Origin of the sequence: Nocardia lijiangensis NBRC 108240 (genome assembly GCF_001613045.1) — a bacterium.
GTDB classification, from domain to species: Bacteria; Actinomycetota; Actinomycetes; order Mycobacteriales; family Mycobacteriaceae; genus Nocardia; species Nocardia lijiangensis.
The window spans coordinates 1-57,671 of sequence record NZ_BDBP01000067.1 but is presented as its reverse complement, the minus strand read 5'-3'; the positions used below and the strand labels follow the sequence as shown (position 1 = coordinate 57,671).

At 68.1% G+C, this 57,671-nt stretch carries 48 protein-coding genes and 3 tRNA genes (1 of these 51 running past the window's edge); 22 read left to right on the top strand and 29 right to left on the bottom strand.

What is annotated here, in order from left to right; translation table 11 throughout:
- From NL1_RS23920 to NL1_RS23900, 5 genes are all read left to right on the top strand, one after another.
- Positions 1–47 carry the final stretch of an FtsW/RodA/SpoVE family cell cycle protein gene (locus NL1_RS23920; RefSeq protein WP_067843438.1) on the top strand. 1,426 nt of this gene lie to the left of the window's left edge, so the window shows 47 of its 1,473 coding nt (coding positions 1,427–1,473); its start codon lies beyond the left edge, outside the window; the stop codon is at positions 45–47.
- Positions 44–1,510 (top strand): peptidoglycan D,D-transpeptidase FtsI family protein, encoded by a 1,467-nt coding sequence (locus tag NL1_RS23915; protein WP_067843435.1) that lies wholly within the window; start codon positions 44–46, stop codon positions 1,508–1,510. Before NL1_RS23920 ends, NL1_RS23915 begins: the two co-directional genes overlap by 4 nt.
- A gap of 37 nt (positions 1,511–1,547) precedes the next feature.
- Positions 1,548–3,062 (top strand): protein kinase domain-containing protein, encoded by a 1,515-nt coding sequence (locus NL1_RS23910; RefSeq protein WP_067843433.1) that lies wholly within the window; start codon positions 1,548–1,550, stop codon positions 3,060–3,062.
- Positions 3,059–4,966, top strand: coding sequence for a Stk1 family PASTA domain-containing Ser/Thr kinase (gene pknB, locus NL1_RS23905; RefSeq protein ID WP_067843429.1), 1,908 nt, complete (start codon positions 3,059–3,061; stop codon positions 4,964–4,966). The genes NL1_RS23910 and pknB overlap by 4 nt, the downstream gene beginning before the upstream one ends.
- Positions 4,967–5,089: 123 nt before the next feature.
- Complete coding sequence (locus NL1_RS23900) at positions 5,090–5,509, top strand: CBS domain-containing protein (RefSeq protein WP_067843426.1); 420 nt, start codon at positions 5,090–5,092, stop codon at positions 5,507–5,509.
- A gap of 112 nt (positions 5,510–5,621) precedes the next feature.
- Here the strand turns inward: NL1_RS23900 and NL1_RS23895 are convergent, their stop codons facing one another.
- Both NL1_RS23895 and NL1_RS23890 read right to left on the bottom strand, forming a co-directional pair.
- On the bottom strand, positions 5,622–6,740 hold the full coding sequence (locus tag NL1_RS23895) for a dihydrofolate reductase family protein (RefSeq protein ID WP_067843423.1): 1,119 nt from the start codon (positions 6,738–6,740) through the stop codon (positions 5,622–5,624).
- Positions 6,737–7,381 carry an aminodeoxychorismate/anthranilate synthase component II gene (locus tag NL1_RS23890; RefSeq protein WP_067843420.1) on the bottom strand — a complete coding sequence of 215 codons (645 nt, stop codon included), beginning with the start codon at positions 7,379–7,381 and terminating at the stop codon, positions 6,737–6,739. The genes NL1_RS23895 and NL1_RS23890 overlap by 4 nt, the downstream gene beginning before the upstream one ends.
- A gap of 215 nt (positions 7,382–7,596) precedes the next feature.
- Here NL1_RS23890 and crgA point away from each other — a divergent pair, with 215 nt between their 5' ends.
- Together crgA and NL1_RS23880 are read left to right on the top strand one after the other, a co-directional pair.
- Positions 7,597–7,860, top strand: coding sequence for a cell division protein CrgA (gene crgA / locus NL1_RS23885; protein WP_067843417.1), 264 nt, complete (start codon positions 7,597–7,599; stop codon positions 7,858–7,860).
- 88 nt (positions 7,861–7,948) lie between these two features.
- Entirely contained in the window at positions 7,949–8,413 is a 465-nt protein-coding gene (locus tag NL1_RS23880; protein WP_067843414.1) for a PH domain-containing protein, read from the top strand.
- Between the two features lie 56 nt (positions 8,414–8,469).
- Here the strand turns inward: NL1_RS23880 and NL1_RS23875 are convergent, their stop codons facing one another.
- The 6 genes from NL1_RS23875 to NL1_RS23845 form a co-directional block, all read right to left on the bottom strand.
- Positions 8,470–9,339, bottom strand: coding sequence for a rhomboid family intramembrane serine protease (locus tag NL1_RS23875; RefSeq protein ID WP_067843411.1), 870 nt, complete (start codon positions 9,337–9,339; stop codon positions 8,470–8,472).
- A 4-nt stretch (positions 9,340–9,343) separates the two neighbouring features.
- Positions 9,344–9,871, bottom strand: a complete 528-nt coding sequence (locus NL1_RS23870) for a peptidylprolyl isomerase (RefSeq protein WP_067843462.1) — start codon at positions 9,869–9,871, stop codon at positions 9,344–9,346.
- A 344-nt stretch (positions 9,872–10,215) separates the two neighbouring features.
- Complete coding sequence (locus NL1_RS23860) at positions 10,216–11,034, bottom strand: ABC transporter permease (protein WP_067843459.1); 819 nt, start codon at positions 11,032–11,034, stop codon at positions 10,216–10,218.
- Positions 11,035–11,069: 35 nt separating this feature from the next.
- Positions 11,070–12,098, bottom strand: a complete 1,029-nt coding sequence (locus NL1_RS23855; protein ID WP_067843404.1) for an ATP-binding cassette domain-containing protein — start codon at positions 12,096–12,098, stop codon at positions 11,070–11,072.
- A gap of 830 nt (positions 12,099–12,928) precedes the next feature.
- A complete protein-coding gene (locus NL1_RS23850; protein ID WP_067843401.1) occupies positions 12,929–13,855 on the bottom strand; it encodes an acyl-CoA dehydrogenase family protein in 927 nt (308 codons plus the stop codon).
- Between the two features lie 41 nt (positions 13,856–13,896).
- Positions 13,897–14,172 (bottom strand): pyridoxamine 5'-phosphate oxidase family protein, encoded by a 276-nt coding sequence (locus NL1_RS23845; RefSeq protein ID WP_174553459.1) that lies wholly within the window; start codon positions 14,170–14,172, stop codon positions 13,897–13,899.
- Between the two features lie 230 nt (positions 14,173–14,402).
- Here NL1_RS23845 and NL1_RS23840 point away from each other — a divergent pair, with 230 nt between their 5' ends.
- A complete protein-coding gene (locus tag NL1_RS23840) occupies positions 14,403–15,137 on the top strand; it encodes a YoaK family protein (protein WP_067843398.1) in 735 nt (244 codons plus the stop codon).
- A 37-nt stretch (positions 15,138–15,174) separates the two neighbouring features.
- On the top strand, positions 15,175–16,527 hold the full coding sequence (locus NL1_RS23835) for a TIGR01777 family oxidoreductase (RefSeq protein WP_067843395.1): 1,353 nt from the start codon (positions 15,175–15,177) through the stop codon (positions 16,525–16,527).
- 29 nt (positions 16,528–16,556) lie between these two features.
- Here NL1_RS23835 and NL1_RS23830 read toward each other — a convergent pair whose 3' ends face one another.
- The gene (locus NL1_RS23830) at positions 16,557–17,393 is read right to left on the bottom strand and encodes a MerR family transcriptional regulator (RefSeq protein ID WP_067843455.1); all 837 of its coding nucleotides are present in this window, start codon (positions 17,391–17,393) and stop codon (positions 16,557–16,559) included.
- Between the two features lie 135 nt (positions 17,394–17,528).
- Between NL1_RS23830 and NL1_RS23825 the strand changes: the two genes are divergently transcribed.
- Genes NL1_RS23825 through NL1_RS23815 form a run of 3 tightly spaced genes read left to right on the top strand, consistent with a single transcriptional unit; the run spans position 17,529 to position 20,743 of the window.
- Entirely contained in the window at positions 17,529–18,128 is a 600-nt protein-coding gene (locus NL1_RS23825) for a lipocalin family protein (protein WP_067843392.1), read from the top strand.
- Positions 18,129–18,186: 58 nt separating this feature from the next.
- On the top strand, positions 18,187–19,500 hold the full coding sequence (locus NL1_RS23820) for a cryptochrome/photolyase family protein (RefSeq protein WP_067843452.1): 1,314 nt from the start codon (positions 18,187–18,189) through the stop codon (positions 19,498–19,500).
- Positions 19,501–19,555: 55 nt separating this feature from the next.
- Entirely contained in the window at positions 19,556–20,743 is a 1,188-nt protein-coding gene (locus tag NL1_RS23815; protein WP_067843390.1) for a DUF1444 domain-containing protein, read from the top strand.
- A gap of 50 nt (positions 20,744–20,793) precedes the next feature.
- Here the strand turns inward: NL1_RS23815 and NL1_RS23810 are convergent.
- From NL1_RS23810 to dnaA, 12 genes are all read right to left on the bottom strand, one after another.
- Positions 20,794–20,866, bottom strand: a tRNA-Ala gene (locus NL1_RS23810).
- 24 nt (positions 20,867–20,890) lie between these two features.
- Positions 20,891–20,998 (bottom strand): DLW-39 family protein, encoded by a 108-nt coding sequence (locus NL1_RS39085; RefSeq protein WP_218018413.1) that lies wholly within the window; start codon positions 20,996–20,998, stop codon positions 20,891–20,893.
- A gap of 552 nt (positions 20,999–21,550) precedes the next feature.
- Positions 21,551–21,623 (bottom strand) — tRNA-Ala (locus tag NL1_RS23805).
- A gap of 55 nt (positions 21,624–21,678) precedes the next feature.
- Positions 21,679–21,752, bottom strand: a tRNA-Ile gene (locus NL1_RS23800).
- 306 nt (positions 21,753–22,058) lie between these two features.
- Positions 22,059–23,150, bottom strand: a complete 1,092-nt coding sequence (locus NL1_RS23795; RefSeq protein WP_067843385.1) for a DUF3566 domain-containing protein — start codon at positions 23,148–23,150, stop codon at positions 22,059–22,061.
- 40 nt (positions 23,151–23,190) lie between these two features.
- A complete protein-coding gene (gene gyrA, locus NL1_RS23790) occupies positions 23,191–25,704 on the bottom strand; it encodes a DNA gyrase subunit A (protein WP_067843382.1) in 2,514 nt (837 codons plus the stop codon).
- A gap of 55 nt (positions 25,705–25,759) precedes the next feature.
- Entirely contained in the window at positions 25,760–27,805 is a 2,046-nt protein-coding gene (gyrB, locus tag NL1_RS23785; RefSeq protein WP_067843378.1) for a DNA topoisomerase (ATP-hydrolyzing) subunit B, read from the bottom strand.
- A 299-nt stretch (positions 27,806–28,104) separates the two neighbouring features.
- A complete protein-coding gene (locus NL1_RS23780) occupies positions 28,105–29,013 on the bottom strand; it encodes an alpha/beta fold hydrolase (protein ID WP_067843376.1) in 909 nt (302 codons plus the stop codon).
- A gap of 175 nt (positions 29,014–29,188) precedes the next feature.
- Complete coding sequence (locus tag NL1_RS23775; protein ID WP_067843374.1) at positions 29,189–29,752, bottom strand: DUF721 family protein; 564 nt, start codon at positions 29,750–29,752, stop codon at positions 29,189–29,191.
- 377 nt (positions 29,753–30,129) lie between these two features.
- The gene (recF, locus tag NL1_RS23770) at positions 30,130–31,311 is read right to left on the bottom strand and encodes a DNA replication/repair protein RecF (RefSeq protein ID WP_067843371.1); all 1,182 of its coding nucleotides are present in this window, start codon (positions 31,309–31,311) and stop codon (positions 30,130–30,132) included.
- 54 nt (positions 31,312–31,365) lie between these two features.
- Entirely contained in the window at positions 31,366–32,541 is a 1,176-nt protein-coding gene (dnaN, locus tag NL1_RS23765; protein ID WP_067843368.1) for a DNA polymerase III subunit beta, read from the bottom strand.
- Between the two features lie 830 nt (positions 32,542–33,371).
- Positions 33,372–35,375, bottom strand: a complete 2,004-nt coding sequence (gene dnaA / locus NL1_RS23760) for a chromosomal replication initiator protein DnaA (protein WP_067843365.1) — start codon at positions 35,373–35,375, stop codon at positions 33,372–33,374.
- A 611-nt stretch (positions 35,376–35,986) separates the two neighbouring features.
- Between dnaA and rpmH the strand changes: the two genes are divergently transcribed.
- The 6 genes from rpmH to rsmG all read left to right on the top strand — a co-directional run bounded on the left by rpmH (position 35,987) and on the right by rsmG (position 39,722).
- Complete coding sequence (rpmH, locus tag NL1_RS23755) at positions 35,987–36,130, top strand: 50S ribosomal protein L34 (RefSeq protein WP_005516618.1); 144 nt, start codon at positions 35,987–35,989, stop codon at positions 36,128–36,130.
- A gap of 21 nt (positions 36,131–36,151) precedes the next feature.
- Positions 36,152–36,625 carry a ribonuclease P protein component gene (rnpA, locus tag NL1_RS23750; protein ID WP_067843362.1) on the top strand — a complete coding sequence of 158 codons (474 nt, stop codon included), beginning with the start codon at positions 36,152–36,154 and terminating at the stop codon, positions 36,623–36,625.
- Positions 36,626–36,660: 35 nt separating this feature from the next.
- Entirely contained in the window at positions 36,661–36,975 is a 315-nt protein-coding gene (yidD, locus tag NL1_RS23745) for a membrane protein insertion efficiency factor YidD (RefSeq protein ID WP_067843449.1), read from the top strand.
- A gap of 4 nt (positions 36,976–36,979) precedes the next feature.
- Positions 36,980–38,068 carry a membrane protein insertase YidC gene (gene yidC, locus NL1_RS23740; RefSeq protein WP_067843360.1) on the top strand — a complete coding sequence of 363 codons (1,089 nt, stop codon included), beginning with the start codon at positions 36,980–36,982 and terminating at the stop codon, positions 38,066–38,068.
- Between the two features lie 122 nt (positions 38,069–38,190).
- Positions 38,191–38,697, top strand: a complete 507-nt coding sequence (locus NL1_RS23735) for a Jag family protein (protein ID WP_067843357.1) — start codon at positions 38,191–38,193, stop codon at positions 38,695–38,697.
- Between the two features lie 239 nt (positions 38,698–38,936).
- The gene (gene rsmG, locus NL1_RS23730) at positions 38,937–39,722 is read left to right on the top strand and encodes a 16S rRNA (guanine(527)-N(7))-methyltransferase RsmG (protein WP_084510893.1); all 786 of its coding nucleotides are present in this window, start codon (positions 38,937–38,939) and stop codon (positions 39,720–39,722) included.
- A 570-nt stretch (positions 39,723–40,292) separates the two neighbouring features.
- Here the strand turns inward: rsmG and NL1_RS23725 are convergent.
- A complete protein-coding gene (locus tag NL1_RS23725; RefSeq protein WP_067843354.1) occupies positions 40,293–40,712 on the bottom strand; it encodes an SRPBCC family protein in 420 nt (139 codons plus the stop codon).
- A 13-nt stretch (positions 40,713–40,725) separates the two neighbouring features.
- Entirely contained in the window at positions 40,726–41,082 is a 357-nt protein-coding gene (locus tag NL1_RS23720; RefSeq protein ID WP_156095009.1) for a VOC family protein, read from the bottom strand.
- 120 nt (positions 41,083–41,202) lie between these two features.
- Between NL1_RS23720 and NL1_RS39660 the strand changes: the two genes are divergently transcribed.
- The 4 genes from NL1_RS39660 (at position 41,203) to NL1_RS23700 (ending at position 49,237) form a co-directional block, all read left to right on the top strand.
- Positions 41,203–41,991 (top strand): helix-turn-helix transcriptional regulator, encoded by a 789-nt coding sequence (locus tag NL1_RS39660; RefSeq protein WP_067843350.1) that lies wholly within the window; start codon positions 41,203–41,205, stop codon positions 41,989–41,991.
- A gap of 4,223 nt (positions 41,992–46,214) precedes the next feature.
- Positions 46,215–47,165 (top strand): ParA family protein, encoded by a 951-nt coding sequence (locus tag NL1_RS23710; protein WP_245673493.1) that lies wholly within the window; start codon positions 46,215–46,217, stop codon positions 47,163–47,165.
- Between the two features lie 70 nt (positions 47,166–47,235).
- Complete coding sequence (locus tag NL1_RS23705; protein ID WP_067843344.1) at positions 47,236–48,261, top strand: ParB/RepB/Spo0J family partition protein; 1,026 nt, start codon at positions 47,236–47,238, stop codon at positions 48,259–48,261.
- A gap of 250 nt (positions 48,262–48,511) precedes the next feature.
- A complete protein-coding gene (locus NL1_RS23700; protein ID WP_067843341.1) occupies positions 48,512–49,237 on the top strand; it encodes a hypothetical protein in 726 nt (241 codons plus the stop codon).
- A gap of 60 nt (positions 49,238–49,297) precedes the next feature.
- Here the strand turns inward: NL1_RS23700 and NL1_RS23695 are convergent, their stop codons facing one another.
- The 6 genes from NL1_RS23695 to NL1_RS23670 form a co-directional block, all read right to left on the bottom strand.
- Positions 49,298–50,491 carry an N-acetylmuramoyl-L-alanine amidase gene (locus tag NL1_RS23695; protein WP_067843337.1) on the bottom strand — a complete coding sequence of 398 codons (1,194 nt, stop codon included), beginning with the start codon at positions 50,489–50,491 and terminating at the stop codon, positions 49,298–49,300.
- Positions 50,492–50,651: 160 nt separating this feature from the next.
- Positions 50,652–50,978 (bottom strand): thioredoxin, encoded by a 327-nt coding sequence (gene trxA / locus NL1_RS23690; protein WP_067843333.1) that lies wholly within the window; start codon positions 50,976–50,978, stop codon positions 50,652–50,654.
- A 33-nt stretch (positions 50,979–51,011) separates the two neighbouring features.
- A complete protein-coding gene (gene trxB, locus NL1_RS23685) occupies positions 51,012–51,998 on the bottom strand; it encodes a thioredoxin-disulfide reductase (RefSeq protein ID WP_067843330.1) in 987 nt (328 codons plus the stop codon).
- Between the two features lie 90 nt (positions 51,999–52,088).
- Complete coding sequence (locus NL1_RS23680) at positions 52,089–52,949, bottom strand: RsmA family anti-sigma factor (RefSeq protein WP_067843327.1); 861 nt, start codon at positions 52,947–52,949, stop codon at positions 52,089–52,091.
- A gap of 120 nt (positions 52,950–53,069) precedes the next feature.
- Positions 53,070–53,630: an RNA polymerase sigma factor SigM gene (gene sigM / locus NL1_RS23675; protein WP_067843441.1), complete on the bottom strand. Its 561-nt coding sequence runs from the start codon at positions 53,628–53,630 to the stop codon at positions 53,070–53,072.
- Between the two features lie 285 nt (positions 53,631–53,915).
- A partial coding sequence (locus tag NL1_RS23670) for a lipid II flippase MurJ (RefSeq protein WP_245673492.1) occupies positions 53,916–57,671 on the bottom strand: 3,756 nt, incomplete at its 5' end.

Sequence of the window (57,671 nt, the reverse complement as noted above, 5' to 3'; positions counted from 1 at the left end):
CACAGACCGAGCTGCTGCGCCGCTCGGAAGCGAGGCCGCAAGAATGAACACTCCACTACGGCGGGTCGCGGTCGCGGTGATGGTGATGGTCGTCGCGCTGCTCGCGAACGCCACCTATGTGCAGGTGATCAAGGCCGACGATTACCGCAGCGATCCGCGCAACTCCCGCGTGCTGCTCGACGAGTACTCGCGCCAGCGCGGCCAGATCTCCGCGGGCGGCACCGTGCTGGCCAGCTCGGTCGCCACCGACGACCGCTACAAGTACCTGCGCACCTACCCGACCGACCCGCAGGCCTACGCGCCGGCGACCGGCTACTACTCGATCCAATACGGCAGCGCCGGGCTGGAGCGCTCCGAGGACCAGGTGCTCAACGGTTCGGACAGCCAGCTGTTCGGCCGCAGGCTCGTCGACCTGGTCTCCGGTCGCGATCCGCGCGGCGGCAACGTGCTCACCACCTTGAACCCGGTGATGCAGCAGGTCGCCTACGAACAGCTCAGCGCCAAGGGTTACACCGGCTCGGTGGTGGCCATCGAACCGAGTACCGGCAAGATCCTCACCATGGTGTCCACCCCGAGCTACGACCCGAACCTGCTGGCCGGGCACGACGGCGCGGCCACCACCCAGGCTTGGGACACGCTCAGCAAGGATCCGAGCCAGCCGATGCTCAACCGGGCCGTCTCGCAGACCTACCCGCCCGGCTCCACCTTCAAGGTGGTGGTCACCGCGGCCGCGCTGGCCAACGGCGTCGCCACCCCGGAGGATCAGTTCACCGCCGCACCCAACATCACGCTGCCGGGCACCAGCACCACGCTGGAGAACTACAACGGCGCGACCTGCGGTTCCGGCCCGACGGCGTCGTTGAACGAGGCGTTCTTCCGGTCCTGCAACACCGCGTTCGTCGAACTCGGCGTCAGGGTGGGCGCCGCCAACCTGAAGGACGAGGCCGCCGCGTTCGGCATCGGCCCGCACCGCGGCATCCCGATTCCGGTGGCGGAGAGCACCGTCGGCACCATCGGAGACAACGCCGCGCTCGGCCAGAGCAGCATCGGCCAGCGCGATGTGGCGCTCACTCCGCTCGACAACGCGGTGATCGCCGCGACCATCGCCAACGGCGGCGTGCGGATGGAGCCGTACCTGGTGGACCAACGGCAGGGGCCCGATCTGAGCGTGTTGTCCAAGACGAAGCCGGTCTCTGTCGGCCAGGCGGTGAGCGCCCAGGTAGCGTCTCAGCTGACCTCCATGATGGTCGCCTCCGAGGAGAACACCGTCGGATCACGCCAGTCCCGATACACGATCGCGTCCAAGACCGGAACGGCCGAGCACGGAAGCAACCCGCGCAACACGCCACCGCATGCCTGGTACATCGCGTTCGCGCCCGCGCAGAACCCGAAGATCGCCATCGCGGTGATCGTCGAGAACGGCGGTGATCGGGCGCTGGCCGCCACCGGCGGTTCGGTGGCCGCACCCATTGCCAGGGCCGTGCTCGACGCCGGTCTGCAGGGGGGCTGAACGATATGAACGAACGAGTTGAAGTTCGGGGGCCCCGATGCTGAACAACGGTGCGTTGATCGCCGATCGCTACCGCCTGCAACGTCTGATCGCCACCGGCGGCATGGGTCAGGTGTGGGAGGCGCTGGACACCCGCTTGGACCGCCGCGTCGCCGTGAAGGTGCTGAAGGCGGAGTTCTCCGCCGACCCGACCTTCCGGCACCGGTTCCGCACGGAGGCCAAGACCACCGCGCAGCTCAACCACTCCGGGATCGCGGGCATCTACGACTACGGCGAGACCTACGACCCGAGCGCGGGCGAGACCGCCTACCTGGTCATGGAGCTGGTGCAGGGCGAGCCGCTGAACACCGTGCTCAACCGCATGGGCAGGCTCTCGGTCCTCCAGGGCCTCGACATGCTCGAGCAGACCGGTCGCGCGCTCGATGTCGCCCATGCCGCGGGCGTGGTGCACCGGGACGTGAAGCCGGGCAACATCCTGGTGACGCCGACCGGTCAGGTGAAGATCACCGACTTCGGCATCGCCAAGGCGGTCGACGCCAGCCCGGTGACCAAGACCGGCATGGTGATGGGCACCGCGCAGTACATCGCACCGGAACAGGCCGTCGGCGAGGACGCGACCGCGGCGAGCGACGTGTACTCGCTCGGCGTGGTCGGGTACGAGGCGCTGGCCGGGCAGCGGCCGTTCAGCGGCGACGGCGCGATCACCGTGGCGATGAAGCACGTCAGGGAGAATCCGCCGCCGATGCCGGAGGATCTGCCGCCCAACGTCCGCGAACTCATCGAGATCACGATGGGCAAGGACCCGAACCTGCGCTACGCCAGCGGCGGCGAGTTCGCCGACGCGGTGGCCGCGGTGCGCGCGGGCCATCGTCCGCCGCCGCCGCGCAACGCCGGCTCCGCCGCCGCGTCGTACGCCACCGGCGCGACCAGGGTGCTGCCGCCCGGCCCGACTGTGATCCTGCCCGCGGGCCAGGCCGACGGCCCGACCGTGCGCTACAGCACCCCCGCCGCCGCTGCCCTCGGCGGCGCCGCTGCGGCCGCGCCAGCGACCATGATGAACACGGGCGCGTCGAACGATCAGCCGCCGGGCAAGAAGCCGTGGAACACCGGGCAGAAGGCGCTGGCCGGTCTCGGCGTCGGCGCCGTGCTGCTCGGCGGCGCGGTGATCTGGCTGCTGTTCGGCGGCGACACCAACCCGGATCCGGTGCGCGAGCCGGTCAGCTCGGTGGTGGCCCCGCCGCCCGTGCCGACCACCACGACGGCGCCGCCGACCACCACCAGGTTCGTGCCGCCGCCTCCGCCGGTCACCACCGACGAGTCGCCGACGACCACCACCGAGCCGCCGACGACGACGCCGGAACCCACCACGACCACGGCGCCGCCGACCACCACCACGGCGCCGAGCACGACGAAGACCACCAAGACGACGAGTCCGAGCACCACCCGCACCTGGTTCCCGACTTTCGACTTACCATTTCCGGATAGTCCCGGTGCCTCGGGTCCCGGCAACACTCGCAGCGCGCCCGCCACTCCTTCACAAGGACAACGATGACGACCCCGAAGAATCTCTCTTCCCGCTACGAGCTGGGCGAGATCATCGGCTTCGGCGGTATGTCGGAGGTCCACAAGGCGCGCGACCTGCGGTTGAGCCGGGATGTGGCGATCAAGGTGCTGCGTGCCGATCTGGCCCGCGACCCCACGTTCTACCTGCGCTTCAAGCGTGAGGCGCAGAACGCCGCCGCGCTGAACCATCCGGCCATCGTCGCGGTCTACGACACCGGCGAGGCCGAGGTGGACGGCGGTCCGCTGCCCTACATCGTGATGGAGTACGTCGACGGCGATACGCTGCGCGACATCGTGCGCGGCAAGGGTCCGATGCCGCCCCGGCGCGCCATGGAGATCGTCGCCGACGTCTGCGCCGCACTGGATTTCAGCCACAAGGCCGGGATCGTGCACCGCGACATGAAGCCGGCCAACATCATGATCAACCGCGCTGGCGCGGTGAAGGTGATGGATTTCGGCATCGCCCGCGCGCTGGCCGACAGCTCCAACCCGATGACCCAGACCGCGGCCGTTATCGGTACCGCGCAATACCTTTCGCCGGAGCAGGCCCGCGGCGAGACCGTGGACGCCCGCTCGGACGTGTACTCGGTGGGCTGCGTGCTCTTCGAGATCCTCACCGGCGAACCACCTTTCACCGGTGACTCGCCGGTCGCGGTGGCCTATCAGCACGTCCGCGAGGACCCGCGGCTGCCCTCGCACGTGCACTCGGGCGTCCCGCGCGAGCTGGATTCCGTGGTGCTCAAGGCGATGAGCAAGAACCCGGCCAACCGGTACCAGAGCGCCGCCGAGATGCGCGCGGACCTGATCCGGGTGCTCGGCGGCCAGAAGCCGAGCGCGCCGATGGTGATGACCGACGAGGATCGCACCACCATCCTCGGCAACAACGAGCCCCCGCCGCGCAGCTTCCGCACCGTCGAACGCAACGACGACACCGCCGAGCAGGAGCCCGCCGAACCGGGCAGCCCGCGCCGCACCGCCTACCTCGCGCTCGGCGCGGCCGCCGCGCTCGCCGTGGTGTTCGCGCTGTTCTGGGTGCTGATCGGCCCGGGAAGCAAGCCGGATCAGGTGGCCGTGCCCGATCTGTCGAACAGATCGCTGGCGCAGGCGCAGGACGCGCTGCAGAGGCTCGGCTTCACGGTGGCCATCCAGCAGAAGCCGGACAGCAAGGTGGCCGACGGCAACGTCATCTCCACTCAGCCGCTCGGCGGCTCCCGCATCGACAAGGGCAGCACGGTCACCCTGCAGGTCTCCAGCGGACCGACCCAGGTGCAGGTGCCTCGGCTGGACGGACTGACCGTGCAGCAGGCCGAGCAGGAGCTCAACGCCGTCGGCTTGCGGATGGATCCGAGCGTGGTTCGCAAGGAGTCCAGCGTCCAGGATTTGGACAAGGTGATCGGCACCGAGCCCTCCGCGGGCGCGCGGGTCGACATCGACCAGGCGATCGTGGTCTGGCTCGGCAAGGGGCCGGAGAAGGTCCGGGTGCCGAGCCTGGTCGGGCAGGACATCAGCGTCGCCCAGCCGAACCTGGTGGACAGCGCCGGTTTCAAGATCGTCATCGAAGAGGTGCAGTCCTCGAAGCCGAAGGGTGAGGTCATCGGGACCAGCCCGGCGGGCGGCACCAATGCCGACAAGGGCTCGACGGTGACGGTCCAGGTGTCCAGCGGCGATCAGATCAGCATGCCGAGCCTGGTCGGCCTCACGCCGTCGCAGGCGGTGGAGAAGCTGCGCCAGAGCGGCTGGACCGGTAGCACCGGCCAGATCAGCCAGAACACTGCCGGCACCTTCGATGCGAGCAGCGTCGGGCGGATCATCAGCCAGCAACCGTCGCCGGGTTCGTCGATCTCCAAGTCCAGCACGATCGCCATCACGACCGGAGTGCTCGGCCCACCGTGATCCGGGGCCGATCCGCGGCCGACCCGATCGTTATCGGAAAGCCGCGACCGGTCGGTGTCATCGGCGCGAGAATGGGGCTGCTCCATCCGAACCATCAATCAGCATGGAACAGGAGGCAGCCCCATGACCACTGCCAGGGACATCATGAAACCCGGCGCTCAGTGGATATCCAAGGACGAGACGGTCGGCAAGGCCGCGCGCATCATGGCCGAGCTGGGCGTCGGATCGCTCGTCATCGCGGATGAGAACGAGCGGATGTGCGGCATCATCACCGACCGCGACATCGTGGTGAAATGCGTGGCCCAGGGCCGCGCACCGACCAACACTCGCGCAGCCGAACTGTGCGAGGCGACCCCGCGCTGGGTCTCGGCCGACGCCGACGTCGAGGTGGTGCTCCAGGAGATGGAGAGCCATCGCATCAAGCGCATGCCGGTGGTCGAGAACAAGCGGCTGGTCGGGATGATCAGCGAGGCCGATCTGGCCAGGCACCTCGACGACAACCAGCTCAGCGAATTCGTCACGGCGGTCTACGGCAGGCCGTGATCCGCTAGCGGCCCGTCGTCCGGGGCCGCAGACTCCCGGGCGACGGACCCACACCGCACCCCGTCACATTCACCCTGCGGAAACGCCTCCGCCGACGGCACGGTGAACGCTGCTACGCCAGGTCCAGGTGCCGGTTCATCGACATGGCCTCGTCGGCGAGCTCGGGCAGTTCGATCACCTCGATGCCGTGCTGCCGTAGGTTCTCCACCCCGACGCAGTTCACCACGAACGTCGTCGGCTCCCGCCAGGCGATCACCACGCGCGGGATCCCGGCCCGCAGAATGCGATCGGTGCACGGCAGCCGGGTCGCCGTAGCGCGCTGCGAACAGGGTTCGAGGGTGCTGTAGAGCGTCGCCGCGGCCAGCCGCGGATCGTCGGCGGGCAGCTTGTTCAACGCGGATTCCTCGGCGTGCACCTTCTCGTCGGTCTCGCGCGAGTACCCCGTGGCGATCTCGACGCCGTCGGCCACGATCACCGCCCCGACCGAGAACGCCGTGTCACTCGGCGGGCACTGCCGCGCGAGCTCGATGGCTCTGCGCAGGAAGCGGTGGTCGGGGTCGTCGGGACGGAGGAGGTAGCGCAGCACGGCCATGTCGCCGACCCGCTCGACGTCGGCAAGCGTGCGACGTCGAGTCGATCCCCCGGCGAAACGAGCGTCGGCGAGGAATCGCGGCGCGGCCGAATCGCCCACGACGATCGGCGCGACGGCCAGGTGCAGTTCATCGGCCAGATCGGCGGCCAGGAACGCGGTGTGCATCCCGGTGCCGCCCTCGACCATCAGGCGTCCGACGCCGCGGCGGCCGAGATCGTCCAGCAGCGCGCCGAACTCGATTTCCGCGCCGAGCGTGACCACGTCGGCGATGCCGACCAGCCGATCCGCCAACCGGGCCGCGCCGGAATCGGTGGTGTAGACGACCTTCGCGCCGCCGTGGTGCCAGAAGTTCAGCTCCCGGTCCAGGTCGCCGCGCGCGGTGACGGTGACCTTGAGCGGGTACTCGGGCTTGCCCGCCGCCACCCGCGCCGCCCGGCGCTCGGCGTTGTTCACCAGCAGCCGCGGATTGTCGCGGCGCAGCGTCTCGGCGCCGACCAGGATCGCATCGGACTCGGCGCGCACCCGGTCGACACGATCGAAATCCGCCGAGTCGGAGAGCCTCAGACGGTCGGGACCGGCGTCGTCGATGTAGCCGTCCAGGCTGACCGCCACCGACAGCAGCACATATGGCCTGGTCACTGCAGCACCAGTGCCGCGACCTCCGCCTCGAGCAGCTCGACAAGCCCCTCGGAGGGCCGCTCGCCGCAGACCTCGAGCCAGTTCGCCAGCATCCGGTGCCCGCCCTGGGTGAGCACCGATTCGGGATGGAACTGCACGCCGTGGATGGGCAGGGTGCGGTGCCGCATGGCCATCACGATCCCGGATTCGGTGCGGCCGAGCACCTCGATGTCCTCGGGCAGCGTGTCCTCGAGCACGGTGAGCGAGTGATACCTGGTCGCGGTGAACGGGTCGGGCAGGCCGGCGAGCACGCCAGCGCCGATGTGGAACACCGAGCTGGTCTTGCCGTGCAGCAGTTCCGGCGCACGGGTGACCGTCGCGCCGAACGCCTCGCCGATCGCCTGGTGGCCCAGGCAGACGCCGAGCAGCGGGGTATTGCTGCGGGCACAGGCGCGCACCAGGTCGATGCTGGCGCCCGCCCGGTCGGGGGTGCCGGGGCCCGGGCTGATCAGGATGCCGTCGAAATCGGCGATCGCGGCGTCCACGTCGGCCAGTTGCGGGTCGTCGTTGCGCCAGACGACAGCGTCGGTTCCCAGCTGGCCCAGGTACTGCACCAGGTTGAACACGAAGCTGTCGTAATTGTCGACGACCAGTACACGCATGGTTCGAGATTACGTGGCGATGCGGCAGGCCGTCGCATCCATTACCAGTTGGGATAGCCTAGGGGGAACACCGGAGGGCGTCCGAGCCTCGCCCGGGCCGTCCGCGCTGTCGCCGGGACGGTGGCCGCGGCGAACGAGCTCGGTGCGGTCGACTGAGCACACAGAGAACTGAATCAGCCCCCGGTACCGACCTGCACGCCGAATACGAGGACGTCATGCCCAAGTCGAAGGTCCGTAAGAAGACCGACTACACGATCAACCCGGCCAGCCGGATCCCGGTGAAGGTGAAAGCGGGTCCCTCGCCGGTCTGGTACGTCACGATCATGCTCGGCTTCATGCTGGCCGGTCTGGTCTGGCTGCTGGTCTACTACCTGGCCGCCGAGCAGATCAGCTGGATGAACGATCTCAACGCCTGGAACTTCCTGATCGGCTTCGGGCTCATGGTCGTCGGCCTGATCATGACCATGCGGTGGCGCTGATCCACCTTCGGGATTACAGACGTGTCATTCATGCACACCTGTGGATGACCCTGTGGACAACTCGAGGACCGATTGGGGAGAGTGCCGCGTGAACCCTGAATCCCCCGCTGTGGAGCCGCGTCTCGCGTGGGCCACGCCCACCCCCGCGCTCGTCGCGGTCGCCGTTGGCGGCGTGGTCATGGCCGGTGCGGCGATCTTCGCCGCGGATGCCGCGAGCCGCCTGCTCATCGGGCTGGCCGCGGCGGGTCTGCTCGCCCTGGCGGGCCTGGGATTTCGACAGCGACCGCGGCTGTCGATCCGGACCGGCGCCGAACCTCGCCTGATCGTGCGCGGTCTGCTCGGCCCGACCGAGTACCGGCCCGAGCAGATCGTCAAGGCGCGGGTGGTGAGCTACCGCCGCCTCGGCCGCAAGTCGCCGATGCTCGAGATCGACGTCCGGCACGAGGGCGACGAGCGGCTGTTGATCTTCGGCCGCTGGGATCTGGGCACCTCGCCGGAGACCGTTTTCGAAGCGCTCGTCGCGCACCGGATCGCGTTCCTGCCCAAGCAGTAGCACCGCGGTGCCGGTGCGGCCGCCCATGTTTCACGTGAAGCGAGCCGAAAACTCGCTCAGGACACCATCGCCGCGGCCAACCCGATGAGCGCGGCCGAGACCGCGCCGACGGCGGCGATCGCGACCCAGCCGATGGTGCGGGCGGCCTCCGGGGTCTTCGTGTGCACCCACTGCGGCAGGAACAGCACGCCCATGGTCGCGAGCGTGCCCGCGACGAGCCCGCCCAGGTGCACCCACAGCGAGACTCCGCTCAGCGAGAGGCTGAGCAGCACGTTGATCGCGATGATCACCAGAATCTGGGTGGCGTTCATGCGCAGCCGGATCAACAGCACCGCGACCGCGCCGAACATCCCGTACACCGCGCCGGACGCGCCGGCCCCGATCGTGTTCACCGGCTCGAGCAGCATGCCGCCCGCCGAACCGCCGATCAGTGCGACCAGGTAGATGGCGAGCATCCTGGCGCGACCCAGGAACGGCTCCAGCTGAATTCCGACGACGTAGAGCGCGAACATATTGAGCGCCAGATGCAACGGACCCCAGTGCAGGAAGCCGGAGCCGATCACCCGGAACCAGTCACCTTCCGCGACGAGCCGCGGAATCAATGCCCACCGCAGGAACAGTTCGGACCGGTAGTTCTCGGCCAGGCTGCTCGCCTGGACCGCGGTGATTCCGTAGAACAGCACGTTCAACGAGATCAGCCCGTACGTCACGAGCGGGGTGGCCGAAGCGGTGACCGGAGCGCCCGCGACCGTCCGGACCGGACGCACCTGACTGCCCGCCTCCCGCACGCAGTCGACGCAGTGCTGCCCGACCGAGGCTGGTCGCAGACAGTCCGGGCAGGCGGGCCGCCCGCAGCGCGTACACGCCAGGCCGGTCGGACGATTCGGATGGCGGACGCACGTCGGTGCGGGCGGCTGAGCATTCATCAGTTCAATCGATCGTGAGGGTGGAGATGCGGACAGGCTCTTTGGGGCGGTCGTTGCGATCGGTCGGCGTCGCCGCGATGGCGTCGACGACCTTGCGCGAATCCGTGTCGACGACCTCGCCGAAGATCGTGTACTTGCGATTCAGGTGCGGCTGCGGGCTCACCGTGATGAAGAACTGCGAACCGCTGGTGCGGGCTCCGACGTTCGCCATGGCCAGCAGGTAGCCGCGGTCGAAGCGCAGCTCGGGATGGAACTCGGCGGAGATGTCGTAGCCCGGACCGCCTCGTCCGGTGTCGCCGGGATCGCCGCCCTGGATCATGAAACCGTCCATCACTCGGTGGAAGGCGGTGCCGTCGTAGAACGGGCCCGAGGTGCCCCCGCTCGCGTTCTCGGTGGTGTACGCCGCCGAGCCGTCGATCAGCCCGAGGAAGTTCCGCACCGTCTTCGGCGCGTGATAGCCGAAGAGCGCGAGCTTGATATCGCCGTGGGTCGTGTAGAGCGTCACCCCGGCGGTCGGGATCGGTGAGGTCACGCCCGCCATGCTAGCGATCGCGCGGTCCCTGCCGGGCGCGCCGCCCGGTGGAGCACGCGGCGAGTCGAGACCGGTCGGCACTTACTGCGCTATTCATCCAGCTGTGCCAGCATGGTCGAATGAGCTTGGGGCGTTTGCACGTATCTGCACGTTCTCGTAACCGTCTGATTGCCGGGGGTGCCGTCGCGCTGGCGGGCGGTGTGGCCTGGCTGGTGCGCAGCAAGCGACCGCTGCCGCCGGAGCCAGCGCCGGAGCCGCCGCGCATCGGCCACTCCAGGAACGGCTCCGCGCCGACCCCCGTGACGGGAGCCGGCGCGGAGAACGATCGCTGAGCAGGGTTTCGATCAGCGGCTGACGGTCCGCTTGTACTGGCGCAGGGCCAGCGGCACGAACACCACCAGGATCACGGCCACCCAGATCAGCGTGGTAGCCACCGGATGCTGCATCGACCAGGCGTCCGAGGTGGGCACCATCGGGCTGGTGTTGCCGAACAGCTCGCGGGTCGCCTGCGTCAGCGCCGAGACCGGGTTCCATTCTGCGAACATCTCGAGCACGGTCGGCAGATTGTTCATCGGCACGAAGGTGTTGGCCAGGAAGGTCAGCGGGAACATGACCATGAAGCTGGCGTTGTTGAACACCTCGGGCGCCCGGACCAGCAGACCGACGTAAGCCATGATCCAGGACACGGCGTAGGCGAACAGCAGCAGCAGGACGTAGGCGAGCACCGCGTCGAGGATCGAGCCGCGGATCCGCCAGCCGACGAGCAGGCCGGTCAGCGACATCACCACCAGGCTGACCACGTTGATCACCACATCGCTGACGGTCCGGCCGACCAGCACCGCCGAGGGCGCCATCGGTAGCGAACGGAACCGGTCGATGATGCCCTTCTGCATGTCCTCGGCCAGCCCCGCGCCGGTGAACGAGGAACCGAACACCACGGTCTGCGCGAAGATGCCCGCGATCAGGAACTCGCGGTAGCCGCCCTCCATGCCGGGTATCTGGATCGCCTCGCCGAACACGAACGCGAAGAGCAGCACGAACATGATCGGCGAGAGCGTCGAGAAGATCAGCACGTCGGGCACGCGCCTGATCTTGATGACATTGCGCTTGGCAATCGTCACGCTGTCGCTGACCACGATGGAGAGGCGTTCGCCGAGTCCCATACGGACCGGAACCTCGAGGGTCGTCGTCACCGCGGTCATCGGGACTTTCCTTCCGTCGCTTCGAGTCGTTCGGCGGCTTTCGCTCCGCCGGAGCCGTTCGACGACGCCTCGCCTGCGGCGTACTGCTCCGCCTCGTGCCCGGTCAGGCGCAGGAACACGTCGTCGAGCGACGGCCTGCGCAGACCGACATCGCGGACCTGCACGTCGCTGGCGGCGAGCAGGCCGATCGCGTCGACCAAGGCCTGGGAGCCGTTGCCGACCGGCACCGTGATCCGGCGCATGCCGGGTTCGAGGTGGATCTCCCCGTCGGCCAGGCCCTGCAGCGCTCCCTCCGCGATCGCGAGCTTGTCGACGTGGTCGACGGTGAGTTCGATGCGATCGCCGCCGACCATGGTCTTCAGTTCGTCGGCGGTGCCGCGGGCGATGACCTTGCCGTGGTCGATCACCACGATCGCATCGGCGAGCCGGTCCGCCTCTTCCATGTACTGCGTGGTGAGCAGCAGCGTGGTGCCGCCCGCAACCAGTTCCTCGATGACGTCCCAGAGATCCAGCCTGGCCCTCGGGTCGAGGCCGGTGGTCGGTTCGTCGAGGAACAGCACCGGCGGATTGGCCACCAGCGCGCCCGCCAGGTCGAGCCTGCGGCGCATACCGCCGGAGTAACCGCGCACCGGCCGGTCCGCGGCGTCGCTGAGCCGGAAGCGCTCCAGCAGTTCGCGAGCGCGTTCCTTACTGCGCTGCACGCCCATGTGATAGAGCCTGCCCACCATCTCCAGGTTCTCGAAGCCGGTCAGGTATTCGTCGACGGCGGCGTACTGGCCCGATGCCCCGATCCTGGACTTCAGGGCCTGCGGGTGACGCAGGACATCGATACCCGCGACGGTCGCCCGCCCCGCGTCGGGGACCAGCAGGGTGGTGAGCACCCGGACCGCGGTGGTCTTGCCTGCGCCGTTGGGGCCGAGCAGCGCTGTGACGGTGCCTTCGGGCACCGTCAGGTCGAGTCCATCGAGGGCAACCAACTGGCCGTAGCGTTTGACCAGACCCTCGGCGACTATTGCGTCGGGCATGACTCTCCTGTTTTTCGTGGATTCTCGATGTCGTATAGCCGTCGACGCCCCTCATCTCGGCGTCGTGGCGTTGTCACTGGGTCGGACGAGCGACCGATATGGGGGTCAGTATCGTCGCGACTCCCGCCGTGCGCACCCCCTTTATCCGGAGCCGGACAGCAAAAGGTCGCATCCCGGTCCAGGCGGTGCTCGGGGGTACCGGAACGGGATGCGACCGGTTCGATCGTCCCGCGTGCCGCCCCCTCGGGTCGCGGGTAGCCGACTACCCGTTTCCCGCGCGAGCGGTACTCACGCCGGACCGCACCACATGCGGCGGCACCGGCTATGTCCATCCCAGTGACCACCGCCACATACTCGCACCCGGGTACGACACAATTCGCCCGCCGCCCGACATGCCCAGACCGCCGCGACACGCGACAAACCCGGCAGAATCAAGCCCGCTCGCGCCCTCACGGCGGGATTCGCGCCACAAAGCGACCCGTTGGAATGTTTCCGATCGGAATCGCTTTTCGTATCGCCGCACCGAGCGCCTTATGGAATAAGCTGCACCGCAACATCTTTGACAAACGCCAGGTCATCGCCGCATCGCGCGACCGCCGCTACCCGGCGGTACACCGCCGCGGACAGGCGAACACACCGCGTGTCGACCCCCCAAAAAATCTCCGAAAGTGGAGACCCCCATGCGTACACAATCCCAATTCTTCGCGTAGGATCATTCACGTCGGCCCCTCCCCCCCGGGCCGACCTTACGCGGGCCTCGGCTAACTCCCCCCCTTCGCCGAGGCCCGCTCCCCATTTCCGGACCCTTTTTCCGTGCGCCCGATCGTGCCTCAGCCAGTGGTTTCGTCGTCGAAGCCGACCGCACGCCAAGCGGTTGCCAGCCGCTGCGCCCGCACCCGTCCGGCGGTGCCGAACAAGGGGCGATCCCGCTCCCAGCGTTCCCGGGCAATCGGGTCTGCGGCCTCCCAGAGCGGCGCGAGCTCGTCCACCACCCGAGCGAATTCCTCGAAGACGCCGCCGAGCGCGATGTGCACACCCGGCGACCCCGGCCTGCCGAGATCCAGTCCGCGCACCGCGGCCACCAACACGAGCAGCTTCTGAAGCACCGGGCGCGGCCAGGACGACTCCCGCGCCACGCGCACCAGCCAGCCGAGCGCGGCGGCGAGCACGTGCACGTCCTCGATGGTGCGGAACGGCTTGAGAAAATCGGTGTAGCCGTCGCCGGGCAGCGGGGTCGCGGGGGCGTCGGTGAAAGTGACGGTCGCGTGCGGAATCTCGGGCGCGAACGGCACGGCGGGCAGATCCGTCACCGTGACCCCCGGCGCCGCGGTCTCGACCAGCGCCGCCCGCAGCATGTTGCGGCCGTCGGCGGCGGCGCCCGCGCTGGCGATGACCACGAGCCTGCGCGCCAGACTGCCCAGCGTGGTGAAGGTCTTGGTGCCGCTGACCGTGACCGCGCCGTCGCGCTCGGTCAGCACGGTGCGGATGGCCGAAGGATGCGCGCCGCCCGCCTCGGTCGCCGACACCGCGACGGCGTCCTCGGCGGGGAACTCGGGCAGCAGCGTGCGCAGTGCCTCTTGATAACCGGAGAGGAAGGCGAAACCGAGCCGGTCGGCCGCGAAACCGCCCGCGACGGCGGCGTCCACGGGCGCGGCGAAGCGGGCCGCGACCGCGCGATGCCTGGCCCAAGCGGCGGTCACGGAATCGACCGGTTCACCCGGGGGTTCGGTCAGCAGGTAGTCGAGCACAAAGTCCACTCCTGCACGCTAGCCCGCTCCCGGCCGGAGCGGAGGACCGTCTAACCGGTCCGCGCGACCTCGACGGCGCGCTGCCAGATCCGGCTGCGCAGATCCGCGCCGCGAATCACCTGGATGCGCCACGGCTCCAACCTCATGATGTGCAGCTGCGGATCGTCGGGAGCACGCCAGAACTGGCCGAGGTGATACCCCGCGCCCGGCCGGCTGGTCTGCGCGTACAGGTCCCAGACCCGTTGGCGCGTCGCGAGATCGTCCACCCGCTCGGCGGCAGCCTGCACGAAACCATCCAGGCGCTGGTCACCTGGACCGAGGACCATCAGCGCGAGATCTCCGAGGCGCGCACGGCGTACGACGCGGCAGCCAACACCGCAGCGGTGTGACTGCCGACGCCGACGGGCCCCGCGATCGCTGAGACCACAGCGCAGGGACCGCCGCATCGGTGTGAGTTCCAGCAAACTGCCGGACACACCCAGCGTTCGGTCAGCTGATTCTCAGGGCGCGCGGGTATCACTGAGGGGTCGTATCCGCCTCGGGAGGAGTCTGACCTGTGAAACAGCCGGACGAGGACCGCAGAAAGGAACTCTTCGACGCCGAGGCCCGCATCTCGTGGGTGCTCGCGGCACTGGCCGGTCTGATCGGCGCGGCGGCCTTCATGCACACCGCCGGCTACTTCGTCACGTTCATGACGGGCAACACCGAGCGCGCCGTACTCGGCTACTTCCACGAGGAAGCCGACGTGGCCGTCGCGGCCGCGCTGCTGCTTGGCTCGTTCCTGTCCGGCGTGGTCGTCGCTTCCTGGTGTCGCAGGCGCTACTGGTCGGGTCACCCGCACGGGCCCACCCTGCTCACCACCGGTTGCCTCGCGCTGGCCACCGGCATCGATCTGGGGCTCTACCTCATGGACGATACGACCAAGATCGATTTCATCCCGATCCTGTTCGTCGCCTTCGGCGTCGGCGCGCTGAACACCTCGTTCGTCAAGGACGGCGAGGTCTCGGTGCCGCTCAGCTACGTCACCGGCACGCTGGTGAAAATGGGCCAGGGCATCGAACGCCACATCAGCGGCGGCGATTACGCCGACTGGCTCGGCTATTTCCTGCTGTACCTGTCCTTCGGGCTGGGCGCTCTGCTCGGCGGTCTGCTGAGCTTGCTGGTCGCGGGCTGGGCGATGCTGATCACCGCGACGGTGATGTGCACCCTCGTGACCGGCTACACCTATCTGCATCTGGACAAGCACGGCCCGCTGCCGATCGAGGAACGCCGCGAGACAAACGACGCATAAACGTTTCATCCGCGCGGTTCGCGACTACAGTCGAGACATGGCCATCGCCTGCTCGAGCGTTGTCGCCGCGCCCCGGTCCGAGGTCTTCGCCTGGTACGCCCGTCCCGGCGCCTTCACCAGGCTCGCGCCGCCGTGGCATCCCGTCTCCCTGATCGCCGAGGCCGAGTCGCTCGCCGACGGACGCGCAGTGCTCGGCCTCCCCGGCGGGTTGCGCTGGGTGGCCCGGCACGATCCCCGCGGTTACCAGCCACCGCAGCGCTTCGTCGACGCCATCGCCGCGGACGGACTCGCCTCCGTACCCGCGGCCCGGCTGCTGCGCTGGCGGCACGTGCACGAATTCGAGGAGGTCGACGCAGGGCACACCCGCGTGATCGATCGGGTGGACACACCGATCCCCGAATTCTTGCTGCGGCCGATATTCGACTACCGATACCGCCAGCTGGCCGACGATCTGCTCGCGCACCGCCGCGCCGCCGAGCACGGCTTCGGCACCGCGACCGTCGCGGTGACCGGGGCGTCCGGCCTGATCGGCACCGCGCTGTGCGCCTTTCTCGGCACCGGCGGCCACCGCGTGCTGCGACTGGTGCGTCATCCGGCCCGCACTCCCGGCGAACGCCGCTGGGATCCCGCCGATCCGGATCCCGCGCTGTTCGACGGCGTGGACGCGGTGGTGCACCTGGCGGGCGCGTCGATCGCGGGACGATTCACCGAGGAGCACAAGCGGGCCGTCGCCGAGAGCCGGATCGGGCCGACGCGCAAACTGGCCGAACTCGCCGCGCGATCCGGTCTTTCGACGTTCGTCAGCGCCTCCGCCATCGGCTTCTACGGCTACGACCGCGGCGACGAGACGCTCACCGAGGACGCGGGCCGTGGCGACGGCTTCCTCGCCGAGGTCGTCGCCGACTGGGAGGCCGCCACCGGTCCCGCCGAGGACGCGGGCATCCGAACCGTCCGGGTCCGCACCGGCGTCGTGCAGTCTCCGCGCGGCGGCAGCATGCGGCTGCTGCGCCCGTTGTTCAGTGCGGGTCTCGGCGGGCGGATCGGCGACGGACGCCAATGGCTGTCCTGGATCGGTCTGGACGATCTCGTCGACGTGTACCACCGCGCGCTGTGGGACGAAGCCCTCTCCGGACCGATCAATGCCGTTGCGCCACAGCCGGTACGCAACAGCGAATACACCGAGGTGCTCGCGCACGTGCTACACCGTCCCGCCCTCCTTCCGGTGCCCGACTTCGGCCCGGCCCTGCTGCTCGGCAGGCAGGGCGCGCGCGAACTCGCCGCCGCCGACCAGCGCGTGCTGCCGACCCGGTTGGTCGCGGCGGGCCACACGTTCCGGACCCCCGACCTCGACGCGACACTGCGCCACCTGCTCGGCCGAACCGCGCACTGAGAACCGCCCGCACTTCTCGAACCGGGAGTTCAGCGCAGCCGATCCACGGCGTCGGCCAGACTCTCCACGCGAACCGCGGCGTCGGGCAGAATCACGTCGTCCCAGCCGGGGCCGCCGAGGAACACCCGAGCCCCTGCCGCGAGGCACGCGCGAACGGCCGAAGTCAGCGCCGTCGATTCGCGCTGCGACCAGAGCAGCACCGCCGCCGGATCCTGCTGCCGGGCAAGGGCATCGACCAGCGCCGCGGTCGGAACATCGGGGCCGAGCATCCGTGCGCCGGCACCGCGTTCGGCCAGCGCAGCCCGCAGCACGTCGAGCGGCAACGCATGTGTTTCACCGCTGGTGCAGGCGAGCACGGTCCCTGCCGGGCCGACGGGCGGATTCGTTCGTTGCATGGCTGCCGCGACGCACCAGGACAGCAGATGCTCGACGTCCACGCAGCCCTCGCCGCTGCCCTGCCGCGCGACGATGTCGGCGAAAGCGGGGCGGCACAACAGTTCCCAGGTGTCGACCACGCCGTAGGCGCGGATATGCGATTCCACCTGGGCGCTGACCGTACCGGTCTCCAGGGCGAACGCGGCGGCGAGCAGCGCGGTCCGATCCCCCAGCGCGAGTGCGGGTCCGCGCGCCGCGACGGCCGCGCCTCCCGGGCTCGCACCCTCGCGGATCAGTTCGAGCATGCGCTCCAGCACCGCGATATCGGTTTCGCTGTAGAGCCGGTGGCGGCCGGGCCGATCCTGGGCGGGCCCGATCTCGTAGCGACGGTTCCAGCTGCGCAGGGTCGCGGTCGGGATACCGAGACGCTCGGCCACCGCGCGCACCGTGTATCCGGCCGCGGCGGAGGCGGGAACGGAACCGGCGGGCATCGTCTCATTCTGCCCGGTCGAGGTCGTTCCGTTCCGCATGGACGCCCGAACTCACGTCGTGGCGGACATCTATTTGCATCGTTTGTGCATCGTTGACTGCTATCATGGCAAGAGTCGCCGACTCGAGGAGGTCCGATGGACTCTCGCCGAACAACACGATGGTGCGTACATCTCGCGACCGCTGTCATCGCGGTGACGGGCGCGGCCATCGGCACCGCGGCGGCCGAACCGCCCGCCCCCGTGCCCGCCCTCGACCTCGACCGCTACCTCGGCACGTGGCGTCAACTCGCCGCGGTTCCGCAATACTTCAACCTCGCCTGCGCTCGCGACACCACCGCCGACTACGCACTCGACCCGAACGGCGACATCGCCGTGCACAACCGGTGCACCACATGGACCGGGACGGTCAACGAGATCCGCGGCACCGCGCGGGTGAACGATCGGGTCACGGGCGCGCAGCTGCACGTCAGCTTTCCCGGCGTACTCACCCAGGATCAGCTGGACGGCCCGACGAACTACATCGTCACCGCACTCGGCCCGGACTATTCCTGGGCGATCGTGACCGACCCGACCCGCGCCTCGGGCTTCGTACTCGCCCGTAATCCCGCCCTCGACAGGCAAGCATGGGCAGACGTGCAGGCGGCGATCGTCGCCGCGGGCCAGAACCCGTGTCTCTACCTCACCTCGCCGACCATCGGCGGGCTGTCCGCGATCGCACCGCTGTGCACGACGTGATGGTCGAGACGGTATGGGCCCCGCGAGGGTCGCGTTCGCGTCGGTGCGGAGCCGCCCGATGACAACCTCGGTGGCGCTCTTCACCCGCGACCTACGGGTGCACGACAATCCGGTCCTCACCGCGGCACACCGGGAGGGCGACACGGTGGTTCCGCTGTTCGTCATCGATCGCGACCTGGTACCGGATCGCTGCCCGCCCAACCGCGCTCGCTTCCTCGCCGCCGCCCTCGCCGAACTCGACAACGAACTCCGCGCGGTCGGCGGACGACTCGTAGTGCGCCGCGGCGAGGTGGTGGACGAGGTCGACCGCGTAGTCGCCGAAACCGGCTCCGTGAAAGTGCATCTCGCCGAGGACGTGAGCGGGTACAGCCGGTCGCGCGCGGACGGATTGCGTGAACGGCTGCGGCGCCGTGACTGTCGCGTCGACGTGCACGCCGCCACCGTCACCGCGGTCGACCCGGAGCTGCTGGTGCCGTCGACCGGTCGCGATCATTTCGCGGTCTTCACCCCCTACTTCCGGCGCTGGTCGGAAACACACCGGCGCAAGCCTCTCGGCAAACCACGCGCCCTCACCCTGCCGCGAATATCGGGCGACCCGCTGCCGAAGCCCGACGATCTGCGCTCGGGCGAATCCTCGCCCCGGCTGGCCGTCGGCGGAGAGACGACGGGCCGAAAGCTTCTGCGCGACTGGCTGTCCGGCCCGCTCGCCGGGTACGCGCGGCACAGCGACGATCTGGCCGCCGACGCCACCTCCCGGCTCTCGGCCTACTTGCACTTCGGCTGCCTGTCCCCCACCGAGGTGGTACGCCGGGTCGACATGTCGACCGAGGGCGGACACGCCTTCGCCAGGCAGCTGGCCTGGCGCGACTTCCACCACCAGCTCCTGGCCGCCCGGCCCGACGCCGCCTGGCACGACTATCGCGCACGCCCGACCCACTGGCGCGACGACCCGCACGCGGTGGACGCGTGGCGCGACGGACGCACCGGCTACCCGATCGTCGACGCGGGCATGCGTCAGCTGCGCGCCGAAGGCTGGATGCCGGGCCGCGCGCGCCTGATCGCGGCCAGCTTCCTCACCAAATCCCTTCGGGTGCACTGGCGCATCGGCGCGGCTCACTTCCTCTACTGGCTCGTCGACGCCGATCTCGCCAACAACCAGCTCAACTGGCAGTGGGTGGCGGGCACCGGCACGGACACCAGGCCCAACCGCGCACTCAACCCGCTGCGCCAGGCCAAGCGCTACGACCCCGCGGGCGATTACGTGCGGCGTTGGATCCCGGAACTCGCGCACCTCGAGGGTCCGTGGATCCACACGCCGTGGCGTATTGATGCCGGCTATCCCGCTCCGATCATCGATTTCGTCGGCATGTGAGGTTCGGCAACCCCGCCGTGCTGCGGCTGTCGGTGCGGGTGATTACTTTGGCCGAGTGAACAATTCACGAAAGCCAACGTCGAGCGAGTTCGCCGCGCTCGTGCGCCGACACCTCGACGACCTGGGCATCGAGGGCGCGAAGTATCAACCCACCGAATTCTGCTTCGAACTGCCCGACGGCCTGGTCATCAACCTGCACAACATCTTCCGCGACACCGCCGAGCTTTCGCCCGAGGACCGTTCGGAGCGCGTCACGCGGTTCCTCTCGGCGTTGCACGCCACCGACGACTCGCCCTCGGATTGGGAATCGGCCCGGTCCATGCTCTTTCCGATCCTGCGCCCGTCCACCTACGGCGGGCCCGGCGTGCGCCCGATCTCGCGCCCGGCCTTCCCCTTCATCGACGAGCTGGTCGCGATCGACCTGCCCGACAAGCGCATCCTCGTCGCGCCCGACCACGTGACAGGCTGGGGCGTCACACCCTACGAGGTGTTCGACGCCGCGCGCGAAAACCTCGCGGAGAAAGCGCCTGACGTCGAACTGGAGGAGGGCGCATATTCGCGCATCGTCGACGACGGCGACCACTACGCGACCTCCTGGCTGCTGCTCCCCGGCTGGCTGTCCTCGCTCGGCGCCGAGGGTCGCCGAGCCGTCGCCTTCATCCCCGAGGACGATTGCCTCATCCTCGCGCTGGACGAACCCGAACTTCTCGAGCACCTCTTCGAAACCGCCGAGTCGCAGTACGTCGACGCGGTGCGGCGCCTCTCACCCCAGGCCTACACCACCGGCGAGAACGGCGCGGTCGTCCCGTTCGACCTGGCGGGCCCGCACCCGCAGCTGCACGCCGCCCACCGGGCACGCTGCGGCCTGGCCAGCACCGAGTACCACGCCCAGCACGAAGTGCTCATCGAGGCGCTGGACGACGAAGACGGCTTCGCGCCCTACGGCATCGACCCCGCATACCCCTCCGGGCTCAACTTCACGACCGGCGACGACGGTTCGTACACCATCGCCCCCTGGGCGGAGGAAATCCAGACCCTGCTCCCCGAAGCCGACTACATCGATCTCTGCCTGACCGACGAGAACGACGAGATCGTCGAAACCCTCGCCATCCCCTTCGCCACCCTCGCGGCCGTCACCGACCTCACCCCGGTCCCCTCCATGTCCCCGCCCCGCTACCTGGCCAGATACTGGCCCGACGCCCCCACCATCGAGCGCCTGCGCGCCGTAGCGGTCGACCTGTAGGCCAGAACGTGAATCGGCGCGTGCTTGTGAGAAGCACGCGCCGGTATGCGTGGAGCCTAGGGGAATCGAACCCCTAACCCCTGCCTTGCAAAGGCAGTGCTCTGCCAATTGAGCTAAGGCCCCGAGTCCCCGTGGCTGGAATGGATTTCAGCGGGTGGTGACCTCGTGCCACAAGTCCGCTTCGTCGCGCTTGCGCAGCTTGGTGATTCCGAAGAGAACTGCGACAACGACGCCGACCGTCAGGAGAATCTTCATGGTTCCCACCCTACTCGGCGCGGGCGGAACCGTACGACGACCGGACGGGTCACAGACGACGAGCGAACGTCTGTGAGTACAGACGTCTTCGCTCGCACGCTGCCGGTAGCGCCGACGACGGATCGGCTCTTTCCTTCGGCCGCAAGGAAGTTCGTGATGGCAACGTCCGGCCGCTCGTCGACACCGTTCGGACTCCGGTGCGGGATATCCTGTCGAGCCTGATCGGCGCGGCGGTCCGGTACACGATCGAGCTCGCAGTGACCCGCGGGCGTGCCGGTCCGGCTCGGTCGGCGAATCACTGTTCAACGGCGCGATCGGCGGGGAACCGACGGGATCCCCGGAGATGTGATGGGTGTGGTGAGCTGGACACTGATCGGACCATTGGCGCTGACGATCGATACGGCGTGGTGACTTGGTCGACTGACCAGCGCTCGATCCGCCATCTCTGCCCGACAAAGGATGTAGGCGACGAATCAGCCAGCCGAGAAGACCAGCTACTAGCTGTTCCTCGGCTCGTATGGGCGCACATCGCGGCCCGAGGGAATCGTGTTGTGGAGCCTAGGGGAATCGAACCCCTAACCCCTGCCTTGCAAAGGCAGTGCTCTGCCAATTGAGCTAAGGCCCCTTGCCTACGGGAACGGCGTTGGATCGCCAGAAAGTCGTAGACCGGAAATCGGGAGTGGGCCTAGGAGGACTTGAACCTCCGACCTCTTCGTTATCAGCGAAGCGCTCTAACCGCCTGAGCTATAGGCCCGTGTGGCATCGGATCACTGTCGAGTACATACTGACCTGAACCCGCCGAGGAGAAAGGTTACCCGACACCACCGGTATCAACCAAAACGGCTGGTAGCGGGCCTAGCGGGGGCGATTTCGGCCCACTGACGACGGATGGCTGCCAGGCGGCCCGCCATGGGAAATTCGACCCGAACGGCAACGGCCGGTATCCACCCCCGAAGGGCTGATACCGGCCGTCGCCGAGAACTTCCGTGAGCCGGGCTGTCCGCCGCCTCAGCTCCGGCCGTGCGCGAAGCTGTCGACGGAGTCCGTCCCGGCTGCGTTTCTAATCCGGGTCCGCGAGAGTGACCTGGATGCCGCCGACCAGATCGCAGCACTGGTTGTAGATGAACGTGGCGACCGTGCCGAGCGCGGTGAACAGCACCACGTTGATCAGCCCGATGACGCCGGCGTAGCCGAACACCGTGCCCGCGTCGATCAGGCCCACCGTGCCGCTGTCCTGGGACACCATGTCGGTGAACGTGTTGTTCAGCCGCTCCCACACGCCCATGCCCTCGAGCACGATGTAGAGCAGGCCGACGGCGAGCATCCACACGAAGAACAGCGCCACGCTGATCACCAGCGAGATCTTCAGCGTCGACCAGGGGTCGATGCGACGGATCTGCACTGTGGCGCGTAGCGGCTCACCGGAGGCCGCGGCCGCGGCGATCCCGACCGGCACCGCGGGCGAGAAGTGCGCCTGCGGGCCCGCGCCGACTGGCTCGGGGTGGGGTAGCGGATGCCGGATCTCGGACAGGTCGGGCATGTCCTTGATGAGTTCCGGCCGCGCGATGCTGCGGGTGGGCCCGTCGATGCCGACCGACTTCACCATCGCCGCTTCCTTGCGCGCCGCCTTGGCCGCGAGGTCGGCCGTCGTGCGGGCATTGGTGGCACCGCCGCCGTTGAGGCCGACCGCGGCGGCGCCGGGGGCAGCCGCAGCGGGGTTGCCGACCCCGCCACCACCCGCGGGCGGCCTGCCCGCCACCGGCGCCTGACCGGGCCGGTACAGGTTGGATTGCGGCTCTCGCTGGGGCAGCTGCGACCACCCGTCCTTGAACTGCGACTGACCGCCGCCCGGCTTCGGCTGCTCCGCACCGTCCGGGCCGCCGGATTCGGCGGGCGCGCCCATCCGCACGGTCTCCTGATCGAACCCTTCCTTCGCGCCGCCGCCGGACTCCGGCGCACCCTGCTTGGGCGCGAAATCGCCCTGCTGGCCTGCGTTCTGCTGCGGCTGGCCACCCTGCTGGCCACCGGCCGGCTGTCCGGATTCGGGCCCACCGGGCCTGGGGATCGGCCGCGGCGGAATCGGAGACGGTGCGATCCGCTCGGTCACACCGTTGGTCTGGTGCCCGTCATTCGGCTGATTCGGAGTGGTCAATGGGAATCCTTAGATCCGTTCGTTGCCGCCGCTTGGGGGGTTACTGCTGGGAGGAACCGGAGTCGTCGCCACCGTCGACCTGATCGGGTTCGTCGGCGTTGCGCGCGATAGCAAGCAACGTACTTCCCTCTGCGAGGTTCATCAATCGCACGCCCTTGGTCTGTCGCCCAGCCTTACGAACCTGCTTAGCCGCCGTCCGGATGACGCCACCGCCGGACGTGATCGCGTAGAGCTCATCCTCGTCGTCGACGATGAGTGCACCGACAAGGGTGCCACGCTTGGCGTCGAACTGGATAGTCAATACACCTTTACCGCCGCGACCCTGCGCGGTGTATTCCTCGATGGCGGTGCGCTTCGCGTAGCCGCCCGAGGTCGCCACCAGCAGATACGTTTCGGGTCGAACGACGTTGAGCGACAACAGTTCGTCCTCGGCGTTGAACCGCATGCCCTGAACACCGGAGGTGGCGCGACCCATCGGACGCAGCGCCTCGTCGGTGGCCGAGAAGCGGATCGACTGGCCCTGCGCCGAGACGAGCAGCAGGTCGTCGTCGGCCGAGCAGAGCACGGCGCCGACCAGCTCGTCCTCGTCGCGCAGGTTCACCGCGACGATGCCGCCGCTGCGGTTGGAATCGAAGTCCGACAGCTTCGATTTCTTCACGAGACCATTCTTCGTGGCCAGCACCAGATACGGGGCATCTTCGTAGGATTTGATCTGAATGATCTGGGCGATCTTCTCGTCCGGCTGGAAGGCCAGCAGGTTGGCGACGTGCTGACCGCGCGCGGTGCGGTTGGCCTCGGGCAGCTCGTACGCCTTGGCGCGGTAGACGCGGCCCTTGTTCGTGAAGAACAGCAGCCAGTCGTGCGTCGAGGTGACGAAGAAGTGCTTGACGATGTCGTCCTGCTTGAGACCCGCGCCCTGCACGCCCTTTCCGCCGCGCTTCTGCGAACGGTAGAGGTCGGTCTTGGTGCGCTTGGCGTAGCCGGTCTCGGTGATCGTGACGACCACGTCCTCGCGGGCGATCAGGTCCTCGTCGGCCACGTCGCCGTCGGCGGCGATGATCCGGGTGCGCCGCTCGTCGCCGTACTTGTCGACGATCTCGGCCAGCTCGTCGCGCACGATCGCGCGCTGCCGCTCCGGCTTGTCGAGAATGTCCTTGTAGTCGGCGATTTCGGTTTCGATCTTGGCCAGATCGTCGACGATCTTCTGCCGCTCCAGCGCGGAGAGGCGCCGCAGCTGCATGTCGAGGATGGCGGTGGCCTGGATCTCGTCGATCTCGAGCAGCTGCATCAGGCCGGTGCGCGCGGTGTCGGTGTTGGCCGAACGCCGGATCAGCGCGATGACCTCGTCGAGCGCGTCGAGCGCCTTGACCAGGCCGCGCAGGATGTGGGCCCGCTCCTCGGCCTTGCGCAGCAGGTAGCGGGTGCGCCGGACGATGACTTCCAACTGGTGATCGACGTAGAGCCGGATCATCTGGTCCAGGCGCAGCGTGCGCGGCACGCCGTCGACGATGGACAGCATGTTGGCGCCGAAGCTGGTCTGCAGCTGGGTGTGCTTGTAGAGGTTGTTCAGCACCACCTTGGCGACGGCATCGCGCTTGACCGTCACCACGATTCGCATACCCGCGCGGTCGGAGGACTCGTCGTGGATATCCGAGATACCCGCGATCTTGCCGTCCTTGACCTGCTCGGCGATCGAGTTGATGAAGTTGTCGGTGTTGACCTGGTACGGCAGCTCGGTGATGACGATCGTGGTGCGACCGCGGTTGTCTTCTTCGATCTCCACCACACCGCGCATGCGGATCGAGCCGCGACCGGTGGTGTAGGCGTCGTTGATGCCCTGGTTGCCGACGATCAGGCCGTGCGTCGGGAAGTCCGGGCCCTTGACCCGCTCCATGCACGCGGCGAGGGTGCTCTCCTCGTCGGCGTCGTAGTTCTCCAGCGCCCAGTAGATCGCCTCGGCGAGCTCGTTGAGGTTGTGCGGCGGGATGTTGGTCGCCATGCCGACCGCGATGCCGTTGGAGCCGTTCATCAACAGGTTCGGCACCCGGCTGGGGAGAACCACCGGTTCCTGCGAACGACCGTCGTAGTTCGGCGCGAAATCGACCGTCTCGTGGTCGATTTCACGCAGCAGCTCCATCGCGAGCGGCGTCAGGCGGCACTCGGTGTATCGCATGGCGGCCGCGCCGTCGTTGCCGCGGGAACCGAAGTTGCCCTGGCCGTCGACCAGCGGGTAACGCAGCGACCACGGCTGGGCCATGCGGACCAGGGTGTCGTAGATCGACGCGTCGCCGTGCGGGTGGTAGTTACCCATGGTCTCGGCGACCGGGCGCGCGGACTTCACGTAGCCGCGATCCGGGCGGTACCCGTTGTCGTACATCGCGTAGAGCACGCGCCGGTGCACCGGCTTGAGGCCGTCGCGCACGTCGGGCAGCGCGCGGCCCACGATCACGCTCATCGCGTAATCGATGTAGCTGCTCTGCATTTCGTTCTGGATGTCGACCGGTTCGATCCGGTCACCTGCACCGCCGTTCGGGGGCAGCGTTGTCTCAGTCATGCGGTCTCCTTAGCGGGGCGTGAAAGGGCTGGTTCGTCAGCGGTTTGCACGCCGGCTACACGTCGAGGAAGCGAACGTCCTTGGCATTGCGGGTGATGAAGCTGCGACGCGCCTCGACGTCCTCGCCCATCAGCACCGAGAACAGCTCGTCGGCCGCGGCCGCGTCGTCGAGCGTCACTTGACGAAGCACCCGCACCGCGGGGTCCATCGTGGTCTCCCACAGCTCCTTGGCGTTCATCTCGCCGAGACCCTTGTAGCGCTGGACGCCGTCGTCCTTGTTGATCTTCTTGCCCGCGGCGAGACCGGCCTCGAGCAGGCCGTCGCGCTCCCGGTCGGAGTAGGCGAACTCCGGATCGCTGCGCTGCCACTTGAGCTTGTACAGCGGCGGCTGGGCCAAGTAGACGTGGCCGTGCTCGACGAGCGGGCGCATGAAGCGGAACAGCAGCGTCAGCAGCAGCGTCGAGATGTGCTGGCCGTCCACGTCGGCGTCGGCCATCAGCACGATCTTGTGATAGCGCAGCTTGGCGATGTCGAACTCGTCGTGGATGCCGGTGCCGAAGGCGGTGATGATCGACTGGACCTCGTTGTTCTTGAGGACCCGGTCGATGCGCGCCTTCTCGACGTTGATGATCTTGCCGCGCAGCGGAAGGATCGCCTGGTACATCGAGTCGCGGCCGGACTTGGCCGAGCCACCGGCGGAGTCGCCCTCGACGATGTAGATCTCGGACTTGCTCGGGTCCTTGGAGCGGCAGTCGGCCAGCTTGCCGGGCAGACCGCCCAGGTCGGTGGCGGACTTGCGGCGCACCAGCTCGCGCGCCTTGCGGGCCGCGACGCGGGCCTGCGCCGAGGAGACGGCCTTCTGCACGATGGTCTTCGCGTCGGCAGGGTTGGCCTCGAACCAGTGCGCAAGGTGCTCGTTGCACGTGCGCTGCACGAACGACTTGACCTCGGTGTTGCCGAGCTTGGTCTTCGTCTGGCCCTCGAACTGCGGGTCGGAGATCTTCACGCTCACGATCGCGGCGAGACCCTCGCGGATATCGTCGCCGGTGAGGTTGCCGTCCTTCTCCTTGAGGAGCTTCTTGTCCTTCGCGTACTTGTTCACCACCGTGGTGAGAGCGGCGCGGAAGCCCTCTTCGTGGGTGCCGCCCTCGTGGGTGTTGATGGTGTTGGCGAAGGTGTGGACGGATTCCGAATAGCCGGAATTCCACTGCATCGCGACCTCGAGCTCGTGCCCGGTGCCCTTGCCGGTGAAGCCGACGACCGAGTTGTGGATCGGCTGCTTGGTCCGGTTGATGTGCTTGACGAAGTCCTCGAGTCCGCCGGGGTAGTGGTAGGTGCGGACCTTGACCTTCGGCTCCGCGACGGCGGGCGTGTTCTCGTCGAGGTGCTTGGGCGCCTCGGCGGTGTCGCTGACGACCTCGTCGGTGACCTCGCTCTCGGAGACCCGCTCGTCGGTGAGGGTGATGGTGAGGCCCTTGTTCAGGAACGCCATCTCCTGCAGACGCCGCGCGACCGTCTCGAAGTTGAAGGTCGTGGTCTCGAAGATCTCCGAATCGGGCCAGAACCGGATGGTGGTTCCGGTGCGCTTGGTCGCCTCGCCCTGCAGCAGTTTGCCGGGCTTGGAGTCCTTGTACTCCTGGGTCCAGTGGTAACCGTCGTGGTCGACCTCGGCCTCGAGCCGGCTGGACAGCGCGTTCACCACCGAGATGCCGACGCCGTGCAGACCACCGGACACCGCGTAGGCGTCGGAGTCGAACTTGCCGCCCGCGTGCAGCTGGGTCATGACCACCTCGATGGTGGGGATGCCCTGCGCGTGCATGCCGGTCGGGATGCCGCGGCCGTCGTCGACCACCTCGACGCCGCCGTCGGCCAGCAGCTTGACATCGACGCGCGTCGCGTAGCCCGCCATCGCCTCGTCGACGGAGTTGTCGACCACCTCCCAGATCAGGTGGTGCAGGCCGCGCTCACCGGTCGAGCCGATGTACATGCCCGGGCGCTTGCGGACCGCCTCGAGTCCCTCGAGGACGGTGATAGAGGAGGCACCGTAGTCCTGCTTGCCCGATGTCGCCTTGGTCGAATCGTTGGAGTCCTTGGCAGCCACTGGTCGGTAGCTCTCCTTACTTGCTGACCCCGGCGCAACGATCGCGCAGCGCAAGCGAGGCCCGGGGTCTGGACGGGTCTAGATTCACGGGCCCACGCGGGGGCTGCGCGGAACGCGCCGAAGGTTCGCCGCTAGTTACGCCACCATCCTACTGGTAGCCCCGCACCACAATGCACCTACGACACCCCTGACGGCTTCATAGCTGCGAGAAATCGATCAGCGACGAGTCGGGTCTTCCTCGCGACGGTTTCAGGGACTCACAGATGTGCTCAGCACGCCGTGCCGGACGCTAGCCGCGATCACCCGGAGACCGCGACCCGTTCGACGAACTCGGCGGTGCGCGCGGCGAGGGCCTCGGGATGCGAGATCGGCGACCAGTGCCGCGCCGGGATCTCGGTCCTGGTCAGGTCGGCGACCCACCGATCGGCCTCGGCGTGCACCACAGGGCGCACCGCCCTGTCACTGATGGAGACGATCAGCTGGACCGGGACCGGCACCCGGCGCGGACGCGGATTGCGCAGGTGCGCACGGATATTCGCGCGGTAGAGCTTGAGATTATTGATCATGTCGGCGCGCAGCGTCGGCGCGGTGTGCACCAGCGCGGGGTCGAGTCCGTCGAAGAAGGCGAGGAAACGCGGCCAGCGATTCGACAGCGCGCGCAGTACCGGATTGGGCAGACCGGGGATCTGGAAGGCGACGGTGTAGGCCGAGGCGAGGCCCTGCGCGAGCGACCCGCGCAGGCGAGCCGCCGAGATCGGGCCGCGCAGGTACGCGCCGAGAAAGTCGAGGTTCGGGCCGGAGAGCGAACTGAACGACGCGATACGGTCGCCCGCCGCGGGGTCGCTCACGAGTTCCCAGCCGATCACCGAACCCCAGTCGTGCCCGAGCACGTGCACCCGCTGCCCGGGCGCCACGGCGTCGACGACGGCGCGCACATCGGCGGCCAGTTCCTCGATCCGATAGGCCGCCACCTCGGTGGGGACCGTGCTGTCACCCGCGCCGCGGTTGTCGAAGGAGATGACGCGGTAGCGGCCGGCCAGCTGAGCGGCGACGCGATTCCACAGGATGTGAGTATCGGGCCAGCCGTGCACGAGGAGGATGGGCGTCGCCCCGGGATCGCCGCATTCGAACACCGCGAGCTCGATATCGCCGCGGCGAACAGTGGCGGTGGCCTTGGCGGGGAACGGGCCCGCGGTGCTGATCGTCATCGATCCGTTTCTCCTGTGCGCGTTGTCGATCCGATGCGAGCCACTGGTCGGCATCGGGTCGGGCGTTCCACGTGAAACCGCAGGTCCCTGTGGGGAAACTGGGGAAATCCTGTGGATGGTGCGGATAAACGTAACACCGAGTATCGGGTATTCGCCAGGGTGCGGCGAGCGCTGGTCAGCCGTAGGTGTCGCGCGGACCGCGGCCTTTGATGTGCCGCTCGCCCTTGCGCCAGCTGGGCGCGGCCGGGCCGGAGATCTTCAGCTGGGTCACCACGCCCTGGCCGACCGCGGCGTTGATCTTCGCCAGGATCTGGCTCTGGAGCATGCGCAGCTGGGTCGCCCACGCGGTGGACTCCGCGGCAATGGTCAGCACACCGTCCTTGAGCGTGATCGGGGTGGCGTGCGAGGCGATGTCCTCGCCGACGACGCCTGCCCAGCGGCCGAGCACCGTGCCCTCGGCAACCTTGCCGTCCCAGCCGCGCCCCTTGGCGATGCGCGTCGCGAGCTGGGACAACAGCTGGGGATCGCGGTCGTCCGGGCGCGCGCCGGACCATCCGGTGCGCCTGCGGGCTCCGGTGCGCAGCTTTCGTACCGGCGAGGCCCGGCCCTGGCCGACCGACTTTCCACTGGCCTTCGCCGCGGCGCGGGCCTCTTCGAGTGCGCGCCTGGCCAGGTCGATGCCGCGCAACTGTGGCTCGCCGCCAGGCTGCTGAACGCCCTGTTCGGGCTGATCGGTCATCGTCGCGCTCCGTTCGACCACCGGGTTTGTCCCCAGATCTTGCTCTGTTGTCCCCAACCGCATGCCGGCCGGGTTCGACACCGAAACGCCCGGTCAGCACGCTTGCCGTCGCGGGGTCGAACGCCTGTTCGTGGCCTTTTTCCGGAAGTGCGGCGCGGTGCGGCCGGGACCGCCGGACGATCCTGCACTGCTGTGGGACAACACCTTCCGGCGAAGTTCTCCACAGGCGCTGGGGATGAATCGGCAGTGCCAGCCCGACCCCGGTGCAGGGAAACTGTACGGGAGCCCGCCGACGAACCGTCACACGTGTCGGCGCCTGTCCGCGTCGGCGATCCCCACCTGTGCACAACCGACGGGCTTGCTGTGAACATCTCGCGTCAGGCGAATCCGGGCGCGGGCTCGACGATACGAGAGGTGCGGTGCGCCGATTCCCCGGTGGTCTCCACCCGCAGCGGAACCGCGGCCAGCTCGGCGGGCACGTCCTCGGGCACGGCGGCGGTGATCAATACCTGTTCGGCGCCCGCCGCGACCTCGGCGAGCGCGGTGCGGCGGCGCCGGTCGAGTTCGGCGAAGACGTCGTCGAGCAACAGCACCGGCTCGGCTCCGGTCGAGCGGAGCAGGTCGAACGCGCCGAGGCGAAGGGCAAGGGCGAAGGACCAGGACTCGCCGTGGCTGGCGAATCCCTTCGCCGGGGCGTCACCGAGCGTCAGTTCGAGGTCGTCGCGGTGCGGTCCCACCAGGCAGACACCGCGCTCCAATTCCTTGGACCGCGCCGCGCCGAGCTCCCGCAGCACGATCTCCCCCAGCGCCGCGGCGTCGTCGGCCTGCGGTTCCCGCGCCGGATCCAGGAACTCCGGCGGCAGATACGCGCTGCGGTAACCGATTGCGGCGGGCCGGGATTCGGGAGCGATCGACCGATAGGACTGTGCCAGATGGGGATACAGGTCGTGCACCAGCCGCAACCGCTCAGCCAGCAGTACACAGGCGTGCTCGGCCAGGTGTCCGTCCCACACGTCGAGGGTGCTCAGGTCGGCCTTGGATCTGACTTGTCGCCCAGCGGTTTTCAACAGGGCCGAGCGCTGGCGCAGCACCCGGTCGTAGTCCGAGCGCACACCGGCCAATCGGGGGAGGCGGGCTGTGCACAACTCGTCGAGGAGTCTGCGGCGCTCCCCCGGGTCGCCGCGCACCAGCGCCAGATCCTCCGGCGCGAACAGGACCGTCTGCAGAATCCCGAGTATCTCCCTGGGCCTGCGCACCGGCGATCTGTTGATCTGCGCGCGATTGGCCGCGCCCTGGTTGAGCTCCACGTCGACGCGCAGCTCGCGGCCGGTGTTGACCACCGTGGCGCCGATCCGCGCGCGCTGCGCCCCCATCCGGATCAGAGGCGCGTCGGCGGCCACCCGGTGCGAGCCGAGAGTGGCCAGGTAGCCGATCGCCTCGAGCAGGTTGGTCTTGCCGTTGCCGTTCGATCCCAAGAACACCGTGCGGCCTGGGGATAATTCGAGTTCCGCGTGCTCCCAGGAGCGGAAGTCGCGCAGCGACAGCGCTCGGATGAACATTCGCTACACCGCCCCGGTCACCACGGGAGAGGGCACCGGATCACGCACAGATGCTCAGCCCGGGAGCCGAACCGGCATCAGCAGGTAGATGTAGTTGCTGGCCAGCGCGGCGAAGGCACCGGAGTCGAGCACCTCGGGCTCGTCCTCGCTCGCCGGAAGCAGCACCGCGGGACGGCTGGGCGTGGTGAACCCGAAGGTGACCCGGTCGGAGTGCAGCGCGGACAGCCCGTCCACCAGGTAGCCGGGGTTGAAGGCGATGGTCAGCGCTTCGCCACGGAAATCGGCGGGCAGCCATTCCTCGGCGCGGCCCGCGTCGTCACCGCCTGCCGACAGCAGCAGGCCTTCGCTGGAGAACTCCAGCCGCACCTGCGCGCCGCGCTCGGCGACCAGGGCGACGCGCTTGATGGCCTCGGTCAGCGCCGCCACTTCCAGCGTGGCGATGGAGGTGTGTTCCTTGGGGAGCAACTGACGGAACTTGGGGAATTCCGCGTCGAGCAGCCGGGTGGTGGTGCGGCGGCCCGCGTTGACGATGCCCAGCAGGCCGTCCGAGCCCGCACCGGTGCCCAGCGAGAGCTGCACGGGGGCATCGGAGGGTCCGAGCGTCTTGGCGGCCTCGGACAGCGTGCGCGCCGGGATCAGCACCGAGGTCTCGATATCGGTGCGGGCGGGCTGCCATTCGATGTGGCGCACGGCGAGCCGGAAGCGGTCGGTGGCCGCCAGGACGACCTGCGGGCCCTCGATCTCGACGCGGATACCGGTCAGCATCGGCAGGGTGTCGTCACGGCCCGCCGCGACGGCGACCTGACCGACGGCCTCGGAGAAGACGTCCACACTCAGTTCACCGGTCTGTTGCGGCACTTCGGGCAGCTGGGGATAGTCCTCGACCGGCATGGTGGGCAGCGAGAACTTCGCGCTGCCGCAGGAGATCAGCACGCGGGTGCCGTCGACCGAGACATCCACCGGCTTGTTGGACAGCGCTTTGGTGATGTCGGCGAGCAGGCGACCGGAGACCAGGACCTCACCGGGACCGGCGACCTCGGCCGCGACGCGCATCTGCGCGGAGACCTCGTAGTCGAATCCCGAGACGGTCAGTCCGTCCTCGTTCGCGACCAGCAGCACGCCACCAAGAACCGGCACCGGAGGCCGGGACGGCAGGCTGCGCGCGACCCACGCGACGGACTCGGCGAAATCCTCTCGGGCGACCCGAAACTTCATGCTCGCAAGCTCCATCGCCCGACTGTCCTCTCCCGGTTCCGTGATCCTTGTATGGCGTCCGTCCGAGCACTCTGTGTGGCTCGACAGCGTGTGGTTCTCGTCAAGGGGTGCTGGATCGGCCGCCCCAGCAGTCTGGCACAGGCGACCGACATAAAACCGTACCCGCGTGCGGCCCGGCTACCTAGTCCGACCCTCGATTGTTCTTCGCGTGTCCGGCGCGGATGTCCCGCTGTCCGACAGACCCATCCTCCTCCCCTCCTTGCCTGTGCAGACGAGTGGCTCGCGACCGGACGCTCTTCGACCGACTTTCCACACACCCTGTTTTGAAGAGAGATCTATTAGAAGAAGAACTGAAGTAGTAGTAGGCACTGTGGAATCTGTGGACTGAGCCCGTTTGCGCTGGTCCGGGGGTGTGGTGCCGTGGGGATGGCCATCGGGTGACTCGAGGATGAACCCGAGGCGTCTGTGGAGGTTCGAAATCTGTCCCACGTTCATCCTCGAGTCGTCCTCGAGTTGTTCCACCGGATTCACCCTGTTGTTCACACGTGTGCACCGATTGGTGGACAGCTCGAGGAATCCTCGAGGACTCCACATGGACTCCTCGAGGATTCCACAAGGGCTTGACCGAGACAGGGCAGGTCAGCGCCTGTGGGCAGAGATCGATGGGGATGATGTTGATATCCGCCTGTGAGTGACGGCCGAGGGACCCGTCCCCAAGCCTGTGCACCAATCGGTGGAGAAACCAGTGGATTCCTCGAGGACTCCACAAGGATTCCTCGAGGAATCCACAGCGCACAAAAAAGCACCGCCCCTGGTCAGGGGCGGTGCTGGGCTGTGGAGAACGCTCAGCGCGAGCGCTGTTTGATTCGGGCTGTGAGTTCCTGAACCTGGTCGTAGACGCGGCGCCGTTCGGTCATCTCCTTGCGGACTTTCTTCTCCGCGTACATGACCGTGGTGTGGTCGCGGCCGAACGCCTGGCCGATCTTGGGCAGCGATAGGTCGGTGAGTTCGCGGCACAGGTACATCGCGATCTGCCTGGCCTGCGCCAGCGGCCGCGCCTTACCTGGGCCGGTCAGCTCCTCGAGCGTGGTGTTGAAGTACTCCGCGGTCACGGCCATGATCGTCGCCGCGTTGATCTCCAGCGCGGCGGTGTCGGGCATCAGATCCCGCAGCACCACCTCGGCGAGCGGCAGATCCAGCGGCTGACCGTTGAGCGAGGCGAACGCGGTGACCCGGATCAGCGCGCCCTCCAGTTCGCGGATGTTGCGCTCCACCCGGCTGGCGATCAGTTCGAGCACGTCGTGCGGCACGTCGAGCCGATCCATCCGCGCCTTCTTGCGCAGGATGGCGATGCGGGTCTCCAGCTCCGGCGGCTGCACGTCGGTGATCAGGCCCCACTCGAACCGCGTCCGCAGCCGCTCCTCCAGGGTGGCCAGCTGCTTGGGCGGACGGTCGGAGGAGACCACGATCTGCTTGTTCGCGTTGTGCAGCGTGTTGAAGGTGTGGAAGAACTCCTCCTGGATGCCTTCCTTGCCCTCGATGAACTGGATGTCGTCGACCAGCAGGATGTCGGTCTCGCGGTAGCGCCGCTTGAACGCCACCTTGCGGTCGTCGCGGAGGCTGTTGATGAAGTCGTTGGTGAACTCTTCGGTCGACACGTACTTCACCCGCATGCCGGGGAACAGCCGCTGGGCATAGTGACCCGCCGCGTGCAGCAGGTGCGTCTTGCCGAGGCCGGAGGCGCCCCAGACGAACAGCGGGTTGTAGGCGCGGGCGGGCGCCTCGGCGATGGCCACCGCCGCGGCGTGCGCGAAGCGATTGGACGCGCCGATGACGAAGGTCTCGAAGGTGTACTTCGCGTTCAGGCTGGCCGAGGAGTTCGCGGGCGCGGGGTTCTCCTGGCTCTTGGCGAAGTAGGTCGGCCAGTTGTTGCGGACGTTCACGACCGGTTCGTCGTCGAGCTGCTCGGTGTGCAGCCCGTCGCCGGATTCGCGGACTGATTCGTGCGAGGCCGCGGGGGCCGCTTCGCGCAACGGCATTCGCGCCGGCCCGCGCATCGCCGCGGGACCGGGCTCGGGCGTGAACAGGGACTCCTGTCCCGGCGGGGTGGAATCCCGGCGGGAACCCATCCCCTGCTCGCGCCGCGGCGCGGTCGACACCTCGGGGACCTGCGCGCCGGAGTCGGCGCCCATGTCCTGGTAGTCGCCCATGCCCTGCGCGCGGTAGGACGCGGTCGGATAGTCGTCGGCCGGGTAGTCCGCGCTCGGCGGGTACTCGGGCGCCGGGGTGTACTCGGCGGCGGGCGCGTAATCGGGAGTCTGGGGATAGTCGGGCGGTCCCGGGTACTCGGGCGCGGGCGCGTAGTCCGATTGCTGCGCGTACCTCGGGGCCGGGTAGTCGGTGCGGCTCGGCGGATCGGCCGGGAAGCCGACGTGCCCGCGCGGCGTCTCCCTGGTTCGCTGGGGGGCCTCCCTGCGCTGCGACGTCTCTCTGCTGCGCTCGGGACGGCTGGTCATCCTGGCGTGCCGGGGATTGGCGGCGGAACGATCGGAACTCGAGGTGGCAGGCGCCGCGATGCGCACGCCGAGGCCCTCGACCTGGGGACCGAGCCGGCGGGCGAGGGAGCGCAGGATGGGTTCGCGCAGATCGCGTTCGATGGCCTCCTGGGCCAGCGACGAGGGCACCGAGAGCAGGGCGAAGCCCTGAGCCACGGTGATCGGCTTGACGAGTTTGAGCCAGGCCTGCTGTGCTCGGGTCACCGCCGGGATGGAGCCGTCGGCGGAACCGGTGGTGAGCTCTGCAATCACCTCGGGCCACACGGTGGCCAACACGTTCTGCTCGTCGTCCATGCAGTTTCCTCCCCGGAAGTAGGTCGATAGGAGCAGACGGCCGGGGGTACGCGAGCAGGTTCGAGAATGGGCTATCCTGTGATCCCGCGTACGTCCGTAGCCGTGTGGACGCTGCCCGTGGATTCCCCCGGTACCAAGGCAGCGGCGTTGGCGCCGTCGGCCTACGAATATGCCACTCCAGGGGTCTTTCCACACAATTATCCACAGATGTGGAAAACCCTGGGGAAATGTCGAACGGGCTCGGAGTTCGCGGCGATCACGCCCCGACCTGGGGTTCTGTAGCAAACGCTTGGCAACGTGCCGCTCGTAGCCGCCCTCGGCGCGCTTAGGGGTGTGGACGAAGTCACGAAGACGCCCGGGCGCGTCGCCTCTCGACGGCCTCGATCGGGCCACGGGGGCCGAGTTTGACCCGTCTCTGGCTGATCAGTACCCTCGTACAGTCACCCCTTGGTGCGGTGGCGGTCCTGTGCTGACCGTGTCTGGTCGTTGAACGACCGTGTGCGCCAGGACCGACGCGCGCCGATGATGACATCGCGATTCATCGCGCACATACGTATCACCGACAAGCTTTGGGTGCCGAAGGGCGCCCACCAACTCGAGGAGTGTTGACCGTGGCCAAGGGCAAGCGGACGTTCCAGCCGAACAACCGTCGTCGGGCGCGGGTTCACGGCTTCCGCCTCCGGATGCGCACCCGTGCGGGTCGCGCCATCGTTTCGGCGCGTCGCCGCAAGGGCCGCGCCGAACTCACTGCCTGATCCTCGCTTTCGGACGCTCGGGTGTTGCCTGAGCCGTATCGGTTGCATCATCGTGCCGACTTCTCCCGGACGGTGCGCCGTGGCCAGCGAATCGGGAGGCGAGATCTGGTCGTACACGCGCTCGTGCACGGGTATGACGGAGTTATGGGCGCTGACGAACGACATGGTGCTCCGGTAGCCACCGGAGCGCTCGTTCGTGTCGGCGGGCCGAGGTTCGGATTGATTGTCAGCAAGGCGGTGGGCTCCGCGGTGGTTCGACACCGGGTGGCCCGCCGCCTGCGTCATATGTGCGCCCAGGTGATCACCGAACTGCCCCCGGACGCCGACATCGTGATCCGGGCCCTGCCCGGCGCCGCGAACGCGGAATCCGACGAACTGCTGCGGCAGCTGCGCAGCGGATTGCGCAAACTCGGTGTCGCACAGGCCCCCGGCCGGACCGACCGACGGGCACGTTCCGTCGCGGCCGTGCCCGCTGACGCGGACGTTCCATCGTGAAGTTCGCCGCCGCCCTGGCCCGGCTGCCCGCCCGAATGCTGATCTTCCTGATCGAGCTCTACCGGACCTATGTCTCCCCCACCCGGATGCCGGTGTGCCGCTTCACCCCGACGTGTAGCGAGTACGCGGTGACCGCGTTGCGCACCCGAGGGCTGTTCGTCGGCTCCGTACTGACGGTCGTGCGATTGGCCAAATGCGCGCCCTGGCACCCTGGTGGGTGGGATCCCGTTCCCGAGCGCAAACACCGCGCACGGAACGAGGCTGCCGCCGACGCCTCGACGTCGGCGCCACACGCTTGTAAAGGATCGCCGCACGCGGCGGTCGGCGATACGAACGACGGGAGTGCATAGAGCCGTGCTCGACTTCATCTACTACCCGGTGTCCTGGATCTTGTGGTTCTGGCACCGTGCTTTCGCGGCCATCCCGGGCCTCGGCAAGGACAACGGCCTGGCCTGGGCGCTGGCGGTGGTGTTCCTGGTCTTCACGCTGCGCATCGTGCTCTACAAGCCGTTCGTGAAGCAGGTGCGCACCACCAAGCAAATGCAGGAGTTGCAGCCCCAGATCAAGGAGCTGCAGAAGAAGTACAAGAACGACCGCCAGAAGATGGCGCTGGAGATGCAGAAGCTCCAGAAGGAACACGGCTTCAACCCGCTGATGGGCTGCCTGCCGATCCTGGCGCAGGTGCCGGTCTTCCTCGGTCTGTTCCACGTCCTGCGTTCGTTCAACCGCACCGGTCACGGGTTCGGTCAGCTGGGTATGACGCCCGAGGAGAACGCGAACACCGCGAACTACGTCTTCAACGCGGCCGACGTCCAGTCCTTCCTGAGCGCCCGTATCTTCGGCGCGCCGATCTCGGCGTTCATCACCACCCCGGCCAACGAGCTGCTGGCCTTCGCCGACTACGGCGGCATCCCGAGTCGTGTGAGCATCGCCCTGGTCGCCATCCCGCTGATGGTGATCGCCGGTCTGGCGACCCACTTCAACGCCCGCGCCTCGGTTGCGCGGCAGTCCGAGGAGGCCGCGGCCAACCCGCAGGCTGCGATCATGAACAAGCTGGCGCTATGGGTCTTCCCGCTCGGCGTGCTCGTCGGTGGTCCGTTCCTGCCGATCGCCATCCTGATCTACTGGGTCTCCAACAACATCTGGACCTACGGCCAGCAGCACCTCGTCTTCGGCCGGATGGCGAAGGAAGAAGAGGCCAAGAAGCAGGCCAAGCTCGAGCAGCGCGCGCAGAACGCGCCGAAGCCGGGCGTCAAGCCGGTGAGCACGAAGAAGAAGCCCGCGGCGGCCGCGACCGCCGTCGATGCCGAGCCGTCCGATGCGGAACCGTCGGGGAACGGCGCCTCGAAGCCCGCGGCAGGCAAGGCCTCCGGACAGCGCAGGCCCGGTGGGCAGAAGCGCTCCGGTAGCCGGGGCCGCGCCAACCAGAAGCGTCGCCGCTGACCTCCGAGCCACCCTTGATCGCGCTTCCGCCCGGCGCCGAGCGCTTGGCCCACGCGATGGACAGTGAAGGAAACCAAATGACTGTTGAAACCGACGGAGGGGACGCCACCGTGGCGACGACGATGGTGAACGCCGGAGCGGATGCCGGCGATGTCGTGAACGATGCCGAGGAAGCCCTGATCGAAGAGGGCGAGATCGCGGGCGACTACCTCGAGCAGCTACTCGACGTGCTCGACTTCGACGGCGACATCGACCTCGACGTCGAGGGCGACCGTGCCATCGTGAGCATCGACGGCGGCCGCGACCTGTCGAAGTTGGTGGGGCGCAACGGAGAGGTGCTCGACGCACTGCAGGAGCTGACCCGCCTCGCGGTGCAGCAGGCGACCGGCGTACGCAGCCGCCTGATGCTCGACGTGGCGGGCTGGCGGGCCAAGCGTCGTTCCGAACTGAGTGCGCTCGGCACCGCCGCCGCCAAGCGGGTGCTGGAATCCGGTGCGCCGGAATCGCTCGACCCGATGACGCCGTTCGAGCGCAAGATCGTGCACGACGCCGTCGCCGCGATCGACGGAGTCAGCAGCGAGAGCGAAGGCGTGGAGCCCAACCGCTTCGTTGTGGTCGTTCCAGGCTGATTTCCGGGCTGACTCAACGGACGGCGCGTTTCGTCACGCTGACGATTGATGATTGGATAGGCGTAGCTCCGTCCTCGCTCCGGCCGTGCGCGGGCTGAGGACGGACTGCCCGTCCGATAGCGTCGTCTAGGCCTCTGGTCTTCGGACCGGGGGCCTTCTCCATTCGAGGGGCGCCACGGTCGCGACACGTAACCCACCCCTCCCCCATTCTGCAATTGGTCGACCTCGAGCTCGGAAGGATGTTTCACGTGGAACGAGAACTCGGTGGAAGCGCCGCACTGCCGACCGAGCTGGAGCCACCGGCGGCGGCCGCCACGGTCTTCGGCGATCGGCTCGACATCGCTCGCCGGTACTGCGCCGCCCTCGCCACCGCCGGCGTCGAGCGCGGTCTGATCGGTCCTCGCGAGGTACCGCGGCTCTGGGATCGGCACATCCTCAATTGCGCGGTGGTCGCCGAGCTCATGCCCGAAGGAGCGACCGTCGTCGACATCGGCAGCGGCGCGGGCCTCCCCGGAATCCCCTTGGCCATCGCCCGCCCCGACCTACGCATCACGTTGGTCGAACCGTTGCTGCGCCGCACCGTCTTCCTCAGCGAGTTCATCGACGCGGCCGGACTCGACATCACCGTGGTCCGCGGCCGCGCCGAACAATCCGGCGTCATGAAGGAAGCGGGCGGCGCCGACATCGTCACCTCCCGCGCCGTCGCCCCCCTCGCCAAACTCACCCAGTGGTCCCTCCCCCTCCTCCGCGACCACGGCCGCATGCTCGCCCTGAAAGGCGCAAGCGCGGCCGAAGAATTGGAGCGCGACGGCGAAGCACTCACCCGCGCTGGCGCGGGAAAGTTCGAGGTTCTCGAATGCGGAGTCGGGGTGCTGGAGACCCCGACGGTGGTGATCAGCGCGGAGCGCTTGCCCCGAGCGGAACGCGCGCCGCGACGCCGCGCGGAGAAGGTAGGAGCTCGCCGCGAGGGCGGTCGATCCGAGGGCGGGGTGCTGCGCCGCAGCGTCGATCGTCGTCGGAAGTAGACGGAGGGTTTTCCGCGTTCGGTGGGGCGGAGTTGCCGAAGCCGATCGGTAGGGCCGACTGCCCGTTCTGATGGCGGTTCGCGCGCCGGCGTTGGACTGATCGGCTTGTCGGCTCGCTTGGCGGTCTGACTGTTTGCGCCGCGCTGCCCGAATGCATCGTCGGAGATCGGAGTGACAATCTGCGCGCCGGCAGCGAGAGCGCGGGAAACGGCTGCGTCCGCGTCGACGACGAATACCCGCAGCAGGCTCGGCATCGCGGTCCAGTCGCGTGCCGGTCGAACGCCAGTACCACGGTGTCGGCTACACGGATCTCACCATGGCCGATCAATCCGTCTTCGGTTGCTACCCGTCCGAGTTCCTCGCCGTCGAACGCCTGGCTGACGAAGTCGAGGAACGCTCCGGTGTCCTCGGTGACAACCTAGGGAGAAACGGTGTTGTATCCCTCCGGTCTGCACTGGGTTGTTCGAGCATCTCGGTCCCTTCGTTGTCACTGTCAGAGAAGGTAGACGCCATAGCAATCGGAAGCTGACCCGAATTGCCGCCCGCACGTCTCGGTCGGTGGCTACGCCGCTATCGTTTGTCTGCGGTTGCTGCCGTCTCCAGTGCCCGATGTATGACGGTCGATCCCTGGTCGACGAACTCGGCTATCGGTGTGGCGAGAGCGTTGGGCAGGACATCGGTGTGCCAGACGAACAGAGTTTTGCCGTTCTCGGCGGGCAGAGCCTGCATCGAGGCGTGGTGGTGGGCGGGATGAAGGTGCCCGCCGACGACCGAGTAGGCCACCCGCCTGCTCGCCGGGTCGAGGTCGACGAGGCGTTCAGCGACGATCGTGCCGTCGGCGAACGTGACTGTGCGGGTGTCGGCGTCGAGGCGAGTATCGGTGACGAAGCCCGGGGCGAGACGCTCATGCACCGCGCCGAAATCAGCGAGAACATCCCAGACCTGCTCCGGGGTGGCGTCGACGACGAATTCTTTGTGAATGGATGCCATGGAATCCTCCTGGTCAGGCCGCAGCGAGGCAGAACAGATGGCCTTCGGGATCGGCGAGAACCGTCCACTGACCCTGCCCCGGCTGGAAATCGGGCGTGGTCGCGCCCAACGTGCGCAGCCGCTCGGTTTCGGCCGGTACATCGGCGACCGTGAAGTCGAGGTGGGCGTGCTTACCGGTATCGGGCCAGCCAGGACCCTGGTATCCCTCGACTCGTTGGAACGCGAGCTGGATCGGGCCCTCACCCAGATAGGCGGAATCGTCATCGAGATGGGTGATCTTCCAGCCGGTGACCTCGCGGTAGAACTCCGCCATCACCTTCGGTGAAGCACAGTCGAGGGTGATCGAGGCGAGGCTCGCGTGGATGGTCATATCTCGTTATCTCCCTGGTGTAGTCGGTGTTGCCGTCTCAGCATCCATGCCCGGCCCCGCACAGGTCTTGAAGATTTTTGCGGGCATTTTCTTGTCGTACTCTGGGCGTACGGTCCGTGGGTGTTGTCCGCCACGATCCTCGCCTCCCGGCCGGAGTTCACTGTGACCACCGTGAACTGCCGCTCCGATCACACCCGCTTCTCGGCTCCAGAGGTCCGCGACGACCATCGGCTCGTGCTCGTGCGCCAGGGCCGGTTCCGGCGACAAGCCGACGGTGACCTCGTATATCTGGACCGCACTGTCGGCTACCTCGGCGCACCGAGCGAGGAGGAAGGGTTCGCCCACCCCGCCGGCGGTGACGTCTGCACCGCGGTGACCATCGAGCTCAGCCTCCTGGAAGGAGCGGTGAGCCCGGGCGCGGTCTACGTCGATGCCCGTATCGAGCTCGCGCACCGCCGAATGCTCACCGCTGCCGCGGGCGGCGATATCGACTACGCGGTGACCGAGGAACTGGTCCGGCTCGTCGCACTCGCCGCCGGACGGCCGGTCCCACGGCCGCGGCCCGCCGATCGAATGCTGGTCACCGCGGCCCGCGAGGCGATCATCGACGGGGCGCCGGAGTCGGCGGGGCTGCGCTCTTTGGCCGTATTGCTGAAGGTTTCGCCGTATCGGCTGAGCCGGGTGTTCTCACAGCACATGGGAGTGTCGCTGACCCGCTACCGCAACCGGATACGAGTCGGGCAGGCCCTCGACCGGATCACCGACGGAGAAACCAGCCTCGCCGACCTCGCCGCACACCTCGGCTTCGCCGACCAGGCACACCTGACCCGCACTGTCCGCGAACACCTGGGCCACACCCCCACCGCCCTGCACCGACTACTGACCCCCACCCTCCAACCGCGCCGCTGAAAAGCCGCACCGGAGTGACGCTGATCGTGGCCGACGCAAGCTTTGGGCGCCCGGCCGCGGGGGCGCTGGGCCGCACTCACCATGTGGTGAGTGGTTCGGCGTCGACAACGACGCCAGCCACGCAACTCCAGACAGCTGAACGGTGTCCACAAAAGGACGTCCTCGAACCTATCCAGGGCCGTGTCGGGACACGCTCCGTCGCGTTGTGCGTGGGGCTCGCCGCGTGCTGCGGAACCCCTTGCTGTGTGGGTGTGGTGCGCTCGTCACGTGGCGCGTAGAGGCCCGCTGCGCGGAGTGAGGGCCGCGTGTGCGGGGACACCCGTCGTGCGTGCAGGAGCCGCTCACCGTGGAGCTGCCGGGACTCCCTCGTGCGGTGTGGGGATGCTCCGTCGCGTGGTGCGAGGACCCTGTGCCGTGTGGTGCGTAGAGGCGGGCCGTGCGATGTGTAGAGGCGGGGCCATGCGGCGTGAGGGCCGTTCGCGTGTGTGCGGGGCGCTCGGCGTGCGGCTGCTGGCACTCCCTCGTGTGGTGCGTGGACGCCCGTCGCGTTGTGCGAGGGCGCTCGCTGGGTCGTGAGCGGGCGCTCGCCGGGCAGTGCGTGGATACGGTCTGGGGACGCCCGTCGCGTGGTGTGGAGCCGCGGTGCATGGCAGGGATCCCCGCCGTGCGGTGTGAGGGCGGTTCTCGCATGGCGCGAGAGACCCACGCCGTGCGGTGTGGGGACGCCCGTCGCATGGTGTGCGCTCGTCCGTCGTGTGAGGTGGGGGCGCTCGCCGTACGACGCCTGCGGAGGCATCCGTCGCGTGTCGTGGGTACGCCCGTCGCATGGTGGGGTTTCGCCCGTCCCGTGTGGTGTGACGCTCGGCTGTGCGTCACCTGCGGAGGCACCCCGTCGCGTGTCGTGGGAACGCTCGCTGTGCGCCTAAGGAACCACTCCGTCGCGTGGTGTGGAGTCGGGGCGCCCGTCGCGAGGGGGACTCCCTCGTGCGCGCCGTGGAGACGTTCGCCCGTGACAAGTGGGACGTACGCGGTGCCGCGTGGGGACCCCGCCCGTCCGATGGTGGACGCCCGCGGTGCGCTGTGTGGGTGGTGGATGCGGCCGTGTGAGTAGGGACCGGGAGACGTGCCACTTCCCCGAGTCCGTCTTACGCGCGATGAGATGGGGATCATCCGATCGATGTTTCACGTGAAGCATCGGCCCCAAGCGTCGGCATTCGAATGGATGAGGAGGCCGACGCGCGGTTGCTTCCCGACCTTCCCCGTCCGGATTCACTCATTTGGCATCGCTGGCCGATGCTTCGGTCCTGGGCACGCTTTGCCTGGGGGTGCCGAGGCGTTCGACCCCTTCGATCCTGTCCCATCCGCCGTGCGGTGGGGCAGCCGTGCGGGTGGCACGATCGGTGGGAGTGGGTGTGAGGCGGTCGCTGGGCGCGGTAGCCGAGTCAGGGTGAGCGGTGGGGGCGTTCGTCCAATCGACGGCATGGCGCAGTGGTCGTGGGCGGGTAGAGGTGGTCGTGTCTGGCGGTGCCGATGGCAGTGGAGGTGCGCTCGGTAGACGCGGCAGGCGAGGCGGCGTTTAGCGGTTCGGTCGTCCGGCTGTGGCGTAGCGGTTGTCGGTTGGTGGAAGTGGTGGGGTGCGGTGTCAGAGGGGCGCGGTTGGTGGAAGTAGTCGAGTCGGCGCAGCCTATTGCGAAACGCGGCGACCGATCACACACCCGGCCGTGCCGCCGCACAGCCGCCCACCACGATCGCCCCACCCGTTATTCAGCCGATCGTCGGACAGCCTTCCCCAGCTCGCGCCGGCGCCACTCGACTCGCACTCCCGACCGCACTTCCACCTAGAGCAGCACGCGCCGCACGCCGACACGTCTACCCGTCAGCACCACCCTGCCGTTCCGTCGATTGGCGGACAACCCGGTGTCCCGCTCGTTGGGGGCGACTGCTTTGACTGCGTTGCTTCGCCGCGGCGCACTGGATCGATCGCAGCTTGGATTTGGGTCGGGGCGCGTCCCTCGGAGGAAGGCGGTGCAGAGCGGTGCGGGCGGGTGACGTGGAGCTGGGCGGCGGGCACGATGGCGGCGGCGGGCGACGGGTAGTCCGTCGTGTCGCCGGGTGGGAGCGGTCCCGTTGGCGATCCAGAATGCCGACACGGCGCGCGGCAGGTTCGATGTTTCACATGAAACATGGCGACCGGGTCGTCGACGGCGGGCGAGGACGCAGATGTGTTCGATGGGGCTGGGGGCGCGGGCGGCGCGCCGTCGAGCAGACCCGACAGGTGTTGTGCAGACCCGGCGGGCGAGGCGTGGGTGTGAGGCGACTGAATGTCTGCGGGCATCAGATCTATTCGCGCGAACAGATGCGGTGGCGCCTCACGTCGCGCCGACCGCTCCCCTCCCCCGCTACTCGCCGATCGCGGCCGATCGATCCGAGTGACCTCAATCGTGCGACGGTGCCTCACGGCGGCCGCGCCTCATGGGTCGATCACGCTCACCGATCATGGTCGCCGTGCCGCGGTGATGGTGCGCAGGCGCCAGCTGATCGAGACCGCCCGAGAAGTCGATGCGCCCTAGACCGATGCTTCACGTGAAACATGAGCTCGATCGTCCGCTGCACTGTGGCGCTCGAGCGAATGCCGGAGCGCCCAACGCCGGAGCGCCCAACGCCGGAGCGCCCAACGCCGGAGCGCCCACCGCCGGAGCGCCCACCGCCGGAGCGCCCACCGCCGGAGCGCCCACCGCCGGAGCGCCCACCGCCGGAGCGCCCACCGCCGGAGCGGCTGATGTCGGAGCGGCTGATGTCGAACCTGAGGCGGAACAGTTGAGCTGGCGGGCCGGGTGTGGTTCGGGCAGACCTTGGCGAGAACCGGCGATGGTTCTCCCAGTACTCCTGCCTGATCAAAGAGGCGTCTCCACACAGTGCGACGAGCGTCCCGAACGCATGGCGAGGGTCGCCGCTCCACGTGATGGAGTGTCTCCGCACCACTCGACCGGGTTGTCTCCGCATCGCGTGGCGAGTGTCCTAACGTCACGTGATGGAGCGTCTCCGCACCATGAGTGTCTTCACACCAATCGGAATAGGGGCAATGGCGCGGCTAGAGGTTCCGGGCGTTGCTGTGCCTCCGCGGCATTCGGTCTGGCATCAACCTGAGTTGCACCGTTGTCCCGAGTTTGCCAGAGCACTGGCGTGGGGCGGCGGCTCGGCTGCGCGAGTTGATCTGTCGAGCGAGTCGGGGTGCCCTCCGGGAGAGATGGGGATCATCCGATCGATGTTTCACGTGAAGCATCGGCCCCAGCGTCGGTACTCGAATGGATGGGGAGGCCGACGCGCGGTTGCTTCTCGGTCTTCCTTTGGATTCAACTCATTTGGCAGCCCGCTGGCCGATGTTTCGGGCTGGGCGCTTTCGCCTTGGGGTGCCGAAGCGTTCGGCTTCCCTCGAGCCCATCCCCCGCCGCGCTTCTGTTGTGGTGTCGACGTGGTCCGTTTGTGCAGGAGCCGGTTGGCCTGGGATCGGTTGCGACAGACAAGTCGTGGCGGACCAGTACAGTGCTCGGAGCGCGCTCACCGCAGGGAGGTTCGAAACCTGTGCCACTGTCGAGAGTCTGGTCCCCTGCCGGATGAGAACGACTCCGCAGCCAACTCCCCGAAGCACCAGCGAACCTTCGAAACTGAGCCGACGACCATCGAACACCACGCTCATCACGCATTGCTTCACGTGAAACATCGCCCACCCACGCGACCGCAGACGCTGATTCGCGCCCACTCCGAACCAGTCGACAACGCCACAACCAGCACCCGCGCGAGAAGGCCGCAAGGGCACACCATCCCGCGCACACCCGAGAACCGGCATCCGAGACCCCCGAACCCCGCGCCCCCTCAGCGGAAATCACCCTTCCCCGCCGCAATTCCTGCGGCGCGCAAGCCTGATTCGCGGCTATCTGCGTGTCGCCGCGATTCAACTTTCTTCTAGCGCTCAGTGCTGGCAAGCTAGTGTGCGTCGGGCGTGAGCGTCGATGCCACGGTGGAATGTGGGTGTGCGGGACAGCTCCGCTCGGTTGATCGGGCGCCATCCCGATGGAGCATCATGTTCGATCCGACACAGGCTGTTGAAGACACGGCGTCGGTATGGGCCGAGGGCACGTGCTCTGTAGTTCTCTGGTTAGGAGCTGTCAATGTCGAGCGGTCCGGCGAATGTTTCACGGGAAACCATGTCGCGCGTGCCGGGGATGCTGGACTCCAGCAACTTCGATGCGGAGGCGTTCGGAAGCACACCGTTCGGGCATATCTCCCCTAGCGAGACCCCGATTGCGGCCGAAGCTCAGCGCGCGAGTCAGATCTTGCATCCAGGAAAGGTGACAGTGCCGAAACCTCGCGAGCAACGGATCATCACCATCGCGAATCAGAAGGGCGGGGTCGGTAAGACGACCACGACGGTGAATCTTGCCGCGGCCCTGGCGCATCAGGGGATGACGGTACTCGTGATCGATCTCGATCCGCAGGGCAATGCCAGCACGGCGCTCGGCATCGAGCATCACTCCGGTGTCCCTTCGAGCTATGAGCTGCTCATCGGCGAGGTCTCCGTCAAGGACGCTATTCAGCAGAGCCCGCACAACGAGCGGCTGCTGTGCATCCCGGCGACGATCGATCTCGCGGGTGCGGAGATCGAACTAGTCTCGATGGTCGCCAGGGAGGGGCGCCTCAAGGGCGCTATCCAGGAGGCCAATATCGCGGGCTACGACATCGATTACGTGATGATCGACTGCCCGCCTTCCCTCGGTCTGCTCACGGTCAACGCGCTCGTCGCGGCCAAGGAGGTGCTGATCCCGATCCAGTGCGAGTACTACGCGCTGGAGGGCGTCGGTCAGCTGCTCCGCAATATCGGGCTGGTGCAGGCGCATTTGAATCCCGAGCTGCACGTGTCGACGGTCATCCTCACGATGTACGACGGACGCACCAAGCTGGCCGACCAGGTCGCGGAGGAGGTGCGCGGCCACTTCGGTGATGTCGTGCTGCGCTCGGTGATTCCGCGCAGCGTGAAGGTCTCGGAGGCTCCGGGCTACGGGATGACCGTGCTCGATTATGATCCAGGCTCCCGGGGTGCGATGAGCTACCTCGACGCCGGACGTGAAATGGCCCAGCGGGCGATGGCCCGGCAGGCCGCGAACGGCGCGGAGTGATTCGGGTACTGGCGACCCGGGTCGACGTGACCCGAATTGGTGGCGAACGAGGGAAGGGATCGGTGAGCCGATGAGTCAGGCGAAGAAGGGTGGGCTGGGGCGCGGTCTGGCCGCGCTGATCCCGACGGGCCCCGCGGCCGCTCAGGGTCTCGGCAGTGCCGCGGCCAACGTCGTGATCGGTCTCGATCCCATCGGTCCGCAGCCCGCTTCGGCGTACCTGCACCGCGTCCCCGATCCCACCGAAACCGCCGACGAGGCCGAGCTCGCCTCCCCCGGCGGCGCGATCTACCGCGAGATTCCGCCGGACCAGATCGAGCCGAACCCGAAACAGCCGCGCCAGGTCTTCGAGGAAGAGGCGCTCGCCGAGCTAGTGCACTCCATCCGCGAATTCGGTCTCATGCAGCCGATCGTGGTGCGCCGCGTCGAGCCGGGCGTCGATCGCTACCAGTTGATCATGGGCGAGCGGCGCTGGCGGGCCTCCCAGGAGGCCGGTCTGGAGGCGATCCCGGCCATCGTCCGGGAGACCGCCGACGAGTCGATGCTGCGCGACGCCCTCCTGGAGAACATCCACCGGGTGCAGCTGAATCCGTTGGAAGAGGCGGCCGCGTACCAGCAGCTGCTCGAGGAATTCGACGTCACCCACGAAGAACTCGCCACCCGGATCGGTCGATCCCGTCCGGTCGTCACGAACATGATCCGTCTGCTGAAGCTGCCGATCCCGGTGCAGCGGCGGGTCGCGGCGGGCGTGCTGTCCGCCGGCCATGCGCGCGCCCTGCTCGGACTGGAAGCCGGCGCCGACGCACAGGAGGTGCTCGCCGCCCGCATCGTCGCGGAGGGTCTCTCCGTGCGGGCGACCGAGGAAGCCGTCACCCTGGCCAACCGTGATCCGGACGCGGCCACTCCCTCGGCTCCCCGGCGCAAGCCGATCCACATGCCCGGTCTGCAGGACGTAGCCGAGCGGTTGTCGAATTCGTTCGACACCCGGGTCACCGTGAGTCTCGGCAAACGCAAGGGCAAGATCGTCGTCGAGTTCGGGTCGGTGGAAGATCTGGAACGCATCGTCGGTCTGATGGCGCAAGAGCAGCTCGGTCAGTAACAGAAAAGGCACAATAGCCCCGTGTTCTCGGTAAGTACGGGCCCGGCATCGAAACGTCACTGTGACGGCGTCGAAAGCCTCGGCGCCACAGCGGTATTGCGGCCGCCGACCGTCCGGCACGAGGGCTTCGACCAACAGCACAGCGACGTGGAATGAGGCGGGTTCGCTTGATCGCTTATTCTTGCTGGCGAGAAGACGTTGATGCGGCGTGAGCGTGGATGAATCGGACAGCTGGAGGCTGAGCAGAGCGGTGTCGACCAGCGTCACAGCACTTACCCTCGGCGGACTGGACAAGCTGCCCGCGCATGCTCGCCGCTGTGTGTTTTGGGAGATCGATCCCGCCGTCGCGGCGGACTCGCGGTCGTTCAGTGATCCGGTCTTCGAAAAAGAAGCCTGGTTGTCGACGGTCATGCTGGAGTGGGGATCGTGCGGCCAGGTGGCGCACGTGGACGGCAACGTGGCGGGCTGTGCGCTGTACTCGCCGCCCAGCGCCGTGCCGCGCGCGTCGTTGTTCCCCACCTCCCCCGTCAGCCCGGACGCGATCCTGCTGACAACACTGCGTACCGATTCTCCGCACCGGGACGAGGACGTCGCCCACCGCCTGGTGCAGGCCGTGGTATCGGATCTGGTGCGCCGGGGTGTGCGGGCATTGGAGGCGTTCGGCATTCGCACCGACCCACCGGCCACCCGCCTTTCGGACCGTTTGGCCGGTTCGATGACGCTCATGGAGCGAATCGGCGCGCCGGTCCGCGGTTCCGCCGCCTCCCCCACCGAATGCTCACCGCAGACCTGCATGATCGATGCGGACCTGCTGGAGGAGTTCGGGTTCAAGGTGGTCGCGCCGCACCATCGCTTCCCCCGGCTGCGCCTGGAGCTGAACTCCGATCACGGCTGGAAGGAAGACGTGGAGCGCGCGCTCGATCAGCTGCTCGCCGCCGCGTCCATGACGCCTCCCGCCAGGGCCGGCGCACGCTGAAGCCGAGAAAGCCCCTGCTGACCACGGGTCGGCAGGGGCCTTCGTATCGGTAGACGGAACTCAGGTCCGGTCGGCGGCGGCCAGTTCCTCGGCCAACAGCTCCGCGAACGTGTACGTGCCGGTGGGCTGATCGTCCTGGCCCAGCAGGTACAGGCGCTTCACCGAGATCAGGATGGCCTCGGCGATGACGTCGCGCATCCGGGGATTGGTGAGCACCGAGGCGTCGTATTCGTTGGTGAGGTAGCCGATGTCGACCTGGACCGTGGGCATCTTGGTGAGCCGCAACAGATCCCAGGTGCGCGAGTGCGTCCGGCAGTCCTGCAGCGACGTGCGGGCCACCACCTCGCGCTGGATGAACCCGGCGAGCACCTGCCCGATCATCGAGACGGAGCCGTGCGAGTTGCCGAAGTGGAAGCTGGCCACACCGTTCGCCGAGGGGCTCGGATTGGTGGCGCAGCGCAGCGAGATCATCAGGTCGGCGTCGAAGGCATTGGAGGTCTCCGCCCGCTCGGCGTCGGTGGGGTTGGCGCCCCACGGCCGCGAGAGGAAGGTCTCCATCCCGGTGGCGGCCATCCGGCCTTCCAGCCTGCTGGCCAGATCCCACAGGATCTCGGATTCGTAGACATCGCCGAACTCGGACGGCACCGCATGTCCCTTGTCGGGACCGCCGAGACCCGGATCGATGACGATCCGCTTGCCGGTGAGCTGCGGCCCCGCCCGGTGCACCACCTCTTCTTCGGCGATGCGGTGCGGATTGCCGCCGGTGACGCGTGCACCGAGCAACTCCAGCGAACGCAGCGTGTCCGGACCGCAAATGCCGTCGGCGGACAGGCCGATCTCGCGCTGGAACGCGGTGAGCGCCTCGTGGGTGTGCGGGCCGAAATACCCGTCCACCCGATGAACGTAGAAGCCGAGGTCCTGCAGTTTGCGCTGCAACGTGGCGACGTCGTCACCGTACAGCGGCGCGGACAGCTGATAGATCAGCGTGCGCGCACCCAGCCGGTAGGACGCCTCCTTCAGGGCCCGGTAGGTGGCCGGACCAACCACACCGTCGACGAGCAGCCCGCGATGTTGCTGGAACGCGCGGACCGCGGAGTCGAGGTGGTGGTCGAAGGAGGCTTCGGTGTCCTTCCAGTACTCGCGAGCGTCGCCTTGATCGGCGATGGCATGTGCGTGCAGGAAGCCGAGACTTGCCAGGGTGCTCCGAACCTCAGCGACGGCTGGACCGGTATCACCGTGACGAAGTCGGTGCATGCGTGAGAGCCCTTTCCTTCCGTCAACCCGGGTACCCACTCATGCGACGGCATACACCCTCGCACGACAGGAGCGTCGGTCGATTGTCTCAGACCTGCCCCGGAATCCGACAATTACGGGGGGCTGCAGGCATCCTACGGCGCGTCGTGGAATCGCGCCGTCAGATCTCGCCTTCCAGTTCGCGGAGGAGGGCCGCTTTGCCCTTGGCGCCGACGATCTGCTTGACCGGCTTGCCGCCGCGGAACAGCATCATAGTGGGCAGGGAGAGGACCTGGTATTCGCGGGCCGTCTCCGGGTTGGCGTCCACGTCCAGCTTGGCGATGGTCAGCTTGTCCCTGTTCGCGGCGGCGATCTCCTCGAGCACGGGGGCGACCATCTTGCACGGACCGCACCAATCCGCCCAGAAGTCGACGAGGACGGGCTTCTCACTGAGCAGCACCTCGTCGGCGAAGGACTTATCGGTCACGGTGACCGTGTTCTCGGACATGGGTTTCTCCTTGTGAATCGGTGAGAGCGAAGATCAGTTGGTCGGCACGGCGACCGGCTGGCCTGCGGCGTCCAGGGTGTTCGCGGTGATGTCACCCTGCTCGGCCAGCCAGCGCTCGGCGTCGATCGCCGCGCGGCAGCCGGTACCCGCGGCCGTGATGGCCTGCCGGTAGGTGTGGTCGACGAGGTCGCCCGCGGCGAACACGCCGGGGACCTTCGTGGCCGTCGTCGGGTGCTCGACCTGCACATAGCCTTCGTCGTCCAGCTCCACCTGCCCGCGCACCAGCTCGCTGCGCGGATCGTGGCCGATCGCCACGAACAGGCCGGTCGCGGCCAGCTCGGAGGTCTCGCCGGTGCGGGTGTCGCGCAGGGTGAGACTGGTCACCGCGTTCTCGCCGTGCACCTCGAGCACCTCGGCGTTCAGCACGAACTTGATCTTCTCGTTGGCCTTGGCGCGCTCGAGCATGATCCGTGACGCACGGAACTCCTCGCGGCGGTGCACGATGGTGACGCTCGACGCGAACTTGGTGAGGAAGGTCGCCTCCTCCATGGCCGAGTCGCCGCCGCCGACCACCACGATGTCCTGGCCCTTGAAGAAGAAGCCGTCGCAGGTGGCGCAGGCGCTCACGCCGCGGCCGAGCAGCCGCTGCTCGCCGGGGACGTTCAGGTAGCGCGCGGCCGAGCCCATGGCCAGGATGACCGCGTAGGCCTGGTAGGTCTCATCGCCCACCGTGACCGTCTTGACCGGCCCGGTGAGGTCGATGGCGTCTACGTCCTCGGTGCGGATGTCCGCGCCGAAACGCTTGGCCTGCTCGCGCATCTCTTCCATCAGGTCCGGGCCCATGATGCCGCCGCGGAAGCCGGGGAAGTTTTCGACCTCGGTCGTGGTCATCAGTGCGCCGCCGAATTGGGTGCCCTCGAAGAGCAACGGCTCGAGTTCGGCGCGGGCGGCGTAAACGGCTGCGGTATAGCCCGCGGGGCCGGAGCCGACGATGATCAGGTCGCGAACTGGCGTGCTCATGGGGCCCTTCCGAGAAGATCTGAGGGGGAACGTGACGGTCAACAACAGCCTAAACGCTGTTGTTCCCGGGTCGATCCGGCCCGTGCTCGGTCAGCCGATGTCGGTGACGTTCTTCACCTGTGGGTCGCCGGTGGTGCAGCCAGGGCCGACGACCAGCGCAGTGATCTTGTTCTGGTAAGGACCGGTGAGCAGGATGAGCACCGCGTCCTTGCCTTGGTACTTCATATTCATCGAGCCGAGGACGGCGCGGTCCATACCCGCGGCCGCGACGCAGCGGGTGAGCGCGGTTCGGCTGCCGAGCGGTCCGGTGACATCGTTGCGGCCGAGGGCGGCCAGCGCGGCCGTGGCGGTCAGGTCGTCGCCGATGGGACCGTTGGTCGGCGTGGGCTGGGCGGTGGGCGTCACTCCGTCACCGCGGAGCATCTGGACGCCGATGCCCGTCCCCGCGATCACCGCGAGGGCGGCCGCCGCGGCGGCGAGCCAGCGCAAGCGTCTTCCGCGGCGCTCGGCGAGCGAGACGGGGGTGGCGAGCTTCTCGGTCGGTTCCCCGGAAGAGCTTGGCGCGCTGGGACTTTTGTCCGCTGGTGCGGTGGGACTTTTGTCCGCTGAGTCGTCCCCGGGTGCGGCGCCGTTCGTCGATGCCGCGGCCCCGATCCGGTGGATCGGCGTGACCCGCTCGGTCGGCTCCTCGTCGAACTCCAGTTCGGCGACGAAGGCCGCGAGCCGTTCGGAGACTTCCTCGGGCATCGGGTGCATGACGCGCTCGTCGGTGCGCAGGGCGCGGATCCGCGTCGTCATCTCGTCCAGTGAGCGCATGTAGCGCACCGCGTCCGAATCGGCGCGGACGGCGGGCCACAGCTGCGCACCGAGTTCGGGATCGACGTTGTCGGCGTGCAGGTCGGCCAGCAGTTCCGGCGAAAATGGAGGCTGCGGTACGGACCGGGTCGCCATCGCACCTCCAGTGTTCTCATCCGACGTAACTGTCTTGTCTGCCGCGGTCGCGCCCAGGGAACCCGCGGGCACTGCATGTACATCGCTCAGGTGTTCGTCACTATTAATGACGCATCGCCACTACTTCCGGTTCCCCGGATCGCGGAGAAATTCCAACCGTTCTTGCAGGCGCTGCCTGCCGCGGGCACAGCGGCTCTTGATGGTGCCTTCTGGAACCCCCAACATCGCGGCCGCCTCCGACACGCTATACCCCTCCAGATCGATCGCGACCAGTGCAGTGCGCTGATCGGGCGGCAGCGAGAACAGCGCACGGTCGACCACGATCGACATCTCCAGTTCGGCGAACTCGTCGCGTTCGTCGCGCGGCTCGGGCAAGGTCTCGGGTGACAGCGGGACCGCCCGCCGGGTCTTGTTGCGCCGGATACGGTCCAGGCAGGCGTTCACCACGATCGCGTGCAGCCAGCTGCGCACTTCGGCCTCGGCGCGGAACGATCCCGCGGTGCGGTGCGCGGAGAGCAACGCGTCCTGCAGCGAATCGGCGGCATCCTCGCGGGTGTAGGAGGTGCGCAGCGCGGTCTGCCAGAGGTGATCGTTGTGCCTGCTCAGTAGTTCGGCGAAGGCGTGGCGCTCACCGCGCGCGTGGGCGCTGAGCAGCTCCTTGTCGGTGAGCTCGCCGAGCACGAACGAGCGCTCGCGGGCCGCGACCCGCGAGCTTCCCCCGTGGGAATCCTCGCTCAATTCGGACGACAAAACCAACCCCTTGGACGGCGCTCACCGACGACAGCCCGAGGCGGTTGTCGCCGAAAATATTTCGCAGCATCCAGGATCGAGAACACAGATCCCGGGAAGCTCCCCTGCTGAGAGCGCGAGCCGATCATATCGGGCATGCCGAAGTGGCAGCAACAAGACCGCTCGGGACGGGATACGCCGGGACAGGCGAGAATTCGGCGCGCGGGGCGCGTGGAATCAGGGTGCGGCGTCGAACCGCAGATCGGCGATCGTCGTCTGGAACTGGCTTCCCGAGTTGCCGAGACCGGTGATCCAGACCAGCACGTAGCGAGCGGACTGGTCTGCGGTCACCGGAATTTCGGTGGTCCCGTCGGTCAGCTGGGCCGCGCCGATCAGCTGGGTCTGATCCAGCGTCGGCGAATTCGTCGGCGAGGTACGGATTTCCACGGACGTGCCGGGGCTCGGCGAGGTGATCGAGACGTTCGTCAGCTTCGCCGGGCTAGGCAGCGTGGCCAGCAGCCCCACGCCCTTCTTGAGGGCGGGGAACTGCTGGAAGTACTGGTCGGAGCGCCAGACGGTGGCCGGGTTGTTGTCCAGCACCGCATTGACGCCGCTGACGTTGTCCGGCGTGCCCTCGGGAGAGAACACGGTCGCACCGGTGACCGGAACCGGAATGCCGCCCGACGCAGGGTTGCTCGGGATCGCTCCCGGCGGTGTCGTCGGCGACGGCAAACTGTTCGTGGTCAGACCGATGTTGCGCTGCTCGTCGAGCGGCGAGTCGGACGCGCTCGGCGCGAAAATGCTGACCATCCACCAGATCACGATGCCGACCACCAGCGCGGCCAGGATGCCCATGCCGACCATGATCCACATCATCCGCTGCGAGCGTTCGCGTTCGGCGGCGAGCAGCTCGGGATCGGCGAGCGAATCGTCGGCGTGGACCGGCTGCGCCCGCTGCCCGAGGCGAAGCACCGGAATGAAATCGGTCTTCTGGTCGACGACCGAGGCCTGCTCCAGCACGTGCTGGACGGTGGCCGCGGTCCGCACGCCCTTGTTCGACTCCAGCGAGCGCACCGCGACCGCGGAGATCTCGAAGGGCACCTCGGGCCGGATCTGCCGCGGCTCCACCGGCGTACCGTCCGAGCCGAAGTCGGCGAGGCGCAATCCGCCGACGGTGGCGGCGGTTCCGGTCATGCCGCCGGAGCGGATCGGCCAGCGCGCGGTGATGAGCGCGTAGAGCATGGCGCCGAGACCGCGCACGTCGGATTGGGCGTCGGAATCGGCCAGCGTGCCGGGGAAGGCGAGCACCGCGTCACCGGTGGCGCTGATCCGCACCCGGTCCGGGTGGTCGATGGACAGCGAACCGCCGCCGCGGTGGGCCAATTCGGCCGCCGAGGCGAGCGCCCGGATCGCGCGCGCCGCGCCGATCGGCGAGGGCACCGTCTCGGCCATCTCGCGCAGCGAGCGACCGGGAGTCCACTCGGCGACCACGATGCCGCCGGAGCTGCCGCGCACCACGTCCAGGACGCGCGCCAGGCCGGGCGAATTGATGCGGCCGAGCCGCAGCGTGCGGGAGAGGATGGCCTGCGGACCGTCGTGGCCGGAGTTCTCGGTGGCCTTCTGGTCGGCGTCGACGAAGGTGAGCGCGACCTCGCGGTCGAGTTTGATGTCGAGGGCCTGCCAGAACTTCAGTCCCCGCGCGCCGCCGTGGCCGGCGAGCAGCCGGTAGCGGCCGCCCGCGACCGAAGCGCCCGGAATCAGCTTGGGGCCGCGCGGAGTTCGACGCGGAGCTTCCGGCGCCGTGGGCGGCAGCTGCGGAATGGGGATCATTCCGGTGTCGTACATCGGGTCGCGCGGCGGCGCCTGGTGCGGGGTCGCACGCGGAGTGTGCTGCCCGTCGGCGGAGGGGGTATTGCCGGGTTCCTCGTTCGTATCCCCGGGGTCCGACGGGCTCTCCGCGGCGGGCGAATTGTCGGTGGACAGGCCGCCGGCCTTGGCCGCAGAAGGATTGGCGGCCGGGACGCCGCCCACCGCCGCGTCGTCGCTCACCCTGGTTCCTCCTTCGCCCTGGTATGCCGAAGTTCCGGCGAATTCGCCACTTGTGCTTCTCTGCCGAACAGGGTACGGGAACTCACCCCGCCCGGTGCGGTCAACAGAATCCGGTCTGATCACGGGCAAGACCATCGTGGCCTGCGCATCCAGGTACGGGTCGAAGCCCGAGTACAGGTACGGATCGGGCCTGCGGAACACCTGCGTGGCGTACTCGTCCTCGACCGGTCCTTCGAGGTCCAGATCCGGCGCCGGCGGCGTGATGCCGAGGCGCCGGGAAATGGCCACGGTGATCGCGACGATCTCCGGGATACCGGCCAGACGCATGAGGCCGAAGGCCGTCGCGAACATGACGATCGCCGTGATCGTCACGCGGATCAGCGAGCCGGGCCCGCCCATCGACTCCGACAGCCGCGCCAGGCCGAGCACCTCGTCGACGATCAGCATCACCGCACCGCCGGCGACCGACGCGAGCACGACCCTGGTGACGGTACGGCCGACGTTCGCCATGCGCAGATCGCCGAGGCTGCGGTGCAGCAGGTAGCCGCCGATGATGGCGCCCGCGGTGAAGCCGATTCCGGTGGCGACGCCGAGCACGATGACGACCTGATCGCTGTTGTCCGCGACGACCGGCGCCAGCGCCGAGAAGGCGATCTTGACGGCGGTGATACCGAGGATGATCCAGGTCGGTGTCCACGCCTGTTCCCGCGCGTAGAACACCCGCAGGTGGATCAGCACGAGGGAATAGGGAATCAGCGCGAAGGCCGACCAGCTCACGGCGTAGCCGAGGCGTTCGGCGTCGCCGGTGAAGCGCGCGTATCCGAACAGCGCCTCGCCGAGCTGCGGTCCCGCGAGCGTCAGGAAGGTGACGACGGGGACGAGGGCGATCATCGTGAGGCGGGTCGCGACGGAGAGGTCGTCGACGACGGCCGGGGTGTCGCCCTCGGCGGCGTTGCGGCTCAGCCGCGGCATGATCGCGGTGAGCACCGTGACGCCGAGGACACCGTAGGGCAGCTGGAGCAGCAGCCAGGCCAGCGAATAGATGGCCGGGCCCGCCTCGTCCGCCGTGGAGGCGATGTGGTTGGCGAAGACCAGGCCGACCTGGCTGATCAGCACGTACAGGATGATGGCCGCGCCCATCATGCCGAACTGCTTGAGGCGGGTGTCGATGCCCCAGAGCGGGCGCAGGTCGATGCCCTCGCGGCGGATCGCCGGCAGCAGGGCCGCCGCCTGGGTGAACACGCCGAGCGTGACACCGATACCGAGGACGAGCAGTTTCGGATCGCTCATCCGCACCGGATCGAGCGTGATCTCACCGGGTGTCACCGCGTAAAGGCCGAGCACCGCGAGCATGACGACGTTGTTCAGCACGGGCGCCCATGCGCCGGGTTTGAACACCTGGCGGGTGTTCAGGATCGCGGTGAACAGCGCCGACATGCCGTAGAAGAGGATCGCGGGCAGCAACAAGAAGGTCAGCGCGGTGGTCAGCTGGGTGTTGACCTTGCCGTCGGCGGACACGAAGACGTGCGTCGCCAGCAGCGGTGCCGCGATCGTCGCCAGCACGGTGGCGCCCATCAGCACCACGAACGCGGCGGTGACCAGGCGCCGGACGAAGGCCGCCCCGCCGTCGGGGTCCTCCTTCTCGGCGCGCACCAGCGTCGGCACCACCATCGCGGTCAGCACCGCGCCGAGCACCAGCTCGGTGATCATGTTCGGGATCAGGCTCGCCGAGGTGAACGCACTGGCGATCGCCGGACCGAGCACCGCGGCAAGCAGCAGCTGCTTGCCGAAACCGGTGACGCGGCTGATCAGCGTCGCGATCGCGATCGACCCGGAGTCCCTGAGCAGCCGCGAGCTCGCGTTCTCCTTGCTCTCCGGTGCCTCCGGCTCGGCCTCGGTGACGGCCCACTCGTGCGTCGGCGGCCGGTCGGCCTGCGCCGAGTC

Excerpts from the sequence above, each read along its gene's own strand:
- NL1_RS23915 (WP_067843435.1), top strand. The coding sequence starts at position 44 with ATGAACACTCCACTACGGCGGGTCGCGGTCGCGGTGATGGTGATGGTC.
- NL1_RS23910 (WP_067843433.1), top strand. The coding sequence starts at position 1,548 with ATGCTGAACAACGGTGCGTTGATCGCCGATCGCTACCGCCTGCAACGT.
- pknB (WP_067843429.1), top strand. The coding sequence starts at position 3,059 with ATGACGACCCCGAAGAATCTCTCTTCCCGCTACGAGCTGGGCGAGATC.
- NL1_RS23900 (WP_067843426.1), top strand. The coding sequence starts at position 5,090 with ATGACCACTGCCAGGGACATCATGAAACCCGGCGCTCAGTGGATATCC.
- NL1_RS23890 (WP_067843420.1), bottom strand. The coding sequence starts at position 7,381 with ATGCGTGTACTGGTCGTCGACAATTACGACAGCTTCGTGTTCAACCTG.
- crgA (WP_067843417.1), top strand. The coding sequence starts at position 7,597 with ATGCCCAAGTCGAAGGTCCGTAAGAAGACCGACTACACGATCAACCCG.
- NL1_RS23875 (WP_067843411.1), bottom strand. The coding sequence starts at position 9,339 with ATGAATGCTCAGCCGCCCGCACCGACGTGCGTCCGCCATCCGAATCGT.
- NL1_RS23860 (WP_067843459.1), bottom strand. The coding sequence starts at position 11,034 with ATGGGACTCGGCGAACGCCTCTCCATCGTGGTCAGCGACAGCGTGACG.
- NL1_RS23855 (WP_067843404.1), bottom strand. The coding sequence starts at position 12,098 with ATGCCCGACGCAATAGTCGCCGAGGGTCTGGTCAAACGCTACGGCCAG.
- NL1_RS23845 (WP_174553459.1), bottom strand. The coding sequence starts at position 14,172 with ATGGTCCTCGGTCCAGGTGACCAGCGCCTGGATGGTTTCGTGCAGGCT.
- NL1_RS23835 (WP_067843395.1), top strand. The coding sequence starts at position 15,175 with ATGGCCATCGCCTGCTCGAGCGTTGTCGCCGCGCCCCGGTCCGAGGTC.
- NL1_RS23830 (WP_067843455.1), bottom strand. The coding sequence starts at position 17,393 with ATGCCCGCCGGTTCCGTTCCCGCCTCCGCCGCGGCCGGATACACGGTG.
- NL1_RS23825 (WP_067843392.1), top strand. The coding sequence starts at position 17,529 with ATGGACTCTCGCCGAACAACACGATGGTGCGTACATCTCGCGACCGCT.
- NL1_RS23820 (WP_067843452.1), top strand. The coding sequence starts at position 18,187 with ATGACAACCTCGGTGGCGCTCTTCACCCGCGACCTACGGGTGCACGAC.
- NL1_RS39085 (WP_218018413.1), bottom strand. The coding sequence starts at position 20,998 with ATGAAGATTCTCCTGACGGTCGGCGTCGTTGTCGCAGTTCTCTTCGGA.
- gyrA (WP_067843382.1), bottom strand. The coding sequence starts at position 25,704 with ATGACTGAGACAACGCTGCCCCCGAACGGCGGTGCAGGTGACCGGATC.
- NL1_RS23780 (WP_067843376.1), bottom strand. The coding sequence starts at position 29,013 with ATGACGATCAGCACCGCGGGCCCGTTCCCCGCCAAGGCCACCGCCACT.
- NL1_RS23775 (WP_067843374.1), bottom strand. The coding sequence starts at position 29,752 with ATGACCGATCAGCCCGAACAGGGCGTTCAGCAGCCTGGCGGCGAGCCA.
- recF (WP_067843371.1), bottom strand. The coding sequence starts at position 31,311 with ATGTTCATCCGAGCGCTGTCGCTGCGCGACTTCCGCTCCTGGGAGCAC.
- dnaN (WP_067843368.1), bottom strand. The coding sequence starts at position 32,541 with ATGGAGCTTGCGAGCATGAAGTTTCGGGTCGCCCGAGAGGATTTCGCC.
- dnaA (WP_067843365.1), bottom strand. The coding sequence starts at position 35,375 with ATGGACGACGAGCAGAACGTGTTGGCCACCGTGTGGCCCGAGGTGATT.
- yidD (WP_067843449.1), top strand. The coding sequence starts at position 36,661 with ATGCTGATCTTCCTGATCGAGCTCTACCGGACCTATGTCTCCCCCACC.
- NL1_RS23735 (WP_067843357.1), top strand. The coding sequence starts at position 38,191 with ATGGTGAACGCCGGAGCGGATGCCGGCGATGTCGTGAACGATGCCGAG.
- rsmG (WP_084510893.1), top strand. The coding sequence starts at position 38,937 with ATGTTTCACGTGGAACGAGAACTCGGTGGAAGCGCCGCACTGCCGACC.
- NL1_RS23725 (WP_067843354.1), bottom strand. The coding sequence starts at position 40,712 with ATGGCATCCATTCACAAAGAATTCGTCGTCGACGCCACCCCGGAGCAG.
- NL1_RS23720 (WP_156095009.1), bottom strand. The coding sequence starts at position 41,082 with ATGACCATCCACGCGAGCCTCGCCTCGATCACCCTCGACTGTGCTTCA.
- NL1_RS23710 (WP_245673493.1), top strand. The coding sequence starts at position 46,215 with ATGCTGGACTCCAGCAACTTCGATGCGGAGGCGTTCGGAAGCACACCG.
- NL1_RS23705 (WP_067843344.1), top strand. The coding sequence starts at position 47,236 with ATGAGTCAGGCGAAGAAGGGTGGGCTGGGGCGCGGTCTGGCCGCGCTG.
- NL1_RS23695 (WP_067843337.1), bottom strand. The coding sequence starts at position 50,491 with ATGCACCGACTTCGTCACGGTGATACCGGTCCAGCCGTCGCTGAGGTT.
- trxA (WP_067843333.1), bottom strand. The coding sequence starts at position 50,978 with ATGTCCGAGAACACGGTCACCGTGACCGATAAGTCCTTCGCCGACGAG.
- trxB (WP_067843330.1), bottom strand. The coding sequence starts at position 51,998 with ATGAGCACGCCAGTTCGCGACCTGATCATCGTCGGCTCCGGCCCCGCG.
- NL1_RS23680 (WP_067843327.1), bottom strand. The coding sequence starts at position 52,949 with ATGGCGACCCGGTCCGTACCGCAGCCTCCATTTTCGCCGGAACTGCTG.